This window comes from Mesorhizobium sp. BR1-1-13, from assembly GCF_020165515.1.
In the GTDB taxonomy this organism is placed as follows: domain Bacteria; phylum Pseudomonadota; class Alphaproteobacteria; order Rhizobiales; family Rhizobiaceae; genus Mesorhizobium.
Window position 1 is genome coordinate 1 of sequence record NZ_JAIUIH010000010.1, and the last position, 56,759, is coordinate 56,759.

53 protein-coding genes, 1 tRNA gene and 2 pseudogenes (1 of these 56 running past the window's edge) are annotated in these 56,759 nt (G+C 62.8%); 34 read left to right on the forward strand and 22 right to left on the reverse strand.

Going from position 1 to position 56,759, the window contains the following annotated elements; all coding sequences use genetic code 11:
- The first annotated feature begins 205 nt into the window (after positions 1-205).
- The 5 genes from LB533_RS21465 to LB533_RS21485 all read left to right on the forward strand — a co-directional run bounded on the left by LB533_RS21465 (position 206) and on the right by LB533_RS21485 (position 4,328).
- Positions 206-841, forward strand: a complete 636-nt coding sequence (locus LB533_RS21465) for an SGNH/GDSL hydrolase family protein (RefSeq protein WP_224678199.1) — start codon at positions 206-208, stop codon at positions 839-841.
- A 15-nt stretch (positions 842-856) separates the two neighbouring features.
- Positions 857-2,302: a dihydrolipoyl dehydrogenase gene (lpdA, locus tag LB533_RS21470; RefSeq protein WP_140638079.1), complete on the forward strand. Its 1,446-nt coding sequence runs from the start codon at positions 857-859 to the stop codon at positions 2,300-2,302.
- 99 nt (positions 2,303-2,401) lie between these two features.
- Positions 2,402-2,659: a GlsB/YeaQ/YmgE family stress response membrane protein gene (locus LB533_RS21475; RefSeq protein ID WP_140498561.1), complete on the forward strand. Its 258-nt coding sequence runs from the start codon at positions 2,402-2,404 to the stop codon at positions 2,657-2,659.
- A gap of 133 nt (positions 2,660-2,792) precedes the next feature.
- Positions 2,793-3,758, forward strand: a complete 966-nt coding sequence (gene lipA, locus LB533_RS21480) for a lipoyl synthase (protein ID WP_140638316.1) — start codon at positions 2,793-2,795, stop codon at positions 3,756-3,758.
- 114 nt (positions 3,759-3,872) lie between these two features.
- Positions 3,873-4,328 carry a type II toxin-antitoxin system RatA family toxin gene (locus tag LB533_RS21485; RefSeq protein WP_140638080.1) on the forward strand — a complete coding sequence of 152 codons (456 nt, stop codon included), beginning with the start codon at positions 3,873-3,875 and terminating at the stop codon, positions 4,326-4,328.
- Here LB533_RS21485 and LB533_RS21490 read toward each other — a convergent pair.
- Both LB533_RS21490 and LB533_RS21495 read right to left on the reverse strand, forming a co-directional pair.
- Positions 4,307-4,813, reverse strand: coding sequence for a CinA family protein (locus tag LB533_RS21490; RefSeq protein WP_140638081.1), 507 nt, complete (start codon positions 4,811-4,813; stop codon positions 4,307-4,309). The genes LB533_RS21485 and LB533_RS21490 overlap by 22 nt on opposite strands.
- The gene (locus LB533_RS21495; protein WP_140638082.1) at positions 4,810-6,039 is read right to left on the reverse strand and encodes a bifunctional 2-C-methyl-D-erythritol 4-phosphate cytidylyltransferase/2-C-methyl-D-erythritol 2,4-cyclodiphosphate synthase; all 1,230 of its coding nucleotides are present in this window, start codon (positions 6,037-6,039) and stop codon (positions 4,810-4,812) included. The genes LB533_RS21490 and LB533_RS21495 overlap by 4 nt, the downstream gene beginning before the upstream one ends.
- Before the next feature lie 238 nt (positions 6,040-6,277).
- On the opposite strand from LB533_RS21495, the gene dusB reads away from it, so the two are divergent.
- The 8 genes from dusB to hflX all read left to right on the forward strand — a co-directional run bounded on the left by dusB (position 6,278) and on the right by hflX (position 16,490).
- On the forward strand, positions 6,278-7,300 hold the full coding sequence (dusB, locus tag LB533_RS21500) for a tRNA dihydrouridine synthase DusB (protein ID WP_140638083.1): 1,023 nt from the start codon (positions 6,278-6,280) through the stop codon (positions 7,298-7,300).
- On the forward strand, positions 7,297-8,439 hold the full coding sequence (locus LB533_RS21505; protein WP_140548581.1) for a two-component system sensor histidine kinase NtrB: 1,143 nt from the start codon (positions 7,297-7,299) through the stop codon (positions 8,437-8,439). The genes dusB and LB533_RS21505 overlap by 4 nt, the downstream gene beginning before the upstream one ends.
- On the forward strand, positions 8,436-9,896 hold the full coding sequence (ntrC, locus tag LB533_RS21510) for a nitrogen regulation protein NR(I) (RefSeq protein WP_140515418.1): 1,461 nt from the start codon (positions 8,436-8,438) through the stop codon (positions 9,894-9,896). The genes LB533_RS21505 and ntrC overlap by 4 nt, the downstream gene beginning before the upstream one ends.
- Positions 9,897-10,025: 129 nt before the next feature.
- Positions 10,026-12,311, forward strand: a complete 2,286-nt coding sequence (locus LB533_RS21515) for a sensor histidine kinase NtrY-like (RefSeq protein ID WP_181169254.1) — start codon at positions 10,026-10,028, stop codon at positions 12,309-12,311.
- Positions 12,301-13,662, forward strand: a complete 1,362-nt coding sequence (locus tag LB533_RS21520; RefSeq protein ID WP_140498569.1) for a sigma-54-dependent transcriptional regulator — start codon at positions 12,301-12,303, stop codon at positions 13,660-13,662. The genes LB533_RS21515 and LB533_RS21520 overlap by 11 nt, the downstream gene beginning before the upstream one ends.
- A 184-nt stretch (positions 13,663-13,846) precedes the next feature.
- Positions 13,847-14,710: a D-amino-acid transaminase gene (locus LB533_RS21525; protein ID WP_140638084.1), complete on the forward strand. Its 864-nt coding sequence runs from the start codon at positions 13,847-13,849 to the stop codon at positions 14,708-14,710.
- Positions 14,711-14,855: 145 nt separating this feature from the next.
- On the forward strand, positions 14,856-15,101 hold the full coding sequence (gene hfq, locus LB533_RS21530; RefSeq protein ID WP_006202172.1) for an RNA chaperone Hfq: 246 nt from the start codon (positions 14,856-14,858) through the stop codon (positions 15,099-15,101).
- Positions 15,102-16,490, forward strand: coding sequence for a GTPase HflX (gene hflX / locus LB533_RS21535; protein ID WP_224678200.1), 1,389 nt, complete (start codon positions 15,102-15,104; stop codon positions 16,488-16,490). It abuts the gene before it with no gap.
- Between the two features lie 6 nt (positions 16,491-16,496).
- On the opposite strand, the gene mazG is transcribed toward hflX, so the two are convergent.
- Positions 16,497-17,321 carry a nucleoside triphosphate pyrophosphohydrolase gene (gene mazG / locus LB533_RS21540; protein ID WP_140638087.1) on the reverse strand — a complete coding sequence of 275 codons (825 nt, stop codon included), beginning with the start codon at positions 17,319-17,321 and terminating at the stop codon, positions 16,497-16,499.
- Positions 17,322-17,410: 89 nt separating this feature from the next.
- Entirely contained in the window at positions 17,411-18,595 is a 1,185-nt protein-coding gene (locus LB533_RS21545; RefSeq protein WP_140638088.1) for an aromatic amino acid transaminase, read from the reverse strand.
- Between the two features lie 194 nt (positions 18,596-18,789).
- On the opposite strand from LB533_RS21545, the gene LB533_RS21550 reads away from it, so the two are divergent.
- The 5 genes from LB533_RS21550 to LB533_RS21570 all read left to right on the forward strand — a co-directional run bounded on the left by LB533_RS21550 (position 18,790) and on the right by LB533_RS21570 (position 22,395).
- Positions 18,790-19,323, forward strand: coding sequence for a sigma-70 family RNA polymerase sigma factor (locus tag LB533_RS21550; RefSeq protein ID WP_411908892.1), 534 nt, complete (start codon positions 18,790-18,792; stop codon positions 19,321-19,323).
- Positions 19,320-20,093, forward strand: coding sequence for an anti-sigma factor family protein (locus tag LB533_RS21555; protein ID WP_224678201.1), 774 nt, complete (start codon positions 19,320-19,322; stop codon positions 20,091-20,093). Before LB533_RS21550 ends, LB533_RS21555 begins: the two co-directional genes overlap by 4 nt.
- Before the next feature lie 23 nt (positions 20,094-20,116).
- Positions 20,117-20,833 (forward strand): Bax inhibitor-1/YccA family protein, encoded by a 717-nt coding sequence (locus LB533_RS21560; protein WP_140638091.1) that lies wholly within the window; start codon positions 20,117-20,119, stop codon positions 20,831-20,833.
- Positions 20,834-21,037: 204 nt separating this feature from the next.
- Entirely contained in the window at positions 21,038-21,922 is an 885-nt protein-coding gene (locus tag LB533_RS21565) for an aldose 1-epimerase family protein (protein WP_224678202.1), read from the forward strand.
- Between the two features lie 80 nt (positions 21,923-22,002).
- On the forward strand, positions 22,003-22,395 hold the full coding sequence (locus tag LB533_RS21570; RefSeq protein ID WP_224678203.1) for a GFA family protein: 393 nt from the start codon (positions 22,003-22,005) through the stop codon (positions 22,393-22,395).
- A gap of 48 nt (positions 22,396-22,443) precedes the next feature.
- On the opposite strand, the gene LB533_RS21575 is transcribed toward LB533_RS21570, so the two are convergent.
- On the reverse strand, positions 22,444-23,961 hold the full coding sequence (locus LB533_RS21575; RefSeq protein WP_224678204.1) for a winged helix-turn-helix domain-containing tetratricopeptide repeat protein: 1,518 nt from the start codon (positions 23,959-23,961) through the stop codon (positions 22,444-22,446).
- Between the two features lie 136 nt (positions 23,962-24,097).
- Here LB533_RS21575 and LB533_RS21580 point away from each other — a divergent pair, with 136 nt between their 5' ends.
- Positions 24,098-24,358 carry a DUF1127 domain-containing protein gene (locus LB533_RS21580; RefSeq protein WP_181169256.1) on the forward strand — a complete coding sequence of 87 codons (261 nt, stop codon included), beginning with the start codon at positions 24,098-24,100 and terminating at the stop codon, positions 24,356-24,358.
- Between the two features lie 124 nt (positions 24,359-24,482).
- Here LB533_RS21580 and LB533_RS30210 read toward each other — a convergent pair.
- Positions 24,483-24,587 (reverse strand): annotated as a pseudogene (locus tag LB533_RS30210) (agmatinase); the annotation flags it as partial.
- 33 nt (positions 24,588-24,620) lie between these two features.
- On the opposite strand from LB533_RS30210, the pseudogene LB533_RS21590 reads away from it, so the two are divergent.
- Positions 24,621-24,832: pseudogene (locus LB533_RS21590) on the forward strand (sulfite exporter TauE/SafE family protein); the annotation flags it as partial.
- 159 nt (positions 24,833-24,991) lie between these two features.
- Entirely contained in the window at positions 24,992-25,756 is a 765-nt protein-coding gene (locus tag LB533_RS21595) for a GNAT family N-acetyltransferase (RefSeq protein WP_224678205.1), read from the forward strand.
- A 10-nt stretch (positions 25,757-25,766) separates the two neighbouring features.
- On the opposite strand, the gene LB533_RS21600 is transcribed toward LB533_RS21595, so the two are convergent.
- From LB533_RS21600 to LB533_RS21630, 7 genes are all read right to left on the reverse strand, one after another.
- Complete coding sequence (locus LB533_RS21600; protein WP_224678206.1) at positions 25,767-26,588, reverse strand: MBL fold metallo-hydrolase; 822 nt, start codon at positions 26,586-26,588, stop codon at positions 25,767-25,769.
- A 3-nt stretch (positions 26,589-26,591) separates the two neighbouring features.
- Positions 26,592-27,386: a TatD family hydrolase gene (locus LB533_RS21605; RefSeq protein ID WP_224678207.1), complete on the reverse strand. Its 795-nt coding sequence runs from the start codon at positions 27,384-27,386 to the stop codon at positions 26,592-26,594.
- Positions 27,386-28,939 (reverse strand): methionine--tRNA ligase, encoded by a 1,554-nt coding sequence (metG, locus tag LB533_RS21610; protein ID WP_224678208.1) that lies wholly within the window; start codon positions 28,937-28,939, stop codon positions 27,386-27,388. The genes LB533_RS21605 and metG overlap by 1 nt, the downstream gene beginning before the upstream one ends.
- Positions 28,940-29,021: 82 nt before the next feature.
- Entirely contained in the window at positions 29,022-30,077 is a 1,056-nt protein-coding gene (locus LB533_RS21615; protein WP_140638099.1) for a DNA polymerase III subunit delta', read from the reverse strand.
- Complete coding sequence (gene tmk, locus LB533_RS21620; protein ID WP_224678209.1) at positions 30,074-30,748, reverse strand: dTMP kinase; 675 nt, start codon at positions 30,746-30,748, stop codon at positions 30,074-30,076. Before tmk ends, LB533_RS21615 begins: the two co-directional genes overlap by 4 nt.
- An 82-nt stretch (positions 30,749-30,830) precedes the next feature.
- Positions 30,831-31,997, reverse strand: coding sequence for a D-alanyl-D-alanine carboxypeptidase family protein (locus LB533_RS21625; protein ID WP_224678210.1), 1,167 nt, complete (start codon positions 31,995-31,997; stop codon positions 30,831-30,833).
- An 83-nt stretch (positions 31,998-32,080) separates the two neighbouring features.
- Positions 32,081-33,298, reverse strand: coding sequence for a septal ring lytic transglycosylase RlpA family protein (locus tag LB533_RS21630; protein WP_224678211.1), 1,218 nt, complete (start codon positions 33,296-33,298; stop codon positions 32,081-32,083).
- Positions 33,299-33,625: 327 nt separating this feature from the next.
- On the opposite strand from LB533_RS21630, the gene LB533_RS21635 reads away from it, so the two are divergent.
- The 7 genes from LB533_RS21635 to LB533_RS21665 all read left to right on the forward strand — a co-directional run bounded on the left by LB533_RS21635 (position 33,626) and on the right by LB533_RS21665 (position 39,599).
- A tRNA-Ser gene (locus LB533_RS21635) sits at positions 33,626-33,715 on the forward strand.
- Between the two features lie 197 nt (positions 33,716-33,912).
- Positions 33,913-34,320 (forward strand): hypothetical protein, encoded by a 408-nt coding sequence (locus tag LB533_RS21640; protein WP_224678212.1) that lies wholly within the window; start codon positions 33,913-33,915, stop codon positions 34,318-34,320.
- Positions 34,321-34,887: 567 nt separating this feature from the next.
- Positions 34,888-35,586, forward strand: coding sequence for a DUF2161 domain-containing phosphodiesterase (locus LB533_RS21645; protein ID WP_224678213.1), 699 nt, complete (start codon positions 34,888-34,890; stop codon positions 35,584-35,586).
- A 45-nt stretch (positions 35,587-35,631) separates the two neighbouring features.
- A complete protein-coding gene (locus LB533_RS21650; RefSeq protein ID WP_140498595.1) occupies positions 35,632-36,039 on the forward strand; it encodes a DUF930 domain-containing protein in 408 nt (135 codons plus the stop codon).
- 196 nt (positions 36,040-36,235) lie between these two features.
- Positions 36,236-36,922, forward strand: a complete 687-nt coding sequence (locus LB533_RS21655; RefSeq protein ID WP_224678214.1) for a TerC family protein — start codon at positions 36,236-36,238, stop codon at positions 36,920-36,922.
- Positions 36,923-37,079: 157 nt separating this feature from the next.
- Positions 37,080-38,393 (forward strand): 30S ribosomal protein S12 methylthiotransferase RimO, encoded by a 1,314-nt coding sequence (gene rimO, locus LB533_RS21660; RefSeq protein WP_224678215.1) that lies wholly within the window; start codon positions 37,080-37,082, stop codon positions 38,391-38,393.
- Positions 38,394-38,492: 99 nt separating this feature from the next.
- Complete coding sequence (locus LB533_RS21665) at positions 38,493-39,599, forward strand: acyltransferase family protein (RefSeq protein ID WP_224678216.1); 1,107 nt, start codon at positions 38,493-38,495, stop codon at positions 39,597-39,599.
- Between the two features lie 48 nt (positions 39,600-39,647).
- Here the strand turns inward: LB533_RS21665 and LB533_RS21670 are convergent, their stop codons facing one another.
- The 8 genes from LB533_RS21670 to LB533_RS21705 form a co-directional block, all read right to left on the reverse strand.
- Positions 39,648-40,715, reverse strand: a complete 1,068-nt coding sequence (locus tag LB533_RS21670; protein WP_140638320.1) for a BMP family ABC transporter substrate-binding protein — start codon at positions 40,713-40,715, stop codon at positions 39,648-39,650.
- Positions 40,716-40,766: 51 nt separating this feature from the next.
- Positions 40,767-41,687, reverse strand: a complete 921-nt coding sequence (locus LB533_RS21675) for an ABC transporter permease (RefSeq protein ID WP_140561203.1) — start codon at positions 41,685-41,687, stop codon at positions 40,767-40,769.
- On the reverse strand, positions 41,687-42,817 hold the full coding sequence (locus tag LB533_RS21680) for an ABC transporter permease (protein ID WP_140638125.1): 1,131 nt from the start codon (positions 42,815-42,817) through the stop codon (positions 41,687-41,689). Before LB533_RS21680 ends, LB533_RS21675 begins: the two co-directional genes overlap by 1 nt.
- Positions 42,814-44,391, reverse strand: coding sequence for an ABC transporter ATP-binding protein (locus LB533_RS21685; protein ID WP_181169259.1), 1,578 nt, complete (start codon positions 44,389-44,391; stop codon positions 42,814-42,816). The genes LB533_RS21680 and LB533_RS21685 overlap by 4 nt, the downstream gene beginning before the upstream one ends.
- A gap of 215 nt (positions 44,392-44,606) precedes the next feature.
- Positions 44,607-45,584, reverse strand: coding sequence for a quinone oxidoreductase family protein (locus LB533_RS21690; RefSeq protein WP_140638127.1), 978 nt, complete (start codon positions 45,582-45,584; stop codon positions 44,607-44,609).
- Positions 45,585-45,611: 27 nt separating this feature from the next.
- Positions 45,612-46,430, reverse strand: coding sequence for a phosphatidylcholine synthase (gene pcsA / locus LB533_RS21695; RefSeq protein ID WP_140498605.1), 819 nt, complete (start codon positions 46,428-46,430; stop codon positions 45,612-45,614).
- On the reverse strand, positions 46,427-47,041 hold the full coding sequence (locus LB533_RS21700; protein WP_140638128.1) for a DUF1326 domain-containing protein: 615 nt from the start codon (positions 47,039-47,041) through the stop codon (positions 46,427-46,429). Before LB533_RS21700 ends, pcsA begins: the two co-directional genes overlap by 4 nt.
- Before the next feature lie 14 nt (positions 47,042-47,055).
- A complete protein-coding gene (locus tag LB533_RS21705; protein WP_181169260.1) occupies positions 47,056-47,952 on the reverse strand; it encodes a DUF2182 domain-containing protein in 897 nt (298 codons plus the stop codon).
- A 112-nt stretch (positions 47,953-48,064) separates the two neighbouring features.
- Here LB533_RS21705 and LB533_RS21710 point away from each other — a divergent pair, with 112 nt between their 5' ends.
- Positions 48,065-49,279: a UbiH/UbiF family hydroxylase gene (locus tag LB533_RS21710; RefSeq protein WP_140638129.1), complete on the forward strand. Its 1,215-nt coding sequence runs from the start codon at positions 48,065-48,067 to the stop codon at positions 49,277-49,279.
- A 160-nt stretch (positions 49,280-49,439) separates the two neighbouring features.
- Positions 49,440-49,763, forward strand: coding sequence for a heat shock protein HspQ (gene hspQ / locus LB533_RS21715; protein ID WP_181169261.1), 324 nt, complete (start codon positions 49,440-49,442; stop codon positions 49,761-49,763).
- Positions 49,764-49,841: 78 nt separating this feature from the next.
- Here the strand turns inward: hspQ and LB533_RS21720 are convergent, their stop codons facing one another.
- The gene (locus LB533_RS21720) at positions 49,842-50,471 is read right to left on the reverse strand and encodes an invasion associated locus B family protein (protein ID WP_140638130.1); all 630 of its coding nucleotides are present in this window, start codon (positions 50,469-50,471) and stop codon (positions 49,842-49,844) included.
- Between the two features lie 224 nt (positions 50,472-50,695).
- Here LB533_RS21720 and LB533_RS21725 point away from each other — a divergent pair, with 224 nt between their 5' ends.
- The 4 genes from LB533_RS21725 to mgtE form a co-directional block, all read left to right on the forward strand.
- Positions 50,696-52,516, forward strand: a complete 1,821-nt coding sequence (locus LB533_RS21725; protein WP_224678217.1) for an extracellular solute-binding protein — start codon at positions 50,696-50,698, stop codon at positions 52,514-52,516.
- Positions 52,517-52,586: 70 nt separating this feature from the next.
- Positions 52,587-53,267 carry a DsbA family oxidoreductase gene (locus LB533_RS21730; RefSeq protein ID WP_140638132.1) on the forward strand — a complete coding sequence of 227 codons (681 nt, stop codon included), beginning with the start codon at positions 52,587-52,589 and terminating at the stop codon, positions 53,265-53,267.
- Between the two features lie 617 nt (positions 53,268-53,884).
- A complete protein-coding gene (locus tag LB533_RS21735; RefSeq protein ID WP_181169262.1) occupies positions 53,885-55,789 on the forward strand; it encodes an ABC transporter ATP-binding protein/permease in 1,905 nt (634 codons plus the stop codon).
- A gap of 290 nt (positions 55,790-56,079) precedes the next feature.
- A protein-coding gene (mgtE, locus tag LB533_RS21740) for a magnesium transporter (protein WP_224678218.1) crosses the window boundary here: on the forward strand, positions 56,080-56,759 show its 5' portion. It continues 685 nt past the right edge of the window; 680 of the gene's 1,365 nt are visible here — the first part of the coding sequence; it begins with the start codon at positions 56,080-56,082; its stop codon lies off the right edge, out of view.

Below are 56,759 nucleotides of genomic sequence, written 5' to 3' on the forward strand. Positions count from 1 at the left end.
CGCCGTCGATGGTGCACTCGGCGCCGAACTGCTGGTCGCCTTCAAGAAGCTGATCGAGAACCCGATGGGCATGCTGGTGTAGGAAGAACAAGGCGGTGCGGAAATTCTTCACCGGCTTCTTCGCCGGCGGCTTGGAGGCGCAGGAATTCGCCGTCGTCACCAATGCCGAGGAAGAATACACCCTCGCAGGGGCGGGTTGAGCAGGATGAAGACGGTTCTTTGCTACGGCGACTCGCTGACCTGGGGCTACAATGCCGACGGTGGCCGTCATGCGCTCGAGGATCGCTGGCCAAGCGTGCTGCAGACCGGACTAGGTGACGGCGTGCATGTCATTGCCGAGGGGCTGAATGGCCGCACAACGGCGTTCGACGATCACCTGGCAGGCGCCGACCGCAATGGCGCAAGAACGCTGCCGACGGTGCTGACCACGCATGCGCCGATCGACCTCATCATCATCATGCTCGGCGCCAACGACATGAAGCCCTGGATCCACGGCAATCCCGTTGCGGCCAAACAAGGCATCCAGCGCCTGATCGACATCGTGCGCGGCCACGACTATCCGTTCGACTGGCCGGCGCCGCAGATCCTGATCGTTTCACCGCCTCTCGTCAGTCGCACCGAAGATGCCGAGTTCAAGGCGATGTTTGCCGGCGGCGACGATGCCTCCAAAGAGCTTGCGCCGCAATATTCCGCGCTTGCCGATGAGGCTGGCTGCGGCTTCTTCGATGCCGGCACGGTGGCCCAGACCACGCCGCTCGACGGTGTCCATCTCGATGCCGAAAATACGCGAAACATCGGCGAGGCGTTGACGCCGCTCGTGCGCGTCATGCTGGAATTGTGATTGAAGGAGAAAACCGTGGCTGAGAACTACGACGTCATCATCATCGGCTCCGGTCCCGGCGGCTACGTCACGGCAGTGCGTTCCGCGCAGCTCGGTTTCAAGACGGCGATCGTCGAGCGCGAGCATCTTGGCGGCATCTGCCTGAACTGGGGCTGCATTCCGACCAAGGCGTTGCTGCGTTCGGCCGAGATCATGCATTATTCGGATCATCTGAAGGACTATGGACTGAAGCTCGACGGCAAGGTCAGCGTCGACACGTCGGCCGTCGTCGACCGCTCGCGCAAGGTGTCGCTGCGGCTCAATGGCGGCGTCGCCTTCCTGATGAAGAAGAACAAGGTCGACGTCATCTGGGGCGAGGCCAAGCTGACAAAACCGGGCGAGATCGTCGTCTCCAAGACGGCCAAGAAGCCGATGGAGCCGCAGCCGCCTGTGCCGAAAGGCGTCAAGGGCGAGGGCACCTACACCGCCAAGCACATCATACTGGCGACCGGCGCCCGGCCGCGCACGCTGCCGGGCATCGAGCCGGACGGCAAGCTGATCTGGACCTATTTCGAGGCCATGGTGCCCAAGGAAATGCCGAAGTCGCTGCTGGTGATGGGTTCGGGCGCCATCGGCATCGAATTCGCCTCGTTCTACCGCACCATGGGCGCCGACGTGACCGTCGTCGAACTGCTGCCGGCGGTAATGCCTGTAGAGGACGCCGAGGTGTCGAAATTCGCCCAGAAGCAGTTCGAGAAGCAGGGGATGAAGATCATCCTCGAAGCCAAGGTGACCAAGGTCGAGAAAGGCGCCAACTCGATCACTGCGCATGTCGAGATGAAGGACGGCAAGGTGGAGAAGATCACGGCCGACCGGATGATCTCGGCCGTCGGCGTGCAAGGCAACATCGAGGGCCTCGGCCTGGAGACGCTTGGCGTAAAGACGGAGCGCGGCTGCGTCGTCGTCGACGGCTACGGCAAGACCAATGTGCCCGGCATCTATGCCATCGGCGATGTCGCCGGCCCGCCGATGCTCGCCCACAAGGCCGAGCATGAAGGCGTCATCTGCGTCGAGAAGATCGCCAATTTCCCCGGCGTGCACGCCATCGACAAGCTGAAGATCCCTGGCTGCACCTATTGCAATCCGCAGGTCGCTTCGGTCGGCCTGACGGAAGCGAAAGCCAAGGCCGAGGGCAAGGATGTCAGGGTCGGCCGCTTCCAGTTCGCCGCCAATGGCAAGGCCATCGCGCTCGGCGAGGACCAGGGCTTCATCAAGACCATTTTCGACAAGAAGACCGGCCAGCTGCTTGGCGCCCACATGGTGGGCGCCGAAGTGACCGAACTGATCCAGGGTTTTGTCGTGGCGATGAACCTCGAGACGACCGAGGAAGAACTGATGCACACGATCTTCCCGCACCCGACGCTGTCGGAGATGATGAAGGAAAGCGTGCTCGACGCCTATGGCCGTGTGTTGAACGCATGATAGATTGGCCGCACGAGACTCAGATGCGAAAACCGCTGGAGCTCGACGGCAAGTTAGTTCGTTTCCGGATGCGTTTTTTCTCAAATAAGGAGAGGGCATATGGACGTGAATGGCGTGGGCTGGATCGCAGCCATCATCATCGGCGGCCTGGCGGGCTGGTTTGCCGAAATGGTCATGAAGAGCAATACCGGCGTCTTGATGAACATCATCTTGGGCATTGCCGGCGCAGTGGTGCTGAACGCGATCCTGCGTGCCTTGAACATCGGCGTGTTTGGCGTCGGCTGGACCGCCTACCTGATCACCGGTTTCATCGGCGCTTGCCTGCTGATCTGGGCCGGGCGTCTGGTGCGCCGTTAGCCGGTATCGTTTCCGCCATGCGAAACGGTTGTGGCGGCATGTACCGCCGCAGCCTTTTTCTTTGTGCTGAAAAGTCCTAGATGACGTGTAAGTGACGATCGCCGGAGGCGATCGCAAAAAAACCAGGGTTCCGATGGTCACCGTCCTCGACACGATCGCCAATGCGCCGCGGCTGCGCCATCCCGAGAAGGCGCACAAGCCCGACCAGGACGTGCTGCGCAAGCCTGACTGGATCCGCGTCAAGGCGCCTGTGTCCAAAGGCTATGCCGAAACCCGCGAGATCGTGAAATCGCATAAGTTGGTGACGGTGTGCGAGGAGGCCGGCTGCCCGAACATCGGCGAGTGCTGGGACAAGAAGCACGCCACCTTTATGATCATGGGCGAGATCTGCACACGTGCCTGCGCCTTCTGCAATGTCGCCACCGGCATCCCGACCGCGCTCGACCCGGATGAGCCGGCACGGGTCGCCCACGCTGTCAAGCAGATGGGCCTCAGCCACGTTGTCATCACCTCTGTCGACCGCGATGACCTCGCCGATGGCGGTGCACAGCATTTCGCCGACGTCATCCGTGCGATCCGGGCGGCGACGCCTTCGACCACAATCGAAATACTGACGCCTGATTTCCTGCGCAAGGACGGTGCCCTGGAGATCGTCGTGGCCGCCAAGCCGGACGTGTTCAATCACAATTTGGAAACCGTGCCGTCGAACTACCTGACGGTCCGGCCAGGCGCCCGCTATTTCCATTCGATCAGGCTTTTGCAGCGGGTCAAGGAGCTCGACCCTTCGATCTTTACCAAGTCCGGCATCATGGTTGGACTGGGTGAGGAGCGAAACGAAATCCTGCAGCTGATGGACGATCTGCGTTCAGCCAATGTCGACTTCATGACCATCGGCCAGTATCTGCAGCCATCGAAAAAGCACCACCCGGTGATCCGCTTCGTCACTCCGGAGGAGTTCAAGTCCTTCGAGACGATCGGCCGGACCAAGGGCTTCCTGCTGGTGGCGTCGAGCCCGCTGACCCGCTCCTCGCACCATGCCGGCGATGACTTCGCCAGGCTGCGCGCCGCGCGCGAAGCGCAGCTCCAGAAATCGCTCTGATGCATGTCGCCCAAAGTGACCTCGGGTTTTGGGAGAACGACATGCACGAGAACAAAGACTCCAAAGCGCGTCGCATGAGTCTGTGTCGACGCGACGCGCTTTAGAGTTGGGTTCATGCCGAAATTCGAAGCCACCCGCCGCGTTGCCCACACGCCGGAACAGATGTTTGCCCTGGTCGCCGACATCGAAGCTTATCCGCAATTCCTGCCGCTTTGCGAGGCGCTGACGGTGCGCTCGCGCAAGGAGCGTGATGGGCGCACCATCCTCGTCGCCGATATGAGCATCGGCTACAAGGCGATCCGCGAGACCTTCACGACGCAGGTGCTGCTGAAGCCCGACGAGCGCGCGATCGACGTCAAATACATCGACGGTCCGTTCAAATATCTGACCAATGTCTGGCGATTCGACCCTGCCGACGGCGGCTGCGCCGTCTGCTTCTTCATCGATTACGAGTTCAAGAGCCGCATCCTCGGCGCCCTGATGGGCACGATGTTCGACCGTGCTTTCCGTATGTTTTCCGAGGCATTCGAGAAGCGTGCTGATGTCATCTACGGTGTAAAACCGGCGTGAGCATGCCCAAGCGCGTGCAATCCCAGCTTGAGTGCATGGCTGACGGTCTCCTGGCGAATGAAATCACGGCCTTCATCGGCGAACAGCACCCGCTCGGCCGTCACCGGCCGGCCGCTTAGGCCAATCCCGAACCAGACCAGGCCGACCGGCTTTTCCGGCGAGCCACCGCCCGGTCCGGCAACGCCGGTAACGGCGAGGCTGAGCCCAGCGCGGGAGCGCGCCAGCGCGCCGGTTGCCATTTCGATCGCTGTCTCGCGTGAAACCGCGCCATGAGCCTCCAGCGTGGCGGCGGAAACCCCGAGCATGTCCATCTTGGCTTCATTGGAATAGGTGATGAAGCCGCGATCGACCACGGCGGAAGAGCCGGCGATGTCGGTCAGCGCGGCGATGATCATGCCGCCGGTGCAGCTTTCCGCCGTCGCAAGCATGATGCCGCGCTTCTGGCAGGCTTGCAGCAATGCGTTTGCCAGCTCGCTGTTGCTCATTCCGGCACCTCGCCGGGAAACACCACACTCGCCGTGGCGATCGCTGCAATGCCTTCCTCGCGGCCGACGAAACCGAGTTTCTCGTTGGTTGTCGCCTTGATGGAGATGCGGTCGGCGGAGATGGCCAGCATCTGCGACAGGGCAGCCGTCATCGCCTCGCGATGCGGGCCGACGCGTGGCGCCTCGCAGATCAGCGTGATGTCGGCATTGGCGATGCGGCCGCCGCGCGCACGCACCAGCTTTGCCGCATGTTCCACGAACAGCCGCGAGGCGGCGCCCTTCCATTGCGGGTCGGAGGGTGGGAAATGCGTGCCGATATCGCCGGCGCCGCAGGTCGCCAGCAGCGCATCGGTAAGGGCATGGAGCCCGACATCGGCATCGGAATGGCCGGACAGTTTCTTGTCGTGCGGGATGGCGATGCCGCATAGCGTGACGTGGTCGCCAGGCTCGAACGCGTGGACGTCGTAGCCATTGCCGGTTCTGATATCGGGAAAGCGCATGCGCTCGCTGGAAAGTCGTTGGTCCGCCATGGCGATGTCCCGTGCCCAGGTGAGTTTGACGTTGTCCGGCGAGCCGGGAACAAGTTTGACCGGCATCTGCATCCACTCGGCGATCGCGGCGTCGTCGGTAAAGTCGGTTTTGCCGCTGTTATAGGCTTCCTCATGCATGGCCATGATCGCCAGGAATGGGAAACCCTGCGGCGTTTGCGCCGCGTGAAGCCCGCTCCGGGAAACCGTTTCGGCGACCATCCCGGCGGCGGATTCGCGTTTCAGCGTGTCGGCAACGGGCAGCGCCGGGAGCGCGCCCTCGCGCTCGCCGATGGCCGCGATCGTACGGTCGATCAGATCCGCGTCGACGAAGGGGCGCGCCGCGTCGTGGATGAGAACCTTGTCCGGTGCGTGGCTTCTCAACGCCTGCAGTCCGAGTCGAACCGAGTCTTGCCTGGTGGGGCCACCCGCAATTGCCGTGACGCGATTGGAGTGTGCGCCGACGGCATGTCGAAAAAGTTCGTGATCCTCGGCGTGTATTGCCACGACGAGCGGGCCGATACGCGGATGCGCCAGGAAAATATCGATGACGTGGGCGATGACGGCGCGACCGCCGATCTGCTGATATTGCTTCGGCCCATCGGCCTGTCCGGCACGCGCGCCACGGCCGGCCGCAACAATAACCACCGCGACCTTGCCGTTCGCCTCCAAAGCCTGATTTTCGTTTCCGTCAGTCATGCCGATTGGCTTAGCGCACGATCCCCAAAAGTGTAATCGGTTTTCGGAGAGATCGTAGGCCAACATGAAGCCCTAAAACGTCCATTGCGTGTCCGTGCAAGGCGCGGCGCTTTGCTCGGGACTGCAGCCGAGCTCGGCATTTCCCAATTGCGCCGTAATGTGACGTCATTGCGCGTTGCACATTGCGGCCGATATGGCTAGAGAATGTGCAGCAAATGAACATGCTTGGTTTTTGTGCATGCTTGACCTGACCAAATTGGCCGCACCTCTCGATGTCGGCGGCGTGAGTATCCGCAATCGCGTGTTCCTCGCGCCGATGTCGGGAATTACCGACGAGCCGTTCCGGCGACGCGCCCATGCGCATGGCGCCGGCCTGGTCGTGTCCGAAATGGTGGCAAGCGGCGAGCTCGCCAAAGGCAGGGCCGGCTGCGACCTGCGCATACGTCATTCGGGCCTGCCCGTCCATATGGTGCAGCTTGCCGGCCGCGAGGCGGCACACATGGCCGAAGGCGCGCGCATCGCCGCCGGCGAGGGCGCCGACATCATCGATATCAATATGGGTTGCCCCGCCAAGAAGGTGACCGGCGGCTATGCCGGTTCGGCACTGATGCAGGACCTCGATCATGCACTGTCGCTGGTCGACGCCGTGGTCGGCGCGGTCGGTGTGCCGGTGACGCTGAAGATGCGGCTCGGCTGGGACGAAACGGCGCTCAACGCGCCTGACCTGGCGCGCCGTGCCGAGCAGGCGGGCGTCAAGATGGTAACGGTGCACGGCCGCACGCGCTGCCAGTTCTACCAGGGCAAGGCTGATTGGCGTGCCATAGCTCGCGTAAAGGCTGCCGTGTCGATCCCGGTCGTCGCCAATGGCGATGTGTCTTCGCCTGCGCAAGCCGCCGCTGTTCTGGAGCAGTCCGGCGCCGATGCGGTGATGGTCGGCCGCGCCCACTACGGCGCGCCCTGGACCGCCGGAACCATCGCGGTCGCGGCGGCAGGCGAGCTTGCCCGGCTACCGGAAAGCGCTGCGGAACTGGCCGACTACATCATTGCCCATTACGAGGACATGCTGGCGCTCTACGGCGTCGAGAGCGGCCTGCGCCAAGCGCGCAAGCACCTCGGCTGGTATCTGGACCGCCATGCCGGCGCCGTTGCCGACGAAAAGCGCAAGGCCATTCTAACGTCGTTCAATCCCGCGCGGACGATTACCTTGCTTCGCGAGGTGTTTTCGGCCGCCGAGCAAACACCCTTGCGGAGCGCCGCATGAACGCCTCCGTCGGCCAGAGCCCGGAAATGGCGGATGCCGCCCAGATCGTGCTCAACACCATCCGCCGTCCGGTCATCATGATCAGCCCGGAGGGGTTCATCACCTTCGCCAACGCCGATGCGGAAGACTTCTTCCGCTCGAGCGCGACGATGCTCGCCCGTAACACGCTGTCAAAGCTCATCCCCTTCGGCAGCCCGTTGCTGACGCTGGTCGACCAGGTGCGCGAGCGCCGGGCCCCCGTCAACGAATACCGCGTCGACGTGTCGTCTCCGCGTCTCGGCATCGAGAAGGTGGTCGATCTTTATGTCGCCCCGGTGCCGGAGTTTCCAGGTTCCGTCGTGGTGATGTTCCAGGAACGGTCGATGGCCGACAAGATCGACCGGCAGATGACGCATCGCGGCGCGGCGCGCTCGGTGACCGGTCTGGCTGCGATGCTCGCCCATGAGATCAAGAACCCCCTCTCGGGCATCAGGGGCGCTGCCCAGCTGCTTGAACTGTCCGCTTCCGACGAGGATCGCGCGCTGACGCGGCTGATCACCGACGAGACCGACCGCATCGTGTCGCTGGTCGATCGCATGGAGGTGTTTTCCGACGAGCGGCCGATCGACCGCTACCCCGTTAACATCCATGTCGTACTCGACCATGTGAAGGCGATCGCCAAGAACGGTTTTGCGAAAAAAATCAAGATACTGGAGGATTATGATCCTTCATTGCCTCCGGTTTTCGCCAACCGCGACCAGCTCATCCAGGTGTTCCTCAACCTGGTCAAGAATGCCGCCGAGGCGATCGGCGGCGACCCGCAAGGCGAAATCGTCCTGTCGACTGCTTTCAGGCCCGGCATTCGTGTTTCGGTACCTGGCACCCAGGATCGCGTGTCGCTGCCGCTCGAGTTCTGCGTACGCGACAACGGTTCCGGCGTCTCGGAGGATATCCTGCCGATCCTGTTCGATCCCTTCATCACCACCAAGCCGAACGGCTCGGGACTGGGCCTCGCGCTGGTTGCCAAGATCGTTGGTGAGCATGGCGGCATCATCGAATGCGAATCGACGCCGCGCGCGACGATGTTCCGCATCCTGATGCCGGCCTGGAAGGAAACGGCGCTGGGCGCCGATGAAGACGCTGAAGGAGACCGCAAATGACCGTTCGCGGCAATATTCTCGTCGCCGACGACGATGCAGCGATCCGTACGGTCCTCAACCAGGCCCTTTCGCGTGTCGGCCATGAGGTGCGCGTGACCTCCAACGCCTCGACGCTGTGGCGCTGGGTGGCGGCGGGCGAGGGCGATCTCGTCATCACCGACGTGGTAATGCCGGATGAGAACGCCTTCGACATGCTGCCGCGCATCAAGAAAGCACGGCCGGAGCTGCCCGTCATCGTCATGAGCGCCCAGAATACGTTCATGACGGCGATCCGTGCCTCCGAGACCGGCGCCTACGAATATCTGCCGAAGCCGTTCGACCTCACCGAGCTCCTCAACATCGTCAACCGGGCGCTGTCGGAGCCGCGGCGCCCCAAGATCGACGCGCGGCCGGAAGAGCAGCCCGAGACCATGCCGCTGGTCGGCCGCTCGGCCGCCATGCAGGACATCTATCGCATGCTGGCGCGCATGATGCAGACCGACCTGACGGTGATGATTTCGGGTGAGTCGGGCACCGGCAAGGAGCTGGTGGCGCGTGCGCTGCACGAATATGGCCGCCGCCGTGGCGGCCCTTTCGTCGCCATCAACATGGCGGCCATCCCGCGCGACCTGATCGAATCGGAACTGTTCGGCCATGAGAAGGGCGCCTTCACCGGCGCGCAGAATCGCTCAACCGGCCGTTTCGAACAGGCTGAAGGTGGCACGCTGTTCCTTGACGAGATCGGCGACATGCCGATGGAAGCGCAGACGCGCCTGCTGCGCGTCCTCCAGCAGGGCGAATACACGACGGTCGGCGGCCGCACGCCGATCAAGACCGACGTGCGCATCGTCGCCGCCACCAACAAGGATTTGCGCACGCTGATCAACCAGGGGCTCTTCCGCGAGGATCTTTTCTACCGCCTCAATGTCGTGCCCCTCAGGCTGCCGGCACTGCGCGAGCGCTCCGAGGACGTGCCGGACCTCGTCCGGCACTTCTTCAAGCTCGGCGAGATGGAAGGTCTCCAGACCAAGCGTATCTCGTCGGGCGGCATCGAATTGATGAAGCGCTATCCCTGGCCGGGCAATGTGCGCGAACTGGAAAACCTGGTCCGCAGGCTCGCCGCGCTCTATTCACAGGACGAGATTTCTGCCGAGATCATCGAGGCCGAACTCAAGACCGGCGAGCGTCCCGTGGTGCCGGGCGGCGGCAACCTCATTCCCGACGACCTGTCCATCGGCCAGGCGGTCGAGCATTTCCTGCAGCGCTATTTCACCTCGTTTGCCGGCGAATTGCCGCCTGCCGGCCTCTACCAGCGCATTCTCTCGGAGGTCGAGTATCCGCTGGTGCTGGCCTCGATGACCGCGACGCGCGGCAACCAGATCAAAGCCGCGGAACTGCTGGGGCTCAACCGCAACACGCTGCGCAAGAAGATTCGCGAACTCGGCGTCAACGTCTACAAATCGTCACGCCAGGCCTGAGCTGGGATCGAGCCGAAGCGCTTTTCCGGGGGACTGGCCGCGAAAGATTTCCGTCCAGGCCACACTTGTTGCATAATCGCCACAATGCGTTGCATAGATCCGACGCAATCACTGGCTCTAGACGGCGACATGGCTTCGCAGGCTCCGACACCGAACGAACCGCTTTTCAACGACCCCGGCACGCGTGACGGGCGCCGACTGTTGGCGCTGCCCGGCGTGGTGGCGGTCGTGGGTGCGCTGGTCATGGCGGCCATTTCGTTCGCCATCCTGGTCGGCGCGACGCCGATTGCGCCCGACGCCAGGACAACCTGGGCGCTCATCGCGCTCAACGCCGTCTTCGTCCTGTTGCTGATCGCACTGATCGGCCGGGAGGTGCATCGCATCGTCATGGCGCGCCGGCATGGCAAGGCAGCCTCGCGGCTGCATGTGCGCATCGTGGCCATGTTCGCGCTCGTCGCCGCCATCCCCGCCATCATGGTGGCCATCATCGCATCGATCACGCTCGATATCGGTCTCGACCGCTGGTTCGAGATTCGCACCAAGACGATCGTCAATTCGTCGCTGTCCATCGCCGATGCCTATGTGCAGGAAAACGCGCGCAATCTGCAGGGCACGACGCTGTCGATGGCCTATGACCTCGACGCGTCGCGCACGCTTTACGGCCTCGACCGGACTGGCTTCCTCGATCTGATGAGCAAGGAAGCGGTGGGCCGCTCGCTGGCACATGCCGCGCTGATCAAGCCCGACGGCTCCTTCGTGATGAGCGCCAAGACCGACGCCGACTTCGCCATGCCGGAACCGCCGGAGGGAGCGGTCGCCAGCGCCACCGATGGCAAGCCGGTTCTGATCGAGCCGCGCACGCGCAACATCATGGGCGCTATCGTCAAGCTGCGTGAGATCGAGGGACTCTACCTCTACACGATCCGGCTGGTCGATCCCGAGGTGATTAAGGCGCGCCAGATCGTCAGATCGAATACCGACGAATATCGCAATCTCGAAGACAACAGGCGCACTTCGCAGGTGGCTTTCGCCTTGCCTTATCTGTCGTTGACTTTGATTATCATCTTGTCGGCAATCTGGACCGGCATTGCCGTGGCCGACCGGCTGGTGCGGCCGATTCGTCAGCTCATCGGGGCTGCCGACGAGGTCGCGACCGGCAATCTCGATGTCGCCGTGCCGGTGCGGCCGTCCGACGGCGACGTTGCCTCGCTCGGCAATACTTTCAACAAGATGCTGCAGGAATTGAAATCGCAGCGCAACGAGATCCTGTCCGCCAAGGATCTGATCGACGAACGACGGCGCTTTTCGGAAGCGGTGCTGGCCGGTGTCACCGCGGGCGTCATCGGGGTCGATCCCTATGGCATCGTCACCATCGTGAACCGCTCGGCCGAGTCCATGCTGGCCATTTCGGCCAGTGCGGCACTCGGGCAGAACCTTTCCGCCATTCTCCCGCATGTCGGCCGCGTCTTCGAGATCGGCCGCCAATCGGGCAAGCCCGTCTATCGCGAGCAGGTGACGTTTTTCCGCGCCGGCACGGAGCGGACTTTCAACGTGCAGATCACCATCGAGGCCGGCAATAACGGCACCGAGGAGAAATCCTACGTCGTGACGGTCGACGACATCACCGATCTGGTCCAGGCGCAGCGCTCCTCTGCCTGGGCCGATGTGGCGCGCCGCATCGCCCATGAGATCAAAAACCCCCTGACGCCGATCCAGCTTTCAGCCGAGCGCATCAAGCGCCGCTACGGCAAGGTCATCACCGAGGACCGCGAGGTGTTCGACCAGTGCACCGACACGATCATCCGGCAGGTCGAGGATATTGGTCGCATGGTCGACGAATTCTCCGCTTTCGCTCGCATGCCGAAGCCCGAGATGAAGTCCATAGACCTGCGTGAATCGCTGCGCGAGGCCTCCTTCCTGGTCGAAGTGAGCCGTTCCGACATCACGTTCGAGCGCATATTCGGCAACGAACCGCTCAAGGGTACTTTCGACAGCCGCCTGTTGGCGCAGGCTTTCGGCAACGTGATCAAGAACGCTGCCGAAGCGATCGACGGGCTGGAACAGAAGGACGGTTCGCACGGCATAATCCGGATTCAAGCCGGACGCCAAAATGGCGCGATTCGCATCGACGTCATCGACAATGGCAAGGGCCTGCCGCGGGAGAATCGCCAACGGCTGCTCGAGCCCTACATGACCACGCGTGAGAAGGGCACGGGCCTTGGCCTCGCCATCGTCAAGAAGATCGTGGAGGACCATGGCGGCAGGCTGGAGCTCCACGATGCGCCTGCAGATTTCCACGGCGGGCGCGGCGCGATGATCAGCATCATCCTGCCACCTGCGGCCGTGGCGCCAGCGCGCGGCGAAAGCAGGACGGAACACGAAAGAGAAACTGAAAAGGTCGGTAATGGCGTCTGATATTCTGATCGTCGATGACGAGGAAGACATCCGTGAGCTCGTCGCAGGCATACTGAGCGACGAAGGTCACGAAACCCGCACGGCATCCGATGCCGACACCGCTCTGGCGGCCATCGCTGACCGAGCGCCGCGCCTGATTTTCCTCGACATCTGGTTGCAGGGTTCGCGCCTGGACGGCCTGGCTTTGTTGGACGAGATCAAGACCATGCACCCCAACCTGCCGGTGGTGATGATTTCGGGCCATGGCAACATCGAAACCGCGGTCTCCGCCATCAGACGCGGCGCTTATGATTTCATCGAGAAGCCGTTCAAGGCGGACAGGCTGATTCTGATTGCCGAGCGTGCGCTGGAAACCTCCAAGCTGAGGCGCGAGGTTTCCGATCTCAAGCTGCGCAGCGGGGAGACCTTCGACCTGATCGGCATGTCGTCGGCGATGAGCCAGTTGCGCCAGACCATCGAGCGCGTCGCGCCGACCAACAGCCGCGTCATGATCATTGGCCCCTCCGGATCTGGCAAGGAGCTGGCCGCGCGCGCCATCCACACGCTGTCGGCGCGCAAGAGCGCACCTTTCGTGACCCTGAGCGCCGCCAACATCACGCCCGAACGCATGGAGATCGAACTGTTCGGCACCGAATCGAACGGCGTCGAGCGCAAGGTCGGCGCCCTGGAGGAAGCCCATCGCGGCATCCTCTACATCGATGAGGTGGCCGATATGCCGCGCGAGACGCAGAACAAGATCCTGCGTGTGCTGGTCGAACAGCAGTTTGAGCGCGTCGGCGGCACCAAACGGGTCAAGGTCGATGTCCGCATCATCTCCTCGACATCGCAGAACCTGGAGGCGATGATCGCCGATGGCCGTTTCCGCGAGGATCTTTACCATCGCCTTGCGGTGGTACCGGTGACGGTGCCGGGACTTGCCGAGCGGCGCGAGGACATTCCTTATCTCGTTGACAATTTCATGAAGCAGATCGCCCGTCAGGCCGGCATCAAGCCGCGCCGCATCGGCGATGACGCCATGGCGGTGCTGCAGGCGCACAATTGGCCAGGCAATGTTCGCCAATTGCGCAACAATGTCGAACGGCTGATGATCCTGGCGCGCGGCGACAATGTCGATGCGCCGATCACCGCCGACCTGTTGCCGTCCGAAATCGGCGATGTCATGCCGCGCACGCCAAACCAGTCGGACCAGCACATCATGGCGCTGCCGCTGCGCGAGGCGCGCGAACAATTCGAGAAGGACTATCTGATCGCCCAGATCAACCGGTTCGGCGGCAACATTTCGAAAACGGCCGAGTTCATCGGCATGGAGCGTTCCGCGCTGCACCGCAAGCTGAAGTCGCTCGGTGTCTGACCTGATATCTTGAGCGGTTCGGCGTTTGATGCATTGCCGGCCCGGTTCAATACCTTGCTCAAGCAGTTCCGGCCGGAAAACCGTTACACGCTTTCTGGAATTGCTTCAGTGGCCCACGCGATTATCCATCACTGTTGAGGCGGAATCGCCTAAACAAGCCGAAGCAGATCCCCCGAGGTGACAAATGCCGCGTATTGCCTATGTGAACGGGCGCTACACCGCTCATGCCGATGCCGCTGTGCATATCGAAGACCGTGGCTACCAGTTCGCCGACGGCGTTTACGAGGTCTGCGAAGTGGCGCGCGGCTTCATCGTGGACATGCCGCGTCACCTTGCCCGGCTGAACCGTTCGCTGAGCGAGCTGTCGATCGGCTGGCCCGTCACCCCAGGCGTCCTGCCGCTCATCATGCGTGAAGTGGTCAATCGCAACCATGTCGTCAACGGCCTTGTTTACGTCCAGGTCACACGCGGCGTTGCCAGCCGCGACTTCGCCTTCCCCTCGGCTGATACCAAGCCGTCGCTGGTGATCACCGCCAGGAAGATGGATCCCGCTGCTGGGACCAAGCGGGCCGAGACCGGTATCGCCGTCATCACCGTGCCCGAGAATCGCTGGGATCGCGTCGACATCAAGAGCACCGGCCTGCTGCCCAATGTACTGGCCAAGCAGAAGGCCAAGGAAGCTGGCGCGCAGGAAGCCTGGTTCGTGGATACGGACGGTAACGTCAAGGAAGGCGGGTCGTCGAATGCCTGGATCGTCACCAGGGACGGCGTTCTGGTCACCAGGCCCGCCGAGCACGGTATTCTGCGCGGAATAACCCGCACCACCATGTTTGAAGTGGCGGCCAAGCTCGGACTCAAGATCGAGGAACGCGGCTTTTCCGTCGCCGAGGCCAAGGCGGCGAGGGAGGCTTTCATCAGTTCCGCGACCACGATCGCCATGCCGGTCGTGGCCATAGACGGCGATCCGATCGCCAACGGCCACCCCGGCTCGATAACACTTTCGTTGCGGCAAGCCTTTTTTGACATTGCGGAAAAAAGTCCAGCCTGATAACCGCACAGGTGGAATGAACATCAATATATCTCGTTCTGCTTGTCGTTACTGACGACAAGACGGTGTTTGTGCGCTTGACATGTGCCTGACAATTTGGCGCATTGGCCTGCAAACCGAAGGGGATCGGCGAAAGACAAGAACAATGGCGGAACGATCGCAAAACCTTCAGGACCTGTTCCTGAACTCTGTTCGCAAGAGCAAGAACCCGCTCACCATCTTTCTCATCAACGGCGTGAAGCTGACCGGCGTCGTCACTTCATTCGACAATTTCTGCGTCCTGCTGCGCCGCGACGGCCACTCCCAGCTCGTCTACAAGCACGCCATTTCCACGATCATGCCGAGCCAGCCGGTTCAGATGTTCGATGGCGAGGAAAGCCAGGGCGCCTGATTGGCACGTGAGAAGGACCCGGATCGCAGCGTTCGCGGAAAATCAGCACATCTGCCGGGGACGGAAGCTGAGGGTCCGACCCGGGCAGTTGTCATCGTGCCGGTGCTTACCCGCCAGCCGCGCGGCGAGGACGACACCAACCGTCCGCGGCTGACGCGCTCGGCCGAGGCCCGTCATGATGAAGCGGTCGGCCTTGCCCGCGCCATCGATCTCGATCTGATCCACACGGCCGTGGTTACCGTCAACGATCCACGTCCGGCGACCTTGCTCGGCAGCGGCAAGGTCGAGGAGTTGGCGCAGACCGTCAAGGAGGGGCACGCGGAGGTGGTCATCGTCGATCATCCGCTGACGCCGGTGCAGCAGCGCAACCTCGAGAAGGAATTCAACGCCAAGGTGCTGGACCGCACCGGGCTGATCCTCGAGATCTTCGGCGAGCGCGCCCGCACCAAGGAAGGCACGCTGCAGGTCGAGCTTGCGCATCTCAACTACCAGAAGGGCCGGCTGGTGCGCAGCTGGACCCACCTCGAACGCCAGCGCGGCGGTGCCGGCTTTCTCGGCGGCCCCGGCGAAACCCAGATCGAATCGGACCGGCGCGTCCTGCAGGACAAGATCGTCAAGCTGAAGCACGAGTTGGAGACGGTGCGCCGCACCCGCGACCTGCATCGTGCCAAGCGCAAGAAGGTGCCGTTTCCGGTGGTGGCCATCGTCGGCTACACCAATGCCGGAAAATCGACGCTGTTCAACAAGTTGACCGGGGCAGGGGTGCTGGCGCAGGACATGCTGTTCGCCACGCTCGATCCGACGCTGCGCCGCGTGCGGCTGCCGCACGGCACGCCGATCATCCTCTCGGATACGGTCGGCTTCATCTCGGACCTGCCGACGCATCTCATCGCGGCTTTCCGCGCCACGCTCGAAGAAGTGGTCGAGGCGGATCTCGTCATCCATTTGCGCGACATTTCCGATCCTGACACATCCGCCCAGGCCGAGGACGTCGAGCGCATCCTGGCCGACCTCGGCGTCGACGCCGGCGATACCAAGCGGGTCATCGAGGTCTGGAACAAGGTCGACCTGCTCGATGAAGGCAATCGCGCGCGGCTGCTTGCCGAGAGTACGGATGCCAAGGCGCCTCCCGTCGCCATATCGGCGGTCACGGGCGAAGGCATCGACGCGCTGAACGCGATCATAGAGACACGCATGTCCGGCGAACTCGAAGATCTGACGGTGACGATCGGGCCGGCGCAGTTCGGCCTTGTCGACTGGCTTTACCGCAATGGCGATGTCGTTTCGCGAACCGACAATGACGACGGCAGCGCCACCATCTCCCTCAAGGCCACGCAAAGTGCCCGCGAAGAGATCGAAAGCAGATTGCGTCGCAAGAATAACGGCTAACGCCAGTTATTTCGCGCTCTTCGCTTTCTGCCAGAGCGCTTCCATTTCGTCCAGATCAGCCTTTTCCAGCGAGCTGCCGGATTTCTCCAGGGCCTGCTCGACATAGTGGAAGCGCGAACGGAATTTCTCGTTGGTGCCGCTGAGCGCTGCTTCCGAATCGAGCTTCAGGTGACGGCCGAGATTCACGACGGCAAACAGCATGTCGCCGAATTCATCCTTGATCTCCGCGGTTTGGCCCTTGGCCAGCGCCTCGCGCAATTCGCCGATCTCTTCCTCGATCTTGTCGAGGATGGGCGCTGCCTCGCTCCAGTCGAAACCGACGCGGGCGGCCTTCTCCTGAAGTTTCAATGCCCGCGTCAATGCGGGCAGGGCGATCGGCACGCTGTCCAGAAACCCCTTGCCGTTGTCTTCCGGGTCGAGACCGCGCGCGAGACGGGCGCTACGCTTCTCGGCCTTCTCTTGTGCCTTGATCTTCTCCCACATGCCTTTGGCCATGCCGGCGCTGCGGGCCTGTTCGTCCCCGAAGACGTGTGGATGGCGGCGGATCATCTTCGTGGTGATGGCCTGGACCACGTCTCCGAAAGCGAACTCGCCGGCTTCCTCAGCCATCTGCGCGTGGTACACGACCTGCAAAAGGAGATCGCCGAGTTCGTCGCGCAGATCGTCCAGATCGCCGCGCGCGATGGCGTCGGCCACCTCATAGGCCTCCTCGATCGTGTAAGGCGCGATGGTCGAGAAATCCTGTTCGATATCCCACGGGCAGCCGGTCTTTGGTGCACGCAGCGCCGCCATGATCTCGATCAGGCGCGAAATGTCTTTCGATGGCTTCATGCGGCGGATGCTATCGCGCGGTCCGCGGCGCGGCCAATGCTGTCGGCAGGCGAAGCGGGCTTGTCCACAGTTGCGCCGAACAAGTCCGGTCAGTCGAGCACGGAAACGATCGCCTTGGCGAGCTTGTCCATGCCGTCTTCCGGCAGGCCGGCGACATTGATACGGCTGTCGCCGACCATGTAGACGCCATATTCCGCGCGCAGCCGTTCGACCTGCGCTTCCGTGAGCCCAAGCCGGGAAAACATGCCGCGATGGCTGGCGACGAAATCGAAGCGGTCGGAGTTGGACTGCCGGCGCAGCGCCTCGGCGAATTGCACCCGAAGCCTGAGCATGCGCAGGCGCATCTCCTCGAGCTCGGCTTCCCAGTCCGCGCGCAAGACCGCGTCCTCAAGCACGATGCGCACCGCCGCTGCGCCGTGGTCGGGCGGCATCGAATACATGGCACGAGCCGCCGACAGCATCTGGCCCAGCGCCACGTCGGCCTGCGCGCTGTCCCTGGCCAGGATCATCGCCGCGCCGACACGGTCGCGGTAGACGGCGAAGTTCTTCGAGCAGCTGGACGCGACGACCATTTCCGGAACCTTTTCGGCCAGCAGCCGCAGTCCGGCGGCATCGGCCTCGAGGCCATCGCCAAAGCCCTGATAGGCAATGTCGACAAACGGCAGCAGGCCGCGCTCGACGACGAGATCGGTGACAGTGGCCCACTGCGCGATGTCCAGATTGGCGCCGGTCGGGTTGTGGCAGCAGCCATGCAGCAGCACCACGTCGCCGCTCTTTGCGGTGCGCAGTGCTGCCAGCATGTCGTCGAAGCGAACGGCGCCCGACGTCGCGTCGAAATAGGGGTATTCACGGATTTGCAGCCCGGCGGCGCGCATCACCGGCATGTGGTTCGGCCAGGTGGGATCGGACAACCAGACCGTCGCATCGGCGCGGGTTCGCATCAAAAGCTCGGCCACCAGCCGCAACGCGCCGGAGCCGCCCGGCGCCTGCGCGGCACGGATCCGCGTCATGTCTGCACCCGGACCGAAGGCGAGCCTGGCCATCACGGTATTGAACCCGGTGTCGCCGGCGAGGCCGAGATAAGTCTTGGTGTCCTGACCCTGCAGCAGCCGCTTCTCCGCCTCGCGGACGGCCCGCATGACCGGCGTCTTGCCGTCGCGATCCTTGTAGACGCCGACACCAAGGTCGACCTTGTCGGGTCGAGGATCGGCGCGATAGAGGCCGATCAAGGCAAGGATCTTGTCGGCGGCGGCCGACTGAAGGTTTTCAAACATCTGCATGGTTCCGTTGGCGCGGCGGAGTGATACGCAAATCGAACCCCTTGCACCAGCGGTTTTAACTCGCGCCACCCCGAATCGCATAGCCTTGGCATCGCCGCGAGCTACGTCCGCGGCTGCATATGTGCGGCGTTTCGCGAAAAAATCTGCAGGGCCGGGATTAAAACCCCCACATGTTCCGTAAACAGGGCATGAAACGGTCGATGCCACGCTTCGATATCGTCGGACAACTCGGCTCGCTCAGGCGTTACGCGCGCTCGCTGACGCGCGACGGTGCCGATGCAGAGGATCTCGTGCATGACGCTCTTGTGCGTGCCTATGAGCGGCGCGGCACCTTCCGCTCGGGCGGAAATTTGCGCGCCTGGCTGCTGTCCATCGTTCATAACACGTTCGTAGACCGCATGCGCTCGCGACGTTCGGAAGCAGCGCGCCTCGAACAGGCTGGATACCTTGCGGACGCCAGCGCGCCAGCGCCGCAGGAGCATTCGGTGCGCCTGGGCCAGGTGCGCGATGCTTTTTTCAGCCTGCCCGAAGAACAGCGCTCGGCCCTGCATCTCGTTGCCATAGAGGGCCTTTCCTACAGCCAGGCGGCCGATGCCAGCGGCGTGCCGCTCGGAACGCTGATGTCGCGCATCGGCAGGGCGCGCGCCGCGCTTCGCGAGATGGAGGAGGGGGCTCCCGCGAAGGCGAAAAATCACCTCAGGATTGTCGGAGGCCCGTCATGACAGCAACTATCGACCCCGTGACGGACGCCGATCTCGACGCCTATGTCGACGATCAGCTCGATGTCTCGCGCCGCATCGAAGTCGAGGCCTTCCTCTCCGCCCGGCCGGAAGCGGCCGCGCGTGTAATGTCGGATCTCAGGATGCGGGACGAACTGCGCGTAGCGCTGGCCGGATCAGGGGGGATGGCGAGGCCGGTGACGACCGATGCCGCGCGGCGCCTGGAGAGGGGGCTTGCCCGGGGCCGCATCTTCGGCGTCTTGCAACGTGCCGCGGCGGTGGCCGCTTTCGTCGCCGCCGGCTGGCTGGCCAACGGCATCGTCGGGCCGATGTCGGTGACCAGGGTCGTCGCCTCGCCGCAGCCGCCCGCCTATGTCGACGAGGCGGTGCGCGCACACAGGACGACCCTTGTGCGCGAAAGCATGTCTTCGCAGGCCGAGGCGCCAAACTACAATGCCGGCGAAATCCGCGCGGCGACGGCCATCGTTATGCCATCCTTGCCCAAGGACTGGAAGGTCCGCGACGTGCAGGTCTATCCGTCGCGCTTTGGGCCCAGCGTCGAGATGGCGGTCGAGACCAAGGAGATGGGCCTGGTGTCGCTGTTCGCGATACGGCCGGGAACCTTCGACGTGGTCAAGCCGACGGTCGCGCCCTCGGGCGATATTTCCTCGGCCTATTTCCAGATCGGCGAGGTCGCCTATGCGGTGGTCGCGCAAGGCGAGGTCCATGACCTCGACCGCGCCGCCGAGACGCTTGCCAGAACGCTTTACTGATCCGTTCACAAAGGAGAATGCAAATGAACACGCCCAATCTGGGATACCGCGTCGGCACCGGCGCCCAAAGCGGCGCCCTCTACGACGAGGGCCTGCGCCAGCACATGCTGCGCGTCTACAACTATATGGGCCTCGGGCTCGTGGTGACCGGCCTCGTCGCCTTCATGGTGTCGTCGACGCCCGCGCTCTACGTGCCAATCTTTTCCAGCCCGCTGAAATGGGTGGTGATGCTGGCGCCGCTCGCCTTCGTCCTGCTGTTCTCGTTCAAGATGCAGACGATGTCGGCGGCAAGCGCGCAGGCGATGTTCTGGGCCTTCTGTGCGGTCATGGGTCTGTCGTTGGCTTCCGTCTTCCTGGTTTTCACCGGAACCAGCATCGCGCGCACCTTCTTCATCGCCGCCACCATGTTCGGCGCCACCAGCCTCTACGGCTACACGACCCGGCGTGACCTGACCCAGTTCTCGTCCTTCCTGATCATGGGCCTGATCGGCGTGGTGATTGCCAGCATCGTCAACATCTTCCTCGGCTCGACCGCTTTGCAGTTCGCCATCTCGGTGATCGGCATCGCCGTGTTCATCGGCCTGACTGCCTGGGACACGCAGTCGATCAAGGAACAGTATGCGGAGAACTTCGACGCGGAGTCGCGGCAGAAGCTGGCCGTTTTCGGCGCCTTCTCGCTCTACCTCAACTTCGTCAACATCTTCCAGCTGTTGCTGAACTTCACCGGCGAGCGGGAATAGTCCGAACCGTAGCAGGCAACATCTTGCATCTTGCCGTGGCCGGAGGGAAATCTCCGGCCACTCTTCATTTGAGACGGCGCCTGGCCCGCTTGTGCCATCGCACGTTCATCGTGACTATGTGAAAGCAATGCAAACCGCCGCCTTGAGTTCACGCCTGGCCATTTGCTAGCCTGCCGGCCAAGCAAAGACAAACCGCGAGAACATATGGCACAGGACAGCCAGACACTTCATGGCGACGGCATCTCGGCCGTTATAGTCGGGCAGGGGGCCGAACTGGTCTCGCTGCTGGATGCGAATGGGCTGGAACTTGTGTGGCAGGCCGGACCGGCCTGGCGCCGTCACGCGCCGGTCTTGTTCCCGATCGTCGGCAGATTGAAGGGCGATCAACTGCGCCACGGGGGCCGGACCTATCCGATGACGCAGCACGGCTTCGCCCGCGATAAGTCATTTGCCTGGGCGGAGAGGGGTTCTCGGTCCTGCATGCTGGTGCTCACCGACGACGCGGAGACCCGAACGCACTATCCCTTCGCCTTCCGTCTGGCGGTAACCTACACCCTCGACCGCCGGCGGCTCGATGTGACCTTCGAGATCACCAACACCGGTGATGAGACGCTGCCGGCGTCGATCGGAGCTCACCCGGCGTTCAACTGGCCGCTGCTGCCGGACCTGCCCAAGGAGGCTTACCGCCTGACCTTTGCACAGCCCGAGCCTGCGTCGATCCGCCGTCTCAAGGACGGGCTGCTGCTGACGGCGCGGCAGCCGACGCCCCTTGAGGGCAACGTTCTCGCGTTGGCGGATCGCCTGTTCGACGAGGATGCCGTGATCCTGGACCAGCCTGCCAGCACCGCCGTGCGCTATGGAGCCGATCGCGGTCCGGCGATCGAGATGCATTGGCACGGATTTCGGGAATTGGGCGTCTGGTCCAAGCCCGGCGGCGCGCCGTTCCTCTGCATCGAGCCTTGGTACGGCCTCGCCAGCCCGGTGGATTTCGATGGCGAATTCGTCGACAAGCCGGGAGTGATGCTGATCGAACCGGCCGGAAGGCGCGTGCTCGGCTATCGGATCGAACTTCAACCGCGGACGCATTAGCTGAAGGGCTGGCGCACCACGTTCATGGACGGTGGAGTTGGTCGTAAACATCCAGACCGCTTGTTTTGGAGGAATGCAGCATGGACCGATTCACTGGCGGTTGCCTGTGTGGCAACGTCCGAATTGTGGCGACCGGACGCCCGTACCGGGTTGGCCTTTGTCACTGCCTCGACTGCCGCAAGCATCATGGGGCTCTTTTTCACGCTTCCGCGATTTTCCCTCGGGAGGCGGTCACGATCGATGGCGAAACACGCGACTATGCCGGGCGGTTTTTCTGTCCGCGCTGCGGCTCGACCATTTTCGGCCGCACCGCCGACGAAATCGAAGTGAACCTGGGATCCCTGGATGCTCCTGACCAACTGGCGCCGACCTACGAAAGCTGGATCATCCGTCGCGAATCCTGGCTGCCGCCGTTTCCGCTCACGAGACGATATGAGCGCGATCGTGACGCCACGGGCCGCTTCGAGGAGTAGGCGGCACGAACGGCGGGAAGGCGCCGTGACGAGGGGACCGGCGGCGCCTCACTCCGGAAGACCGGCCTTGCGGAAGCCGTCGACGAAATGATCAAGCATCGCCGCATCGCGGAAGGGCTCCGTCCAGACCCAGTGGCTGGTGGTGAAATGCGGGTTGCCGACGAGGAACAGTTCGACCTCCGTGCGCGCCTCGTCGAGCCGGCCGAGCTGCGCGAGGCTGGCCGCCAGGAAGCGGCGTGAGCTCGTTCGGTAAGTCTCGTCCCGGCGCAACGTTTTGACGGCGGCCTCGTAGTCGCGCGCCGCATATTGCGCCGCGCCGAGCGTCAGATAATACCAGCTTGCCGGAAACGGGTTGAGCCTGAACGCCTTGCGGATCTGCTCGAGCCCCTCCTCGACCCGCCCGGCCAGCACGGAGATGTCGGACAACGTCGCCCAGGCATCGGCCTCGTTGGGGTCGAGCTCGAACGCCTTGGCGAACTCGGCATCCGCTTCGGCGAAGTCGCGCTCATAGGCGAGCAGGTTGCCGAGCACCCAGCGGCAGCCGGCGTCATTGGGATCGATCGCCACCGCTTTGCGCGCCAGATCCAGGGCCAGGCGACGGTTGGGTTCCACCGGCTCGCCCCAATGCACCCATCCCATCCAGTGGTTCATTGCAAGCCAGCGATAGGCCTCGGCGTATTCCGGATCGAGCGCGACCGCGCGCGTCAGCATCAGATGCGCCTCGCGCGCCGTCTGCGGTGAATCGTCTATCAGCTTGCGCGCCCGAACGCAGAGAGCGTAGGCCTCGAGACTCTTGGGCCGATTGCGCGGCGGCGGCGCGCGCAGCCGGCCGAGCAGCGCCTCCACGATCTTGGCCGTCACCTCGTCCTGAACGGCAAAGATATCGTCCAGCCCGCGATCGAAGCGTTCCGCCCACAGGTGATCGCTACTCACGGCGTCGACCAGCTGGGCGTTGATGCGCACGCGTCCCGCGGCACGTCTTGCGCTGCCCTCCAGGAGGTAGCGCACGCCAAGCTCCCGGGCGATCTCGCGCACGTCCATGGCCTTTCCCTTGTAGGCAAAGGTCGAGTTGCGCGCGATGACGAACAAGCCCGAGGCCCTGGACAGGTCGGTGATCAGGTCTTCGGTCAATCCGTCGGCGAAGGGCTCCTGCTCGGGGTCGTTGCTGAGATTGACGAAGGGCAGCACGGCTATCGAGGGCTTGTCGGGCAGCGGCAAAGCTTTACGCTTGGCGCTACCGAGGGATTCCACGATCCCGGCGAAGCGGTAGCCGACGCGCGGAACAGTGGCGATCCATTCCCCGCCGTCGGCGGGCGGACCAAGCAGCTTGCGCAGCTGCGCGATCTGGACGGTGAGATTGCCTTCCTCGACCGCTGTACCCGGCCATGCCGCATCCATCAGATCGGCCTTGTCGAGGACTTCGCCTGGCCGTTCGACGAGCGCCGTCAGCAGCTTGAGCCCACGGTAGCCGACGGCAACGGGCTCATCGTTCCGAAGCAGTGTTCCCGCATCCGGATCAAGCACAAACGGACCAAAGGCAAAGCGCGATCCCTGCATGAAGCGCATCTATAGCCCGTTTGGAACTTTTGAGAACTATTTGGGAGAGCTTAATTACGGCGCTGTTCGCATCCGGCACAATTCAACCTCTTTCAGGTCGAGGTCCCAAGTCTAGGACCCCACCCTCAAACCGTAGGAGGTTGCTATGAACGATACCCTTGCATCGACGCGGTGTCAGACCGCGCGGCCGAGGATGCCTGAGGGGCTGGCGGAAGCGTTGCGTCGGCACCTGACGACCCTGCGAAGCATTGTCGAAAGCTGGCACGATCGGAGCTGGCGCGAGCGGATACGCTTTCGCTGGGAGCTTGAGCGAATGTCGAAGGACAATCCCCATCTGATCGACGACATCGGATTGACGAAACGGCAGGTCGAGGCAGAGCTCGCAAAGCCCTTCTGGCGACGGTAAGCCGAATGCTGAGCAGATATCAGCAGTATAGGGTAGGGCGGATTTCAGACCTGCCGGGCGATGGTACCGATCACATTGATGACGAGCCGTGCGGCGGTCAGGGCCGACAGGCGTCGATATCCGGACGTAGAGCGGCTTCGATGCTATGGGCATGGACCTCGCGGGCGGTCACGAAGTGGCTGCCATAACGCAGGGCCGCTTCGACGTCGGTAAAGCGCGCGCTGCCAAGCGGGTGTTCGGCGAAGCGCTGCCGGCGCAGACCCTGGGAGACGCTGAGTTTCGTCTGCCGCCATTAATTGGCACGTTCAACTTCGCTGGAAGCAGTGATCCTGAACAAGGCGATCAGCCTAGTCGTGATGGCCACAGCGTTGCCGTTCAGGGCGCAGACAGTGCCCTTTGCCGACGTGGCGGCCCATTGGCCGGTCAGCCTCAAGGTGGGCAACACGTCTCAAATCGGAAACTCTCTACAAGATCGCCTCCAGCAGGAGACGGCGACCCGGTGCCCATTCAAGCAGCCGCTCTCCCGCATCAGCCTGCCATCTCCATAAGTCGCATAAGATAGATTATGGAACCGTAGCGTTGAGCTGATGCAGCGTATTGCCTTGATCTGTCCAGCAACGCTAGGCTGCGGCGATGACGGGTTCAAACCGAGCGATTGAGTCTGCCATCGAGGTGTTCGTGCACGGGCACAGCACCGGCAAGAGCCGTACCTTTCCTTACGAGACAAGTCGTGTCGGGTCGTTGTGGTTGATGCGCGATGCTGAGCGCAAGAACGCTCGCGATTACCGCAAGGAAGAATGGATCGCCTATCACGTCGATCCCGAGGACGTCGATGCGACTGCCCGGCAGCATGCGCGAGGAAGATTCAATGTCTGCGTCATGGTTGCGACAGCGGAGCCAGACGAGCCGACGCGAAGCGCATATAAGGCTCTCGGCTATCGGTTGCTCGGGACCGAAGGTTTCTTCATGCGGCGGATAAGCCAGATTCCGAGGCCGCCGCAGGCTGCCGTTTCGATCGAACGTGTGCAAACAGCCGAACTGGCGGTCCAGTTGGGAAAGATCACGCGCACACGGCCGATCCCGGACACTTTGCTTGGCGATGACGCTCCATTCCGCCAGTACGTGGCGATCGATGGAGAAGACATCGTCGGTCGCGTACGCAGCGTGGATGCTGTGGGCGCCACATGGTGCGCGGACATGTATGTCGAACCCTCGCACCGCCGCCGTGGCATCGGCCAGGCGCTTCTCTCAAGGATGTTGTGGGACGATCAGGCCCATGGTTCGAAGTCCTCCGTGCTGACGGCCACTCACACCGGGGCGCATCTGTACCCTCGTGTCGGTTATGAGCGGATTGGAACGCTGTTCATGTTCGCGCCAAAGAGTACGACGCCCCGATGAAGACCTCTTCCTATGATGCTGACTCATAAGGAATTTCAAGCGCCATGCCATCAAATGCGGGCTCGACATTTGCCGGAGTCTCAGCCATCACGGTAGCGTAGTCCAGCGGCCCATGCATATGGGTCAGCACGGCCCGTTTCGGAGCCAGCCGTTCGATCCATTCTAGCGCCTGGCCGAGCGACAGATGGCTCGGGTGTGTCCTGTATTGAAGCGCGTCCACGATCAGGACATCAAGATGACGCAGCCGCTCGGCGGTGGCAGCCGGAAAATCGCTGATGTCGGGGCAATAGGCTAGTCCGCCGATGCGGAAGCCGAGCGATATGATGTCGCCATGAACCTGCGGCAGCGGCTCGAGGGTGAGGGCACCGCCCTCGCCTTCGATCACGACGGGACCGGCGTGATCGATGATGTGGGCGTCGACGATCGGCGGATAGGAACTGCCTGGCGGCGTCTCGAAACAGTAGCCGAAGGCCTGGCGCAGCCGCAGCATCGTTGAATGGTCGGCATGGATATCAATCCGCTGCCGCTGGTCGAGCACGAAGCCGCGCAGGTCGTCGATGCCGTGGATGTGGTCGGCATGGGGATGCGTGTAGACGACGGCATCGATGCGTTTGACCGACGCCATCAGCATCTGCTGGCGGAAATCCGGCCCAGTGTCGATGACGACGGTGGTGCGGGCGCCGCTCGCGGCGATCCGCTCGACAAGGGCAGCCGTGCGCATGCGCTGATTTTTCGGATTTTGCGGATCGCAATTGCCCCAGTCGCCGGTGATGCGCGGCGTGCCGGGTGACGAGCCGCAGCCGAGAATGGTGAGGCGCAGCCGGTCTGTCATCGTTCAGGCGCTTTGCTCGGCGGGTCGCGGCATCTTGCCGAACAGCCGGAAGAAATTGTCGGTCGTCAAAGCCGCGATTTCACCTTCGCTGACGCCGACCGTCTCGGCCAGCACCCTGGCCGTGTGCACGACATAGGCGGGTTCATTGCGCTTGCCGCGAAATGGGATCGGCGCGAGGTATGGCGCATCGGTCTCCACCAGCAGCCGGTCATGCGGCAGGTCGGCGGCTATGGCGCGTATTTCGGCCGAATTCTTGAAGGTCAGGATGCCGGAAAAGGAAACATAGCCGCCCAGCGAGACGCCAACCTCGGCCAGCCTGCGTCCCGACGAAAAACAGTGCAGGACGAACGGGAAGGCGCCCTTCCCCGTTTCCTCCTCCAGAATATGAGCCATGTCGTCGTCGGCATCGCGCGAATGGATGACCAGCGGCAGGCGCGTCTCGCGGGCAGCGGCGATGTGGTTGCGCAAACCCTGCGCCTGCGCATCGCGGGGCGCCTTGTCATAGAAATAGTCGAGCCCGGCCTCGCCGATCGCCACCACTTTGGGATGGGCGGACAGGCGCACGAGATCCGCCGTCGTCACGTCAAGCTCTTCGGCCGCATTGTGCGGGTGGGTTCCGACGGAGCAGTATACTTCGTCGAAAGCGTCTGCGATTTCAAGTATTTGCTGAAATCGCTTCACGCGCGTGGAAATCGTTACCATGCGGCCGATCCCGGCGGCCAGGGCGCGGGCGACGATGGCCGCCCGCTCCTCGGCGAAGTCCGGAAAATCCAGATGGCAGTGGCTGTCGACGAGCATCAGCCGTTCGCTTCCGGCTGATCGACGTAACGCGGAAACACGCCTTCTGGCACAGGCAACGCTCTGCCCGGCACAAGCGCATGGTCGGCGTGGAGATGCACGAAATCGCGCTCGTCTGCCGGCACAGCCAGCAGGTCAAGCAGTTTCGCGGCCGATCCTGGAGTGAAGGGCTGGCACAGAATCGCCACGCGCCGCACCACTTCGGCCGTAGTCCACAATACCGTTTGCATGCGCTCGGGGTTGGTCTTCTTCAGCGCCCAGGGTTCCTGTCCGGCGAAATACCGGTCGGCTTCGGCCACCACGCCGAAGATCGATGCCAGCGCCAGATGGATGCCTTGCTCGGCCATTGCCTTGCGCGCGGCGGCAAGAGCGGCCGCCGCCTGATCGAGGATTGCCTTGTCGACATCGGTCAGCTCGCCGCGCGTCGGCACCACGCCGCCGCAGTTCTTGGCGATCATCGACAGCGAGCGCTGCGCCAGATTGCCGATGCCGTTGGCAAGGTCGGCATTGGTGCGGTTGACGATCGCTTCGTGGCTGTAGCTGCCGTCCTGGCCGAACGGCACCTCGCGCAGGAAGAAATAGCGCACCTGGTCGAGCCCGTAATGCTCTATCATGGTGAAGGGGTCGATGACGTTGCCGACCGATTTCGACATCTTCTCGCCGCGGTTGAACAGGAAGCCGTGGCCAAAGACGCGCTTCGGCAGCGGAATGCCTGCCGACATCAGGAAGGCCGGCCAGTAGACGGCGTGGAAACGCACGATGTCCTTGCCGATGATGTGCGCATCGGCCGGCCAGAATTTCCAATTATCAGCCTTTTCATCGGGATAGCCGACACCGGTAATGTAGTTTGTCAGCGCGTCGACCCAGACATACATCACGTGCTTCTCGTCTCCGGGCACCGGCACGCCCCAGTCGAACGTCGTGCGCGAGATCGACAGGTCCTTCAGTCCCGATCTGACGAAGCTCATCACTTCATTGCGCCGCTCGGCCGGGCCGATGAAATCCGGCTGGCCCTCGTAGAGCGCCAGCAGTTTGTCCTGATAAGCCGAGAGCCGGAAGAAATAGCTTTCCTCCTCGACCCATTCGACCGGCGTTCCTTGCGGGCCATAGCGGACATGGTCGGGACGAACCTCGGTTTCCTCCTCGCCGTAATAGGCTTCGTCGCGCACCGAGTACCAGCCGGCATAGCCGCCCTTGTAGATGTCGCCATTGGCGGCCATCGCCCTCCAGATCGCCTGAGATGCCGCGTAGTGCCGCTCTTCGGTGGTGCGGATGAAATCGTCGTTGGAAGCGTTGAGCGCGGTCGCCATGCGCTTGAACTCGGCCGAATTTCGGTCGGCCAGTTCGCGCGCCGAAATGTCTTCCTTCTTCGCCGTCTGCAGCATTTTGATGCCGTGTTCGTCGGTGCCGGTGAGAAAGAAGACCTGCTTGCCGTCGAGCCTCTGAAAGCGGGCCAGCGCATCGGTGGCGATCAATTCGTAGGCATGGCCGATATGCGGCTTGCCATTGGGGTAAGAGATCGCGGTCGTGACGTAGTATGTATCGCGTGACATGAATGAACCGTCATGAAGTCTGAATGGAAGGCGTGGCGGTGGATATCGCATCGGGGAGGCGATTGCCATCCCGAGGGAACCATCACATTCGCATTGCAGACTTCAGGCGGTCGATCATGGTCAAGGCGTGCTGCTTCTTGTCGAGATTGTAGGTGTCAGTCTCAGATATAGCGTCCAGCGCCTCGTGCCAAGTGTCCGAAAGCGTTTTGGCTCGTGCGAGATCGCCGGCCAGCGCCGCCCGGCTAGCCGCATCGGACAACAGGTCGAGCGCGCGGCGGTTGAAGATATCGAACTGGATCGCCTGGTCGCGTCCGGCCACCACCTCGGCAAGGCGATAGGCGCCGGCGATGTCGCTCTTGCCGGCGCTCACCAGGGCGTCCAGCGTTTCGGCGATCTCCAGCCCGCCATACTGCGTCAGGAGGATCGCATTGCGGGCGCTGCCCCCTGCCCGCTCGGCAAGTGCCGCCCGCGCGGCCGGATCATCCGGCGGAGGCGGCTCGGCGGTTTCCAGCACCGCCATCAGCTCGTCGGCATCAAGCGGCGACAGCCGAACCAATTGGCAGCGCGAGCGAATCGTCGGCAACAGGCTGCCCGGTGCATGGACGATGAGGATGAACAGCGTTCGCGCCGGCGGCTCCTCGAGATTCTTCAGCAAGGCATTGGCCGCGTTGGCATTCATGTCGTCGGCCGGGTCGACGATCACCACCCGGTAGCTGCCGTCATGCGAAGTCAGCGACAGGAAGCGACTGACCTTGCGGATCTCGTCGACGGTGACGACCGTCTTGAAGTTCTTGGTCTTGTCGTTCAACGGACGGGTCAGATGCAACACGCCCGGATGCGCGCCGGTGGCGATCTGACGAAACAGCGAGGACGCCGGATCGGGAACGGCGAGCGTCTCCGGCGCTTGCTCGAAGGCGGGATGCTTCAGGAGGTGATGCGCCAGATGGAAGGCGAGCGTCGCCTTGCCGATGCCGACCGGTCCGGCGAAGATCAGCGCGTGCGGCAGCTTTCCAGCGCGATAGGCGGCCGCGAGCATGGCGGCGGCCTGCCCGTGCCCCACCAGGCGTGGCGTTTCGGACGGTTCGGGGACGCCGTCCAGCGTGTCATGCTGTTCCGGCGCGATGCGTTCGAAGATCATGCGGGTGCGGTCTGTCTGTTGCGCATGGGCGCCCTCGCCTCCAGTGCCGCGAACACGGTGGCGGTGACGGCATTCTCTACCGCATCGGGAGCGGCGGATGCGTCGATCACGACGCAGCGCTCCGGCTCGGCCGCCGTGATCGCCAGGAATGCCTCGCGGCGCGCCTGGTGAATGGCAAGCGTTTCCTTTTCGAAGCGGTCGGGGCCGGCGCCGGCGCCGCGACGTACTGTTGCGCGTCTCAGGCCTTCGGTGGGATCGATGTCGAAGATCAGCGTCATGTCGGGCATCATGCCATTGATGGCCACTTGCTCCAGCGTCTCCATGAACACCGGGTCGAGGCCGCCGGTGATGCCCTGGTAGACGCGCGAGGAATCCAGGAAGCGGTCGCATAGAACAATGGAGCCGCGCTCGACCGCCGGGCGGATGACCTGCTCGACATGGTCGGAGCGCGCCGCGGCGAAAAGCAGTGCCTCCATCTTCGGCCCGAACGGCTCGGCGGCGCCCGAGAGCAGCACATGCCGGACCGCTTCCGCGCCCGGCGAGCCGCCCGGCTCGCGGGTGACGAGGACGTCGTATTTCTTGGCGCGCATCTTTCCCGCCAGCCGCTCGATCTGCGTCGACTTGCCTGCTCCTTCGCCGCCTTCGAAGGTGATGAAAAATCCGCGCGCCAATAGAAAGGCCTTTATCCCATATTTGAATGGATTCTAGCGCTCTAGATAGTCCGCGTTCGGGAAAACGTCCATGCCGCCGACGCTATCGCAGCCAGCCGACCGCCAGTTCCTTGACGGCGTCGAGAGCACGTTGCGGCAGCGCGCCGATGCCGATCGATTCGGCGGCGAACAGCGGCGTTTCCTGGCTCAGCGTGTCGCCGATCCAGACCCGCAGCACGCCTACCGGCTGCCCCTCCTCCACGGGTGCGGCAACCGGGCCGTCATAGACGATGCTCGCTGTCAGTTTGTCGCGGTTGGCCACCGGCAGGAAGATGGCGATCGGCCCCTTCGCCTTCAGCGTCACGCCGGCTTTGACGCCGCCGAAAACCTCCGCCTGGCCCACCACCTCGTCCTTGGCGAAGATTTGCGTCTTCTCGAAGGAACGCGAACCCCAGTCGAGGAGCTTGCGTGCCTCCTCAGCGCGTTCCTTGTCGCTTGCGAGCCCGCTCATCGCCGCGATCACCCGCGCGCCATTGTGGCTGACCGAGCCGACTATGCCGAAGCCGGACACCTCACTGCTGCCGACTGCCAGGCCGTCGGCGCCGATGTCCATCGCCAGCAGCGGGTTGCGGTTCCTCTGCGAAATCTTGTTCCAGGTAAAGTCCTTCAGGCCGTAGTAGCGATAAAGGTCCGGATAGTCGCGCCACAGATGCAAGGCCAGCATTGCCAGCTCGCGCACGCTCGTCTGCTGGCCCTCCGCCGGCAGCCCGGTCGAATTGACGAAGGTCGATTTGGCCAGGCCGATCTGGCGGGCGCGTTCGGTCATCTGCGCGGCAAAATTGTCCTCGGACCCGGCGATGCCTTCGGCCAGCACGATACAGCCGTCATTGGCCGCCTGCACCGTCACGCCCTGGATCAGGTCCTCGATCCGGACCGCCGATTTGAGTTTGGCGAACATCGTCGACGTTCCCGAAGGGGCGCCGCCCTTGCGCCAGGCGTTTTCACTCACCACGAACGTGTCGTCGAGGGTCAGGCGCCCGGACCTGATGGCGTTGAACACCACTTCCATCGTCATCAGCTTGGCCATCGAGGCCGGTTGTATCGGCTTGTCGGCGTCCTTGGAAAACAACACCGTTCCGGTTTCGGCATCGATCATGAAGGCCTGGGCTGCCTTGGTCTCGAAAAGCTGCGCGTTGGCGGGCGCGATGCAAAACAGCAGCAGGGCCAATCCCAGAAATCCGGCCAAAGGCGGAAAGACGCGCAACTGCATGAAATCTCGACCCGTTTGCCGGTTCTGGCGCGGCCAGGCTATCAAGGTTTTTTCCGCAGGATCAACCGTGCGGGAAAAATAGATCAGTTGCGCACGGCCAGGGCGTCCGGCGCACCATGCGACCAGGCCGCCTGCAGCAGATCGTCGACGCCGCCATGGCCGTCCGGATAGAGGTTCACCGCATACCAGTCCTTGCCGTCGAATTCGGAACGTTGGATTTCGATCCTGCCGAAGGGCTCGAGCGCGGCGGCCACGCGTTTTGCCTCGGTGGCGTCATCGAAAGTGCCGGCCGCGACATAGGCGGGCGACGGCGCTTGCGGGTTGGCGTTCTTCCATGAGCGCAGGATGTCGGCGGGCGACATGCCGTCGTCGTCAAGTGCGGCAAAGACATCGGCGTGCCGCACGCGCTCGTCGGCATAGGAGAGCGAGGCCACCGAAAACGGCGATTGCGGCGGCAAGCCGATATCCGGACGCTCCGGCACGATCGGACCGAAGTCGGGCAGCGCCAGGTCACCCAAGGCCGGCGATTGTGCCGGCACCTGCGCTTGCGGAGCTGCATCGGAATTCGTCAGCTGGCCTGGGAACGGCACGGCGGCGGCACTCACCGGCAGGCTCGGCGATGGTCCGTTCATGGCCACCATGACGCCGGTCGGCAAGCCATCCGACGGGTCCGGTATCCTGTTGCCTGGATGGTAGGAGGCCATCAGATACTGGTCGTCATTGCCGTCGAGCGGCGCGCGGCCAACATATTCCACTTTCACCTCGGCCGTGCCGACATTGGCATAGTCGAGCATCTGGGCGGCGCGTTCCGAGACGTCGATGATGCGGCCCTGGTGGTAGGGACCGCGGTCATTGACGCGCACGATGACCGAACTGCCGGTCTTGAGATTGGTGACGCGGGCGTAGCTCGGCAGCGGCATGGTAGGGTGCGCCGCCGTCAGATGCCTCATGTCGTAGACTTCGCCGTTGGCGGTCAGCCGTCCATGAAAGGCATCGCCGTACCAGGACGCCAGGCCAACCTTGGCATAGTGCTTGTCTTCCTTCGGATAGTACCACTTGCCGCGAACCTGGTAGGGCTTGCCAAGTTGGTCGCGGCCGCCGCCACGCCGCATGAAGGCGACGCGAGGGCTGGCCTTCACGCCATATTCGGTTTCGGCGAAATATTCCTTGGAACGGGTCTTCTTGTGGACCATCCCTTTTGGTTCAGGCTGCGACGCGCAGGCGGCAAGCAACACTGCCGACATGGTGAATAGCGCGAAAGCGCAAGCACGGCGTAGACGCGGGCGCGCCGTAGTCTGCATTTCCTGATGTCCCCTACAGTCTCGACCAAAGACGCCGCGGCTTGAACGTCCCAGGAGCCAAAGCTTACCTGACCAAGACCAACGGCGCCTCGAACCCCTGTCCTTTGTGCGCAGGAATTGTTTATCACGCTATTAATCGATTGTGGCCGGAACCAGGCAAGATTGTGACGCCACCCTGCCCGGCGTAGGCTGCCGGGAACGTGCTGTCCGCGCATGCCGGTTGACAGGTCTTTGCCGGGCACACTAGAGCATCAGCGAGATGGCTCTCTTCATTCGCCGCCGGGCTCGAATATCTGATCGAGTGACGTTGGGCGAAGAGATGTCGCTGGAGGGATGGCCGAGCGGTTTAAGGCACCGGTCTTGAAAACCGGCGTGGGCGCAAGTTCACCGTGGGTTCGAATCCCACTCCCTCCGCCAGGTTCCTAGCGCGTTGAAAGGCATCGCTTTTCGGATTTTTCTTATTCGGTTGCTAACTCCGTTCCTAACCTCAACAAACGATGAAGCCCGCCACCGTGAGGCAGCGCCTCCGTAAATGGCTTTGATCTTGATTGCATCGAATATTAGGAAGCCCTAATCTCGTCACGTCGGCTTCGGCATTCTGGGGAGGAAGTGACATGCCTAAGGTTTCGGATCTTTTCTTTAAGACCGCCGTCGTTTGGCTCATTTTGGGGATCGGCGCTGGCTTGCAAATGGCGATTTCGGGAGATCACGGTGCGTTCCCGGCGCATGCGCACATCAATCTGCTCGGATGGGTCACAAGTGCAATCTTTGGCGGCTACTACGCCCTGAACCCGGCAAAGGCAGAGCGGAAAGTGGCAATTGCCCACTTCGGCCTGTACAACGTCGGCTTGGTGGTGATGTTGCCGGCGCTGTATTTGATGCTGCTAGGGAATACAGCGCTTGAGCCGGTCGTCGCTGCGGGTTCGCTCATCGTCGCCGCCGCGGTGCTGCTTTTCGCCTTTGTGGTTTTCTCAAGCGCAAACGTGCGCTCGGCGTCTGGGTTGTCACCAGCCAGAAGCTGATTTGGCGGAATTCCGCTCAGTGAAGAATGGCCCGCCACCATGAGGCGGCGGGCTCGGTCGGCCAGTCGTTCAGCAATTCACGCCGAACCGATATGGAAGCCGTTTGCCAGGTCGACGCCTGCCGCCGTCATTACCGCCAGTGCGCGGGTTGCTGGCGACGGCATGGTCGGCCATGTGCCCCGAGAGTCTCCGTGCAACGGAAAATGGAACAGCCCCGCCTCAGGGTCCCACCCGTCGCTTGTGTTGAAATACAGGATGTGTGTGCCGACCTTGTTAGTCGCGTCTACGTGCGGCGAGACCTCGGAGCCCTGCGAGCCCGAGGAAGCCGCTCAAGCCGCATCACGATGGTTCGGCGAACCCAGAAAGGCATGTAGGCCTGCCTGATGAGCCAAACGATCGGAGCGCGACATTGACCGCTGATGAAGTGACCGAAAGCGTCGCAATCGTCGATCAGGCGAACGCGGACGTCGGCGTCGGCAAGGTGTGGCACGCCGATGTCGCTTCCTTCATGATATGGTGAGGGTCACTCCCGAGGCTTTTCGTGCCGAATCGGCTAAGCCTTGAAGCATGAACGAAACCTCACTCTACGCACCGGTGAAACGGTTTCTCGAAAGCCTGGACTTTGCCGTGAAGGGCGAGATCGGCGGCTGCGATATCGTCGCGCTGCGTGAGGGGGAGCCGCCCGTCGTCGTCGTTTGCGAGTTGAAGCTGGCGTTCAATCTCGAACTGGTGCTGCAAGGCGTCGACCGCGCAACCGCCTGCGACGAGGTGTGGCTGGCCGCGCGCATGTCGGCCCGGGGCAAGGGACGCGAGAGCGACGCCCGGTTCCGCAATCTTTGCCGCCGGCTTGGCTTCGGCCTGCTCGGCGTGACGGCGAGCGACCGGGTCGAGGTGCTTCTGAGCCCCGTCCCCGTCACGCCGCGCAAGAATCCAAAGCGCCGCTCGCGTCTTGTCGACGAACACCGGCGGCGCCGCGGCGATCCTGTCGCGGGCGGCGGATCGCGCAATCCCATCATGACAGCGTACCGCCAAAGCGCCCTCGTCTGCGCCGCGGCATTGGCCGACGGGCCCAAGCGCCCGCGCGATCTCAAGGCGCTGACGCCGCTTGCGCCGAAAATCCTGCTGCACAATGTCTATGGCTGGTTCGCGCGCGTCGACCGCGGCGTCTACGATCTGACCGACGCCGGCCGTGCCTCGCTGATACGTTGGCCGCAGCCATCGCACGATGAATCCCGACACGGGATTTTGAACGCGCCGAGTGCCTGAGCGCGGGACAACGCCCGGCCCTTTGGTTGATTTTTCAGACAAAATATGCTGCTTGTCCCGCCCATGAAGACACTCTGCACGACGGTCATGGCGTTCTTGACCCTGGCTTTTCCGGCCAACGCCATGGATAGCGCCTTGCGCGCAGGCCTCCTGAAACTCGACCCGCAAACCCGCCTCGAACAGCGCTGTGATGCTGAAGTCCTCGACCGCATCACCCACGACGACCGCAAGTACAAGGCGGATCGGGTGGTCGCTTACGCCTTTGCCACGCCGGTCATGAGCGACGACGCCATCAAGAGCCCGGGAGCCGCCTTCCGCAGCAAGGGGCAATGGTACCGGCTGAAATTCAAGTGCGAGACGGCGCCGGACCATATGGAGGTCTTACAGCTCCGCTACCGCATCGGCGACGAGATCCCGGAGACCGATTGGGCAAAATACAATCTCTACGATTAGGCGCTACGACTAGGTTTTCATTGCCGTTTCGGCTCTTCTGCCCGTGATTGTCGAATCCCCTCTGCAGCGCCGCTGCAACAAAGCGGTTTTGCGGCGTTGCCCGAAGCGATGTCTTGACGGCAAGGAACCATGCCTTTAGGGCGGGCTGGGCGATCGATAACGAACACTCGGCGAACAGGCAAGGGCTTCCAGGTCGATGGAAATATTTACTGCCGCAGGCTTATCGGCCCTTTTTCAGGTAATCGCGATCGATCTTGCGCTGGCCGGGGACAACGCCATCGTCATCGGCCTTGCGGCGGCCGGCCTGCCGGCCAGTCAGCGCAAACGGGCCATTCTGGTCGGCATCATCGCGGCCACCGTCCTTCGCATTTTCTTCGCCCTGATCACGCAATGGTTGCTGACAATTGGCCCCATGCTCCTCATCGCCGGCGGCCTGCTGCTGCTGTGGGTGTGCTGGAAGATGTGGCGGGAGCTGGGCGTCAGCCACGAGCAGGAGCGCGACGCGACCGAAGCGCTGTCGAATGGCGATTTCGACAAGGACGGCACCATCGCCGGCAAGTCGCCGCGCAAGACCTTCTCGCAGGCCGCCTGGCAGATCGTCATTGCCGACGTGTCGATGTCGCTCGACAATGTCCTGGCCGTGGCGGGAGCGGCCATGAACCATCCGACTGTCCTCATCATCGGCCTTGCTTTGTCGATTGCGCTGATGGGCTTCGCCGCGTCCTTTGTCGCGCGCCTGCTGCACAAATACCGCTGGATCGCCTATATTGGCCTGCTGATCATCCTTTACGTCGCCGTGAAGATGCTTCTCGACGGCGCTGTGCAGCAATTTCCCGAGCATTTCGCTTTCCTGGCACCATGGTTCGGCTCAAGCGGGCACTGAGCCGTTACCGTCGCTTGCCAAGCCTGTTTGCCTGATCAGGGAAGCCGTGCTATTGCGCCGCCCGAATTGAGCTCCTGCCAGAGCCGTGCAAACCGCAATATGTCGCGACTTCGAGCCGGATCAGCGTTTCCGGTTCAGGTCCATTGGAAACCTGCCCATGTCCGCCCCGCGCGTCAGCTTCGTCAGTCTCGGATGCCCCAAAGCCCTGGTGGATTCCGAACGCATCATCACGCGCCTGCGCGCCGAGGGCTACGAGATCGCGCGCAAACATGACGGCGCCGATCTCGTCGTCGTCAACACCTGCGGCTTCCTCGATTCCGCCCGCGATGAATCGCTCAACGCCATCGGTTCGGCGCTTTCGGAGAACGGCAGGGTCATCGTCACCGGCTGCCTGGGCGCCGAGCCTGACGTCATCCGCGAGAAGCATCCCAACGTTCTCGCCATCACCGGTCCGCAGGCCTATGAGAGCGTCATGGCGGCCGTGCACGAGGCGGCGCCGCCGCGCCATGATCCCTATATCGATCTGCTGCCGCCTCAAGGCGTCAAGCTCACGCCGCGCCACTACGCCTATCTCAAGATTTCGGAAGGCTGCAACAACCGCTGCACCTTCTGCATCATCCCGGCGCTGCGCGGCGATCTTGTCTCGCGGCCGGCGGCCGATGTGCTGCGCGAGGCCGAGAAACTGGCCAAGGCCGGCGTCAAGGAACTCCTCGTCATCTCGCAGGACACCAGCGCCTACGGCATCGACATCAAATATCAGACCAGCATGTTCGGCGACCGTGAAGTACGGGCGAAATTCCTCGATCTGTCCGAGGAACTGGGCAAGCTGGGCATCTGGGTGCGCATGCACTATGTCTACCCCTACCCGCACGTCGCCGACGTCATCCCGCTGATGGCCGAGGGAAAGATCCTTCCCTATCTCGACATTCCCTTCCAGCATGCTTCGCCGCAGGTATTGAAGAACATGCGCCGGCCGGCACATGGCGAAAAGACGCTGGAGCGCATTCGCGGCTGGCGCGATGTGTGTCCCGACCTCGCCATCCGCTCGACCTTCATCGTCGGATTTCCCGGCGAGACCGACGAGGACTTCGAGATGCTGCTCGACTGGCTGGATGAAGCGAAGATCGATCGCGCCGGCTGCTTCAAATACGAACCTGTACGGGGCGCGCGCTCCAACGAACTCGGCCTTGAGCAGGTGCCGCAGGAAATCAAGGAGGCGCGCTGGCATCGCTTCATGCAGCGCCAGCAGAAGATCTCGGCGACGCAATTGGCCAAGAAGGTCGGCAAGCGCCTGCCGGTGCTGATCGACGAAGCACATGGCACATCGGCCAAGGGCCGCACCAAATACGATGCGCCGGAGATCGATGGCTCTGTCCATATCCAGTCGCGCCGCCCGCTGCGCGCCGGCGACATCGTCACCGTCAAGGTCGATCGCGCCGACCCCTATGATCTCTACGGTTCGGCCGTCTGAGGACTGCGATTTACCACATTTCGCGATAGTTCCGGCCATTTACCCTGTTTGGTCGCCGCCTGCTTTATGGTTTCCGGGCCGTAAACGCAGGGACTAAGGATGGATCCCAAACCTGTCCGCCAGGATTATATCGCGACGCTGGACCTGTTGAGGCTGGCGGCGGCGCTGGCCGTCGTGTTGTTTCACTATTTCTTCCGCGGCGCGGCCGCCGACGGCTTTCTCACGGCGGGCTATCCTCATGCCGCGCCGCTCGCTCTGTACGGCTATCTCGGCGTCAATCTTTTCTTTCTGATCAGCGGTTTCGTCATCGCATGGTCGGCGGAAGGCCGCGGCTGGGAAAGATTCGCCGTCGCGCGTTTCGCGCGTCTATATCCGGGCTTTCTGCTCTGCATGACGATAAGCTTCGCGGTTATCACCTTTTCCGGCACGCCACTGCTCCCAGCCTCCTTCAGCCAGTATCTCGCCAATCTCATAATGTTCGCGCCGGCCTTCGGCCAGCCTTTCATGGACGGCGTCTACTGGTCGGTCGTGCTCGAAGTGGTTTTCTACGGATGGGTGACGCTGGCCCTTATTGCCGGCGTTTTCCAGAGATGCAAATTGGCGCTGATCCTCGGCTGGCTGGCGATCTCGGCCGTCAACGAACTCTTCCTCGGCAGCGGCGCGGCGCGGCTTCTGTTTCTCACCGAGTTCGGCCCATTCTTCGCCGCCGGCATGCTGGTCCATCATCTCCACGCGCATGGTCGCTCAGTGCCGGCCTTGCTGCTGCTGGCGGCCGCCTTCGTGCTCTCCAGCTATACGCTGTCTGTGACGCAACAGTGGATGATCGGGCACTACGGCATTGCGGTCTCGTCCGCCCATCTCGTGGCCGCCAACGTGGTGATGCACGCGGCGCTGATCGGCGCTGTCCTGCTGCGCGACCGGATCAGACCGTCGGCGTTCACGCTGGCTCTCGGCGGGCTGACTTACCCGCTTTATCTCCTTCACCAGAATGCCGGCTATCTCCTCATCAACGCCTTGACGCCGCTGGCCGGAAAATGGATTGCAGCGTGGACCTGCGTGGCGCTCATGGTTTTGGTGTCGTGGGCGATCTGGCGCTATTTCGAGCGGCCGGTGCAGCGTTGGCTCAGGATCCGGCTCAGCCTCGCGGTGGACGCCGGTCTGGCGCGGTTTCGCCATGTCCCGGCGGCCGCGCAAGCCGCCGAATGAGAAAGGGCGCCTCGCGGCGCCCTTTCCCTGTCGGACCTAACGTGAAACCTATTGCGGCAACTTGTCGTCGACGCCCTTGACGTAGAAATTCATGCCGAGCAGCGTGCCGTCATCGGCGACCTCGCCGTCCTTCAGCCACGGCGTGCCATCCTGCTTGGCGATCGGTCCGGTGAAGGGGTTCCAGCCGTCGGCGATCTTCTTCTCGGTCGCCTCGGCCATCGCCTTCACGTCGTCGGGCATATTGGTGTAGGGCGCGAGCTTCACCGCGCCGTCCTTGATGCCCAGCCAGACATTGTCGGGCTTCCAGGTGCCGTCGATGGCGGCCTGGACCCGGCTGATATAGTAGGGACCCCATTCGTCGGTCAGCGAGGTCAGCTGCGCGTTCGGCGCGAACTTGATCATGTCGGACGACTGGCCGAAGCCGTGCAGCTTGCGCTCCTCGGCCACTTGCAGTGCCGCGGTCGAATCCGTGTGCTGGACGATGATGTCGGCTCCCTGGTCGAACAGGGCCTTGGCCGCATCGGCTTCCTTGCCCGGATCGAACCAGGAATTCACCCAGACGATCTTGGCCTTGAAATTCGGATTGATCGACTGCGCGCCGAGCATGAAGGAGTTGATGCCCATCACCACTTCCGGGATCGGGAAGGAGACGATGTAGCCGGCGACGCCGGACTTCGATTCCTTGGCCGCGATCTGACCGAGCACATAGCGGCCTTCATAGAAGCGCGCGTTGTAGATGCCGAGATTGTCCGCCGTCTTGTAGCCGGTGGCGTGCTCGAACATCACCTTGGGGAACTTCTTGGCGACCTTCACTTCGGCGTCCATGAAGCCGAAGGACGTGCCGAAGATGATCTTGCAGCCCTCGCGCGCCAGACGCTCGAAAGCGCGGTCGGCATCGGGCCCTTCGGAGACGTTCTCCAGATAAGCGGTCTCGACCTTGTCGCCGAGCGCCTTTTCGACTTCGAGACGGCCCTGGTCGTGCTGGTAGGAATAGCCGAAGTCGCCGATCGGGCCTGTATAGACCCAGCATGCCTTCAGCTTGTCGGCGGCCTCCGCGGACGCGGCCAGCGAAAATGCCGCTGTCGTCGTCATCAGGGCAATAAGCAGTTTTTTCATCATGTTACCTCTCTGAGTTAAGCCTTGGAGCTTCCCGTCTTGTTATTGTTGTCAACGATCCGGAACGAATGGCTGCCCCAAGGAAGCCGGTGTGTTCATCATCGTCAGACGCTTGTTGCGCGAGATTAGAACGAGAACCACGACGGTCGCCAGATAGGGCAACGAAGAAAGCAGTTGCGAAGGCACTGGAATGCCAAAAGCCTGTGCATGAAGCTGGCCGATCCACACCGCGCCGAAGATATAGGCGCCCGCCAGCACCCGCCACGGCCGCCAGGACGCGAACACCACCAGCGCAAGCGCGATCCAGCCGCGGCCCGCGCTCATGTTCTCGACCCACTGTGGCGTGTAGACCAGCGAGAGATGGCCGCCGGCAAGACCGGCGCAGGCGCCGCCGAAGATCACCGAGAGATAACGGTAGCGGATGACCTTGATGCCGAGCGCATGCGCCGAGGCGTGACTGTCGCCGATCGAGCGCAGTGTCAGCCCGGTGCGCGTCCTGAACAGGAACCACATCACGGCGGCCGTCAGTGCGATCGAGATGTAGAACAACGGGTCCTGGCCGAACAGCAGTCTGCCCACCACCGGGATGGAGCTGAGCCCGGGAATATCGAGATTGGGCAACCTGACGCCGGGCTGGCCGACGAAACTGGTTCCCATCATGCCGGAGAGGCCGAGGCCGAGCAGCGTCAGCGACAGGCCGGTCGCCACCTGGTTGGTGGCCAGCGACAGCGTCATGACGGCAAACAGCAGCGAGAACAGCGCGCCCATGGCGATGGCCGCCAAGAGCCCGATCCAGGGCGAGCCGGTCAGATAGCCTGCGCCGAAACCGCCGACCGCGCCCATGATCATCATGCCTTCGACGCCAAGGTTGAGCACCCCGGAGCGCTCGACCACCAGTTCCCCGATCGCCGCAATAAGCAGCGGCGTCGCCGCCGTGGCGATGGTCAGGAGGATGTTGACGGTGATGTCCATCAGCGGGCTTCCTTCAACTTTGGCGCGGCCTCGAGCTTCGCAGCACTCTCCGATTTGGTCAGCGCCAGACCGATCAGCCGGATGCGGTAATGGATGAGCGTGTCGCATCCGAGCACGAAGAACAGCAGCATGCCCTGGAATACGCGCGCCACCTTGTCGGAGATGCCGAGCGCGCTTTGCACCGCCTCGCCGCCGAGATAGGTCAAGGCCAGCACCAGGCCCGCCGCAACGATGCCGAGCGGATTGAGGCGGCCAAGGAACGCCACGATGATGGCGGTGAAGCCGTAGCCGGGCGAAATGACGGGCTGAAGTTGCCCGATGGCGCCGGAAACTTCCGATATGCCGGCAAGCCCGGCCAGCGCGCCCGACAGCAGGAAGGCGAAGAAGACCATGCGGTTGAGGCCGAAGCCGGCGAAGCGCCCTGCCCTTGGGCTGGAGCCGAGCACGCGAACCTCGAAACCCTTGAGCATGCGGCTCATCATCAGCCACACCAGCACCGCCGCGACCAGCGCGAACACAAAGCCCCAATTGGCGCGGCCGGCATCCGGCATCAGCTCCGGCAGGATGGCCGAGTCGCCGAACTGGATGGTCTGCGGGAAGCCATGGCCCTGCGGGTCGCGCCACGGTCCGCGCACCAGCCAGTCGAGGAAGAGTTGTGCCACATAGACCAGCATCAGGCTGGTCAGGATCTCGTTGGTGCTGGAGCGGGTTTTCAGAAATGCGGGGATGGCCGCGTAGGCGGCACCGCCGACCATGCCCAGCAGAAGCATCAGCGGCAGCACCAGCGGGCCCTCGAACCCAGGAAACAGCACCGGAACGGCCGAGCCGAAGATGGCGCCGAAGATGAACTGGCCCTCGGCGCCGATGTTCCATATGTTGGCCTTGTAGCAGACCGACAGGCCGACCGCGATCAGGATCAGCGGCGCCGCCTTGATCGCCAGCTCATGCAGTTGCCAGACCTGACTGATCGGCTCGATGAAATAGATGTTGAACGCGCTGAACGGATTGACCCCGAGCAGCGCGAACATGATGCCGCCCGCGATGATCGTCAGCGCGAAGGCGATGAATGGCGACAGCATGGAAAACAGCGCCGAACGCTGCGGCCGTTTGACGAGTTCGAGGCGCATCATGCCGTCTCCAGCGTGTGTTCGGCGTGGCCTGGTTCGGCGCCGCCCATCAGCAGGCCGATCTTTTCGAAGGTCGCTTCGGCGATCGGCAGCGGCCTGGACAGCTCGCCATTGTGCATCACCGCGATCGCATCCGATATCTCGAACAGTTCGTCGAGGTCCTGGCTGATGACCAGCACCGCTGATCCGCTGCGGGAAAGTTCGATCAGTGCCTGGCGGATATGGGCGGCGGCACCCGCGTCGACACCCCATGTCGGCTGGTTGACCACCATGACGTCAGGCCTGCGGTCGAGTTCGCGGCCGACGATGAATTTCTGGAGATTGCCGCCCGAGAGCGCTGCTGCCTCCGGATCTGGCGCGCTCTTGCGCACGTCCATCGCCTCGATGATGCGCTGGGCGGCGGCGTAGACGGTGCCGCTCTTGACCATTCCGCCCGTGCCCACAAAGGTCCTGCCGTCGGTGGCATGGCGCGACAGAAGCAGGTTTTCCGAGAGCCGCATGCGCGGCGCGGCACCATGGCCGAGGCGCTCTTCCGGCACGAAGGCGGCACCCAGCAGCCGGCGCCCGGTGATGCTGAGGCTGCCTGCATCCTTGCCGCGAATACGCACCGAAGCGGCATCCGGCTGCAGGACTTCGCCGGAAACGGATTCGAAGAACTCGCCCTGGCCATTGCCCGCGACGCCGGCGATGCCGATCACCTCGCCGGCGCGGACGGTGAGGTTTATGTTCTTGAGCGGGATCGAAAACGGCGTCGCCGGCTTGCGGCTGAGGCCGCGGATTTCGAGCAGGGACTGCGCTGTTTCGATGCCCGCGACCGGCGCCCGCACCACGGCCTGCACTTCGTTGCCGACCATCATGCGGGCTAAGGACGCGGCAGTCTCCTCGCGCGGATTGCAGTGGCCGACCACCTTGCCGTGCCGCAGCACGGTGGCGCGGTCGCAGATGCGTTTGACCTCCTCCAGCCGGTGCGAGATGTACAGGATCGATTTGCCTTCCGAGCGCAGACGTTCGAGCGTCTCGAACAGCTTGTCAGCCTCCTGCGGCGTCAGCACCGAGGTCGGCTCGTCGAGGATGATGAGCTGCGGCGTCTGCAGCAGGCAGCGGATGATCTCGATGCGCTGGCGCTCGCCCACCGACAGGTCGCCGACCAGCGATTCCGGATCGAGCGGCAGACCATAGCTGTAGGAAAGCGCCCTCGCCTTGGCGGCGATGCTGCTGATCGGCGAACCGTCATCCAGGGAAAGCGCGATGTTCTCGGCCGCCGTCAATGCCTCGAACAGCGAGAAATGCTGGAACACCATGCCGATGCCGAGCTTTTTCGCGACGCCCGGGCTGGTAATTCTGACGGCTTGGCCGTTCCAGAAGATCTCGCCGGAATTGGGTTCCAGCGAGCCGAACAGCATCTTGACCAGCGTCGATTTGCCGGCGCCGTTCTCGCCGAGCAGCGCGTGGATCTCACCTTTGGCTATGTCGAGGTCGACATGATCGCACGCCGTCAGCGTGCCGAAAATCTTGGTAAGGCCGCGAACCTCAAGCAGATTCGCTCCGTTATGATTTGCACTCACAGTGCCTCCCATCCGGGTTCCCGGATATGTTCTGTGTTCCCGCAAGCATCGTATGCGCGGCCAGCTCTCATGCGAAAGCAGCACTCGACTTGAAAGAGCTTCAAGAATTTCAGCGGAAACTCAAGGGCAAAGATCAGTCTTCTTCGCGCAACCACGCGGCGGGCCGGCTTTTCGCGCAAACCGTGCCCAGACCTGCGGCAGAGAGATGAAAACCAGGGCAGTTCCCGTCAGGGAACCAGTATGGTCGTACCCGTGGTCCGGCGGCCTTCGAGATCCGCATGGGCCTTGCCCGCATCCTTCAGTGCATAGCGCTGGTTGATCTTGATCTCGACGGCGCCGCTGAGCACGACCTCGAACAAAGCCGCGGCCGAGGCGTCCAGATCCTCGCGTTTTGCATTGTAGACGAACAACGTCGGCCTCGTGGCGAACAAGGAGCCTTTCTGCGCCAGCAGCGACATCGAGAATGGCGGGATCGGTCCCGACGACTGGCCGAAGCTGACGAACATGCCGAGCGGCTTCAGGCAGTCGAGCGAGGCCGGGAATGTGTCGTTGCCGACGGAGTCATAGACGACATCGCATTTCCTGCCGCCGGTGATGGCCGCAACGCCGGCGACGAAATCCTGCTCCTTGTAATTGATGACATGGTCGAAGCCGTGTGCCTTGGCGAGCTCGATCTTGTCGGTCGAGCTTGCCGTGCCGATAACGGTCGCGCCCAGATGCTTCGCCCATTGGCCGAGAATGAGCCCGACGCCGCCGGCTGCCGCATGGAACAGGATGGTGTCGCCTGCCTTGACTTTGAAGGTCCTGCGCAAGAGATATTCGGCGGTCATGCCTTTCAGCATCATCGCTGCCGCCTGCTCGTCGCTGATGCCGTCCGGCACCTTGACGACCTTGCTGGCATCGATGACGCGCTCCTGCGCATAAGCGCCTGTGGCGACGGCATAGGCGATCCGGTCGCCAGGCTTCAGCCAGTCGACGCCCTCGCCCACTGCCAGCACTGAACCGGCGGCTTCGCTGCCGGGAATGAGCGGAAACCCGCCGGGCGGCGGATAAAGACCGGAGCGATAATAGACGTCGATGAAATTGAGGCCGATTGCCGTGTGCCTGACCAGGATCTGCCCCGATCCCGGTTGCCCGGGATCGGTGTCCTCATAGGCCAGGACTTCCGGACCGCCATGGGCGTGGATGCGGACTGCTTTAGGCATGGTGGGCTTCCTTGAGAAATTTGCCGATCAGGCTTTTTTGGCACCGAGATTTGGAAAGAACTGCATGATGCCACCGATACAGGCGAGATAGAGCCCGGTAACGGTAATGCCAATCTTTATGAAGGTGCTGACCTGCGCGCCCAGCACACCGATCTGGTCATAGAAGGCCGCGAGTGCCGCTTGCGCAAGCGCAAGCGCGCCGAAAGCGCACCACAAAAGGGTCATCGCGAGATTGATGCGCCGCAGCCGCACCACCCGAACCGGATGGATGAAGTTGATCGGAACGAATGTCAGGATGCCCGCCACCACCACCACCGCGAACGAGACCCATTGTCCCGGCTCGATGACGAACAGCGTGAACACCACCATGTTCCAGACAACGGGAAATCCCTTGAAGAAATTCTCCTTCGTCTTCATGCCGGTGTCTGCATAGTAGATCGCGCTGGACACTACGATGATGGCCGCCGACAGGAACGACAGGCCCTCGCCCATGAAGCCGCGCTGATAGAGCGCGAAGGCCGGGATCAGCACATAGGTGACATAGTCGATGATGTTGTCGAGGAGCTCGCCCGACCATGTCGGCAGGATTTCCTTGACCTCGAGCTTGCGCGCGATCGGCCCGTCTATGCCGTCGACGAACAGCGCCAGCCCCAGCCACCAGAACATGGCCGTCCAGCGCTCCTCGCTCGCCGCCACCAGCGACAGGAAGGCCAGGAACGAGCCGGAGGCAGTCAGGAGATGCACCGAAAAGGCGCGCGCCTGCGGCCAGGTGACTTTCTTCTTCGGCCGCGGAATCCGGTCGGCGATTTTCTTGGCGGCTTTCCTGGCCGTTGTGTTCTTGCTCACGGGCCCTGCCAGTCCAGCTTGCAGATTTCGGCTGAACGGCCGCCGAAATTCCAGTTGCGACCAAAGGCTCGCATCTTGCTCCTGTCGGACTTGGCCACGATGATCTCCGGCGCGATCCAATATTCCGAATTGCTGATCACGGTGTCCTTGTCGCGGTCCTTGCCGACAATTGGCGTGACCGCCCCATCGATGATCTTCGGTATCTGGAAGATACGCGTCTTGTCGCGTGTCTCATAGGTAATCGGCACTTGTTCGACACCGAGGAATTTGCCGACGAGGATCGAAAGCAGCGACGTCGTCCCGCCCGCCTTGCCGGTGAAGATCTTCGTCAACGCCTTGACGGCGTAGATCGAGGCTCTGGCGTCGATGAACAGGCCAGCGGTCCAGTTGCCGCGACTCATATAGCCGGGGATTTCCATGATCAGCCCGAGATTAAGGCCTGACAGGTCGACCTCTCCGAAATGACCGGCATCGATACGGAAACCCGCCCAGGTCTGGCAATAGCCTTCGGTCGGAGGATGGCTGCCCAGCGACAGCACGCAAGGGCAAAAAACCGTGCAATTGCAGGAGAGTACGAGCTCCCCTTTCATTGCCCAGCTCGGATCCGTCATCGAGTTTCCCCCACTCATAGCGAGACTACTAGCAGCGCGGCTGCCCAGACAAGCAGTATCGCACCGGCCAGCCGGGTAGGAAGCCTGCTTGCGGTTTGTTTTTCGATCAGGGTGAACAGGCCGATCAGCGCCATCCAGAAGACGTTCATCACGCCCACGGCGAACATCACCAGCATCAGTGCCCAGCAACAGCCAAGGCACCAGATGCCTTGCGCGACGCCGAGCCTGAAAATGGCTGTAGGCCGCGCGCTCCAGTTGGAAAACAGGATCGCGAACGGGTTCCTGCATTTCTTCAGGCAGGCCTCCTTCAAGCCGCTGAACTGGTAGAAGCCGGCAACCAGCAGGGCGACGGCACCGGCAATGCCCAGGACTGGATCGAGCATCTGGCCTGACGAGGCGAACGCATCGAGGGCGAGCGTCAGCGCCGCAAACCCAGCCGACGCGGCCAGCCATATCGAGAGATAGCCTGATACCAGCACCAGCGGATGGACGACCGGCTCATGCCTGATCCTGGCCGTATCGGCGATCTCGCAATAGGTTCGGATCATCGGCGCCGCCGAGGGCAGCATCGTCGCGGTCGCCATCAGGAACCACATTGCCGTCAGCGCAGCGGCGCGCGGGCCGATATCTCCGTCCAGGGGCGCGGCCGAGAGGCACAGCGCGAAGAACCGGGCCAGGGAATCGGGCAACGGCAGCTGCGGCAGGGTTTTCAACAAGGCGTCGCCGGGCGCGCCGATACCCGCGGCGCGTCCCTCCGCGGCGCGGATCGCCATTGCGGCCAGGGACAGCCAGGCAAGCAGGATGCCGGCGCCGACAACGAGGTTCACCGTCAAACGCGGGTTGCGCGCGATATCGGCCGTCGCACGGCCTGCGCTGTCGAGATGGCTGAAGTCGTCCTGGCGGCCGGTCATGACCTTCGAATGGGCCGAATCGCCCCGTTGATCAAGCTGTATGACCTGACCTATATGCTCATCGAGTGGCGGGTCGCGTGGGCTGCCTAGCATTGCAAGCCGGAAGCCGATCTTGGAGCATCAGAAAACAGCACGGATACTCATCGCAGGCACGGGGCCGGCAGGGCTGATCGCCGCGCTCGGTTTCGCTGATGCCGGCTTCCCGGTGACGCTCGTCGGGCCGGAGGCAGCCGCCCCCGATGGCCGCACGACGGCTCTGATGAACCCTGCCTTGAAGGTGCTTGAGCGGCTGGGCGTCCTCGCCGACATCAAGCCACAGGCCGCCCCTCTCAAGGTAATGCGCATCGTCGACGCGACCAGCCGGTTGATCCGCAGTCCGGTCGTCACTTTCCGCGCCAGCGAGATCGACGAGGATCAGTTCGGGCTCAACCTGCCCAACAGCGTCCTCATTCCCGCGCTCGCCGGCAGGGTTGGCGCGCATTCCGGGATCGCATGGCTGACATCCATGGTCGACGCCTGGCATCTCGGCGCGGACAAGGCGCGCGCGGCCCTTGCCGACGGCAGCGTGATCGAGGCGTCCCTGGCGGTTGCCGCCGACGGGCGCCTGTCGCCGGCGCGCCAGGCGGCGGGAATCTCGACTGCCGCGCGGACTTATCCCCAGGCAGCGCTGGTGCTCAATTTCGCTCACGGCCGCGATCATGCCTTCACCTCGACCGAGCTCCATACCGAAACCGGTCCGTTCACGCAGGTTCCGCTGCCCGGCAACCGCTCGAGCCTGGTCTGGGTGGTAAAGCCCGAGACCGCCAAGGAACTCGCCGCGCTGGATGATGCGACGTTGTCGCTGCGGGTCGAACAGCGGATGCAGTCGATGCTGGGCCGGGTGACGGTCGAGCCGGGCCGGCAGGTCTATCCGCTCGCAACCGCGACGCCGCTGCGCTTTGCGCGCGACCGGGTGGCGCTTGTCGGCGAAGCCGCCCACGTATTTCCGCCGATCGGCGCACAAGGGCTCAACCTCGGCATTAGGGATATCGACGATCTTATTGGAATCGCGAATGAAAATTATGAAGACCCAGGGACCGCGAAAGCCCTCGCCGTCTATGACTTCAAGCGCCGGCCCGATATTCTGGCGCGCAGCAGCGCGGTCAATCTGCTGAACATGTCGCTGCTTTCCGACATGTTGCCGGCGCAGATGGCGCGCGGCGCCGGGCTCGGCGTGCTTGGCGGTTTTGCACCGCTTCGCGCTTTCTTCATGCGCGAAGGGCTCCGTCCCGGCAGCGGGTTTGCGGCGCTTGGCGGAGGCCTGGGGAAGCAAGCGCGCCAGCGGTGAGCTTACGAACACATTTGCTGCCGGCAGGCATCGATGGCCGGCCGCCCGCCCAAAATCTTTGCTCCGCATCATAGGCAGCTTGAGGACGCACAAACGCTTCGGGATTGAATTGACTCGGAGTCTGCGCCAAATAAAGCCAAGGAATTCAGTGGTGAGTACGATGAAAACAGCCAAATTCGCGATCGGACAGGTGGTTCGCCATCGGCTGTTTCCGTTCCGGGGAATCATTTTCGACGTCGATCCGCAATTCGCCAATACGGACGAATGGTACGAGGCCATCCCCGTCGACGTGCGCCCGCGCAAGGACCAGCCGTTCTACCATCTGCTCGCCGAGAATTCGGAAACCGAATACATCGCCTATGTGTCCGAGCAGAATTTGCTTGAGGACCAGTCGGGAGAACCGGTCCGCCATCCACAGATCAACGAGATGTTCGACAAAAAGCCGGACGGGCGCTACGAGCCGAAACGGCAGTCCAGGCACTGATCAGCCAGGTCAGGTGCAGAAGCAAAAAAGCGGGGCATGACCCCGCTTTTTGTGTGACTTTGAGAATGCCCGAACCGATCAGTTCGCGGTCTTCGCCTTGTCCTGCTCTTCCTTGAGCTTCTTGGCGAAGTCCTGGTTGTTCTTGGCGACGAAATCCTGGAGCTTCTTCTGCCGGTCCTCGATGTCCGACTGCTGCAGCGGCGGGCCGTCATAGGCGCCGCTGAAACCCTGCAGCGCGACCTTGATCGGATTGGGCTGGTTCTGGAAATTGATCGAGGTCAAGGTGATCGCCTGGCCCTTCTTGAAGGAGGCGACGAGCTGATCGGTCAGCGGTACTTCCGCAACGCAGCGGTCGGGGAAGCAGACCACATATTCAAGCTTCTGCGTTTTGCCGGTATCGATCTGGAGGCCAATGCCGGCACCAACCAGACGACCGGTCGGAACCGTCACCTGGAACACCTTGCGGTTCACCTTGCCTTTCAGCTCGATCAGGCTCACGCCGGTGACCAACTGGCCGTTGCCGGCGGTGGTGATGTTCTGCACGTTGCAGATGTCGACGTCTTCCTGCTTTGTGCAAGCCTTGAACCAGCCCTGCGGGATCTGTTGTTGCTGCTGTGCGGAAGCAACGGGAATTGCCGCGCCCAGAAAGCCGATCACGCCAGCGGCCATGACCGACAGGCGGTACGCATTGCTGTTCAGGCTCGTCATGTCGTGCACTTCCTCTCAAATGATCCCGGGACCGGCTTCTTCGCGCCGTGTGGTCCAGCTACCTGTTGCCGAAATGAGGCAACAGAATGACTTCGGACGGCGTGTTACACTGCAAGCGGTGCCGAATCCAGCCTGCAATCTGCGATTCTTGGCAACGAACATTGGCGGTGCCTCATGCTAGGGTGCGCACCGAATCATCAAGCCGACCCGGTAAGGAGACGGTCATGGGCCGCGTTCTCGTTTGGCTGATCACCGCGACATCATTTTTCGTCCTTTCGTCCCAGCCAGCGGCGTCGGAACCCAGATATGCAATTGCCATGCAGGGTGAGCCGGCCCTACCGCCCAACTATGCGCATTTCGACTACGTCAATCCCGACGCGCCGAAGGGCGGCAGCATCACCTATTGCGTCGTCGGCAGTTTCGACAATCTCAACCCCTTCATCCTGAAGAGCCTGCGCACCACGGCGCGCGGCATGATGGACACGATCTTCGGCAATCTGGTCTTCGAGCCGCTGATGCAGCGCAATGCCGACGAGGCCTTCACGCTCTATGGCTTGCTTGCCGAGTCGGCCGACATGGATCCCGAGCGCAAGAGCATCGAATTCCATCTCAACCCGAATGCAAAATGGTCGGACGGCCAGCCGGTGACGCCGGAGGACGTGCTGTTCACCTATGATGCCTATACGCAGAAAGGCCGTCCGCCCTACAGCGACCGCATGGCCAGGATTGCCAAGCTTGAGAAGACCGGCGATCACAGCGTGCGGTTCACCTTCAACGACAAGGCCGATCGCGAGTTTCCGCTGATCATCGCGCTGACGCCGATCATTCCCAAGCACGCCTTCGACATCGAGACTTTCGACAGGACGACGCTGAAGCCGTTGATCGGCAGCGGCCCCTACAGGATCGCACAGGTGACGCCCGGCCAGCGCATCGTCTTCAAGCGCAACCCGGACTATTGGGGCAAGGATGTTCCGGCCAAGCGCGGCTTCGACAATTACGACCAGATCACCATCGAATATTTCCTCAACGCCAATGCCAAGCTCGAGGCGTTCAAGAAAGGCCTTTGCGCCATCGACGACGATAGCGATCCGGTGAAGCGCGAACGCGATCTGGATTTTCCCGCCTTCCATAGGGGTGAGGTGGTTGCCGAAAACTTCGATACCGGCATTCCGCCCGTCGTGACCGGTTTCCTGTTCAACACGAGGCTGCCGAAATTCTCGAATCCCATGGTGCGTCGGGCGCTCGGCATGCTCTACGACTTCGAATGGGCCAACAAGAACCTGTTTGGCGGCAAATACGCGCGCACGATGAGCTATTGGCAGAATTCCGAGCTTTCCGCGCTCGGCCATCCGGCCGACGACAGGGAAAAGGCGTTGCTGGCGCCCTACCCCGGCCGCGTGCCGGCCGACGTCATGGACGGAACCTGGCGGCCGCCGGTGACTGATGGCTCGGGCCAGGACCGCAAGGTGCTGAAGGCTGCCTTCGATCTCCTGAAAAGCGTCGGCTACCACCTGCAGGGCGGCACGATGCTCGACCCCGAAGGCAAGCCCTTCGGCTTCGAGATCCTGACGGCCTCGCAGGACGAGGAGCGTCTCGCCGGCATTTATCAGCGCACGCTGAAAAAGATCGGCATCGATGTCTCCATCCGCAGCCTCGACGGCGATCAGATCCAATCGCGCAAGCAGCGTTTCGATTTCGAGGTGCTGATCGGGTCGAGCGGCTTCAACAATTCGCTCTCGCCCGGCATCGAGCAGATCGGGCGTTGGTCATCCTCCGCCGCCAAGGCTGAAGGTTCGTTCAACCTCGCCGGCGTCGCCGATCCCGCGGTGGACGCTGCGATCGAGGCCATGTTGCGCGCCCGTACCAAGGAGGACTACGTCGCCGCCGTGCGCGTACTCGACCGGCTGCTGATCTCCGGCAATTACATGGTGCCGATGCAGTACAACACGCAGCAATGGATCGCTTACTGGAATTATCTGGACCATCCGCAAAAGACGCCCATATTCGGTTACCAGTTGCCGACCTGGTGGCGCAAGCCGAACTGAGCATGGGCCCGAGGAGTGGAAGCCCGGTTCTCGGGGAAGTGCACGGCACCCAAACGTTCAGGAGATCGAGATGAGCCAAGCGAATGCGATCACCGTCGACGTGGTATCCGACGTCGTCTGCCCATGGTGCTTCATCGGCCAGAAGCGGCTGGACAAGGCGGTCGCCGCCGCCGGCGAGGTGGATGTGCATATACGCTGGCGGCCGTTCCAGCTCGACCCGACCATTCCGCCGGAAGGCAAGGATCGCCGCGAGTACATGCTGGCCAAGTTCGGTAGCGACGAACACATTCGCCAGATTCACGCCCGGATCGAGCCGCTCGGTGAAGCCGAAGGCATTTCCTTCGCTTTCGGCGCCATCAAGGTCGCGCCCAACACGCTTGATGCCCATCGCGTCATTCGCTGGGCCGGTGCGGCCGGCGAGGACGTGCAGAACCGGCTGGTGCGCCGCCTGTTCCAACTGAACTTCGAAGAAGGCGCCAACATCGGCGATCACGCCGTGCTGGTCGAGGCGGCGCGCGAGACCGGAATGGATGCATCCGTTGTCGAGACGCTCTTGCCGACCGATGCCGATGTCGAGGCGGTTCGCACCGAGATCGCCACCGCGTCGCGCATGGGCATATCAGGCGTGCCATGCTTCCTGCTGGAGGGAAAATATGCGGTGATGGGCGCGCAGGACGTCGACACGCTCGCCGACGCCATCCGCCAGGTAGCCGCCGCCAAGGCGCGTGGCGAACTGGAAAAAGTCGATTGAGCCCGACCTTCAACGCAGGATTTTCAAACAGCCCTGCCCGGGCGTGAGGCAACGCCTGGCCGGTGGGTTCCGCGATCACGTTGGCTTTCCCGGCCTCGCGGTCTGCGCTGATGCCGCCGGTCCGGTCGATCGACGGCTTGCCCAGCGTGTCAGGTCATTTCCGGACCTCCGGCGTGGACATGCCGGCGAAGAATCAGCCGTCCAGGGGCGACGTGTTTTCCGGAATTTTGATTAGCCTGGGATGAAAAGCCGGCTTGCCGGGCAGGCCAAGCGGGTCACAAATTCGTGCGACTGCTTTCCCTAAGGGAAGGTAGAAACGCCGCGCTCTGATGCCGCGTAATTACCTGACATCACTAGCTTAAATCCCCTTTTCGTCGGCTTTGGCGCGACGCTCGGGAAGCCGAACCTGTTGCCCTGCAGCCACGGCCTCCACTTCAATCCCGCTGCATCCCTATAAAAATTAATGGAAAATGATCAATTGGTGTTACCATCCGTAACAAAACAAAAAAGGTTTGGGCGGGATTGTGATTCGGGTCGGCAGACCACCGCAACTGTCAGGAACGGATGGACTACACAGCGATGCCGCAAGGCGATCGCTTCTGACCCCGGTTTCCTCGATGCGCAGCTTCTGGGGCCTGATGCGGGCCTACTGGGTCTCGGACCGGTGGAAGGAGGCCTGGACGCTGACGCTGGTGATCGCGCTGCTCACCGCTCTGTCCAGCAAGGCCGGCGTCTGGTTCGCAGAAGCATCCGGGGAACTGGTCAACTCGATCGCCTTCTTCCACGACGCCGCCAACACCACCCCGCTCCAGACGCTTTTGGCCAATGCCGGTATCCTGGTGCTGCTGGTGGTGCTCAAGGACGCGGGCTTCACCGGCATCCGCAATCTCGTATCGGCAACCTTGCACCGCAAATGGCGCGGTTGGCTCGACAGCCGTTTCAACGAGGCGCTGCTGGACGGCAACCACACCCATTTCCACGCCCAGCATGCGTCGACCGGCAATGGCGCGCCGGCCCCCGACAACATCGATCAGCGCGTCCAGGAATCGATCAAGGACATGACCGGTGGCGCGATCGGCCTGGCCATGGGCGTGCTGGGTGTCGCCACCTCGCTCTATTTCGTCGGCCAGAAGCTGCTCGAAACCTCGGTCGAGGTGAAGGGGCTTGAATTCCTCGGCAGTTATGGCAGCGCCATCCTCGCCCTCCTTGCCGTCGCCATCTACGTGCCGCTCAACACCTGGATCGCGGTGAAGCTCGGTGGCATGCTCGAGCGTCTCAATGTCAGGATGCAGCAGGCCGAAGGCAGTTACCGTGGCGAGCTGACGACATTCCTGCGCCGCAGCTTCCATGTCGCGGCCTCGGGCGGCGAAGGCGTGCAGAGGACCATGCATGGCCGCCTCTATGGCGATATTGACGGGACGTGGACGCGGCTCAACATCGTCAACACCGTCTACATGTCGTTCGAGCTGATCTACAATTTCATCGGCGCCCGTATTGTTGCCTACGGGCCGGGCCTTGTGCCGTTCATCCACAACGGCTTCGACCTGAAGGGTTACATAACTGGCTCCGAACTGGTCAATTCGCTGATAGGCCAATGTTCGTGGTTCATCCATGTCATGCCCGCCATCGCCACCCTGCGCGCCAACAGCCAGCGTGTCACCGAGTTGGCCAATGCGATCGAGAACGTTCAGCACCCCCAGGAATTCTACAGCCAGAGCGGCCGTTCCGACTTCCGCTACGCCAGCCAGAACCCGGTTTTCGGCTTGACTATCCAGAAGCTCGAACTGGCGCATCAGGGTGAGGACGCAACGCCTTTCCTCGTAGCGGCGAACCTGCGCTTCCGGCGCGGCGAATGGACCTTCCTGAAAGGCGAATCCGGCTGCGGCAAGACCTCGCTGATCAAGGCCATTAACGGCCTGTGGCCCTACGGCCGCGGCACCATCGTCTTCCCCGAAGGGGTGAAGAGTTTCTATGCCGCCCAAGAGGTCAAGCTGCAGCAGGTGTCGCTGAAGCAGCTGGTCTGCCTGCCGGGCTCCGAGCACGACCATGGCGACGCGCAAGTCGCGTCCGCGCTGCACAAGGCGGGCCTGGGCGACTTCATCGAGAATATGGGCGACGAAAGCCGCGAAGGCAAAAGCTGGGACCAGGTCCTGTCCGGCGGCCAGAAACAGAAGCTGGTGGTGGCCCGCATCGTGCTCCAGCAACCCGGGCTGCTGTTCCTCGACGAGGCGACCGGCGCACTCGATCCGGAAGGCAAGGTTGCCTTCCACCAGGCGATCAAGGACAACTGCCCCGATGTAACGGTGATCAGCGTCATGCATGAAGCGGTGGCACCGCGATCGGTCACTGGCGCCGAGTTCTACCACTCGATCGTCGCGATCGCCGACGGCGTCGCCACCAAGAAGCCGCTGGTTCCGAGCCTGCCTCCAGAGCTCACCACCATTCTCGCACAGCCAGGGCCGGTGCCAAGGCCGGTCGACGATAAATGGCTGCGTTTCCCGCGCCGGCTGAAGCAGAAGTAGCCGGACTCGCCGCGGCATAGGCCGGCCAGTCATTTTACCGTTTCGGCGCGACACGCTTCAGCGATCACAGTCTCGCGACTGGGGCATGTTGCCCGCATTTTCCTCGATCACCTCGATTGACAGGGCAAGGCGAGCTCCTATGTTGCGCCCGCTCGCAGACATCAAACTCGAACCCGCGAGCGGAAAGGTCACCGCGCCATGCCTGGCGACAGTCACAGTCGAACGCAACCGCCGTCCGCCCTGACGTGACCTCGACGGTTCACGTCTTGCCGGACGGCAAGGAGTGAACCATGAACGATTTTTCCCCCGTAGCGGACGACGAGGCCGTGGCCATCGCCCGCATCCTTGCAAACGACCATGTCGCAGACGTGGTCGAAGCGCTCAACCGCGAGTCGCGCGAAACGGCGACCGAGCTGCTTTGCGAAGTGCCGTTCGAACGGCTGGTCGAGATCTTCGACCAGCCGGAGCTCAAGGGCGCGCCCGAGCTGGCGGAGGCCTTGCCTCGCGCCAAGGCGGGCAAGCTGCTCACCGCCATGTCGGTCGATCGCGCGGCCGACATCCTGCGCGATCTCGACGAACCCGCCCGCTCCGAGCTGCTCGGCGTGCTGGCGCCGCCGCTGCGCGCAACCCTGCTCTCGATCCTCGGTTACCCCGAAGGCAGTGCCGCTTCGATCATGACGACGGAGTTCGTCAGCGTGCCCTCGGACTGGACCGTCGGCCGCACGCTCGACTACATCCGAAGGGTCGAGCGGACGCGCGAAACGGTCTACGCCATCTACATCGTCGATCCCGAGACGCATCTGCTCATGCGCTCGACCGGCCTGCGCCGGCTCATCACCGGCGAGCCTGACGATTCGATCCTGTTGGTGGCGCCGGACCGCGTGCCGGTGACCGTCACGCCTTTGACCGATCGCGAAACCCTGGCGCAGACGATTTCCAAATACGATCTGCTCGCCGTTCCGGTCGTCGA

Coding starts and splice junctions, on each gene's coding strand:
- LB533_RS21520 (WP_140498569.1), top strand. CDS start 12,301: ATGGCGTCTGATATTCTGATCGTCGATGACGAGGAAGACATCCGTGAG.
- LB533_RS21690 (WP_140638127.1), bottom strand. CDS start 45,584: ATGCCTAAAGCAGTCCGCATCCACGCCCATGGCGGTCCGGAAGTCCTG.
- LB533_RS21665 (WP_224678216.1), top strand. CDS start 38,493: ATGGATCCCAAACCTGTCCGCCAGGATTATATCGCGACGCTGGACCTG.
- hspQ (WP_181169261.1), top strand. CDS start 49,440: ATGAAAACAGCCAAATTCGCGATCGGACAGGTGGTTCGCCATCGGCTG.
- LB533_RS21645 (WP_224678213.1), top strand. CDS start 34,888: ATGAACGAAACCTCACTCTACGCACCGGTGAAACGGTTTCTCGAAAGC.
- LB533_RS21605 (WP_224678207.1), bottom strand. CDS start 27,386: ATGCTCGTCGACAGCCACTGCCATCTGGATTTTCCGGACTTCGCCGAG.
- LB533_RS21655 (WP_224678214.1), top strand. CDS start 36,236: ATGGAAATATTTACTGCCGCAGGCTTATCGGCCCTTTTTCAGGTAATC.
- LB533_RS21730 (WP_140638132.1), top strand. CDS start 52,587: ATGAGCCAAGCGAATGCGATCACCGTCGACGTGGTATCCGACGTCGTC.
- LB533_RS21555 (WP_224678201.1), top strand. CDS start 19,320: ATGACAGCAACTATCGACCCCGTGACGGACGCCGATCTCGACGCCTAT.
- LB533_RS21490 (WP_140638081.1), bottom strand. CDS start 4,813: ATGAGCAACAGCGAGCTGGCAAACGCATTGCTGCAAGCCTGCCAGAAG.
- LB533_RS21650 (WP_140498595.1), top strand. CDS start 35,632: ATGCTGCTTGTCCCGCCCATGAAGACACTCTGCACGACGGTCATGGCG.
- LB533_RS21630 (WP_224678211.1), bottom strand. CDS start 33,298: ATGCAGACTACGGCGCGCCCGCGTCTACGCCGTGCTTGCGCTTTCGCG.
- dusB (WP_140638083.1), top strand. CDS start 6,278: ATGCTTGACCTGACCAAATTGGCCGCACCTCTCGATGTCGGCGGCGTG.
- LB533_RS21565 (WP_224678202.1), top strand. CDS start 21,038: ATGGCACAGGACAGCCAGACACTTCATGGCGACGGCATCTCGGCCGTT.
- LB533_RS21615 (WP_140638099.1), bottom strand. CDS start 30,077: ATGATCTTCGAACGCATCGCGCCGGAACAGCATGACACGCTGGACGGC.
- rimO (WP_224678215.1), top strand. CDS start 37,080: ATGTCCGCCCCGCGCGTCAGCTTCGTCAGTCTCGGATGCCCCAAAGCC.
- LB533_RS21580 (WP_181169256.1), top strand. CDS start 24,098: ATGAACGATACCCTTGCATCGACGCGGTGTCAGACCGCGCGGCCGAGG.
- LB533_RS21595 (WP_224678205.1), top strand. CDS start 24,992: ATGACGGGTTCAAACCGAGCGATTGAGTCTGCCATCGAGGTGTTCGTG.
- LB533_RS21485 (WP_140638080.1), top strand. CDS start 3,873: ATGCCGAAATTCGAAGCCACCCGCCGCGTTGCCCACACGCCGGAACAG.
- LB533_RS21505 (WP_140548581.1), top strand. CDS start 7,297: ATGAACGCCTCCGTCGGCCAGAGCCCGGAAATGGCGGATGCCGCCCAG.
- LB533_RS21700 (WP_140638128.1), bottom strand. CDS start 47,041: ATGACGGATCCGAGCTGGGCAATGAAAGGGGAGCTCGTACTCTCCTGC.
- LB533_RS21720 (WP_140638130.1), bottom strand. CDS start 50,471: ATGACGAGCCTGAACAGCAATGCGTACCGCCTGTCGGTCATGGCCGCT.
- LB533_RS21680 (WP_140638125.1), bottom strand. CDS start 42,817: ATGATGCGCCTCGAACTCGTCAAACGGCCGCAGCGTTCGGCGCTGTTT.
- LB533_RS21525 (WP_140638084.1), top strand. CDS start 13,847: ATGCCGCGTATTGCCTATGTGAACGGGCGCTACACCGCTCATGCCGAT.
- LB533_RS21475 (WP_140498561.1), top strand. CDS start 2,402: ATGGACGTGAATGGCGTGGGCTGGATCGCAGCCATCATCATCGGCGGC.
- hfq (WP_006202172.1), top strand. CDS start 14,856: ATGGCGGAACGATCGCAAAACCTTCAGGACCTGTTCCTGAACTCTGTT.
- LB533_RS21465 (WP_224678199.1), top strand. CDS start 206: ATGAAGACGGTTCTTTGCTACGGCGACTCGCTGACCTGGGGCTACAAT.
- LB533_RS21545 (WP_140638088.1), bottom strand. CDS start 18,595: ATGTTTGAAAACCTTCAGTCGGCCGCCGCCGACAAGATCCTTGCCTTG.
- LB533_RS21600 (WP_224678206.1), bottom strand. CDS start 26,588: ATGACAGACCGGCTGCGCCTCACCATTCTCGGCTGCGGCTCGTCACCC.
- LB533_RS21735 (WP_181169262.1), top strand. CDS start 53,885: ATGCGCAGCTTCTGGGGCCTGATGCGGGCCTACTGGGTCTCGGACCGG.
- LB533_RS21575 (WP_224678204.1), bottom strand. CDS start 23,961: ATGCGCTTCATGCAGGGATCGCGCTTTGCCTTTGGTCCGTTTGTGCTT.
- LB533_RS21495 (WP_140638082.1), bottom strand. CDS start 6,039: ATGACTGACGGAAACGAAAATCAGGCTTTGGAGGCGAACGGCAAGGTC.
- LB533_RS21550 (WP_411908892.1), top strand. CDS start 18,790: ATGAAACGGTCGATGCCACGCTTCGATATCGTCGGACAACTCGGCTCG.
- mazG (WP_140638087.1), bottom strand. CDS start 17,321: ATGAAGCCATCGAAAGACATTTCGCGCCTGATCGAGATCATGGCGGCG.
- metG (WP_224678208.1), bottom strand. CDS start 28,939: ATGTCACGCGATACATACTACGTCACGACCGCGATCTCTTACCCCAAT.
- LB533_RS21560 (WP_140638091.1), top strand. CDS start 20,117: ATGAACACGCCCAATCTGGGATACCGCGTCGGCACCGGCGCCCAAAGC.
- LB533_RS21515 (WP_181169254.1), top strand. CDS start 10,026: ATGGCTTCGCAGGCTCCGACACCGAACGAACCGCTTTTCAACGACCCC.
- LB533_RS21625 (WP_224678210.1), bottom strand. CDS start 31,997: ATGCAGTTGCGCGTCTTTCCGCCTTTGGCCGGATTTCTGGGATTGGCC.
- LB533_RS21705 (WP_181169260.1), bottom strand. CDS start 47,952: ATGACCGGCCGCCAGGACGACTTCAGCCATCTCGACAGCGCAGGCCGT.
- ntrC (WP_140515418.1), top strand. CDS start 8,436: ATGACCGTTCGCGGCAATATTCTCGTCGCCGACGACGATGCAGCGATC.
- lipA (WP_140638316.1), top strand. CDS start 2,793: ATGGTCACCGTCCTCGACACGATCGCCAATGCGCCGCGGCTGCGCCAT.
- LB533_RS21685 (WP_181169259.1), bottom strand. CDS start 44,391: ATGGGAGGCACTGTGAGTGCAAATCATAACGGAGCGAATCTGCTTGAG.
- LB533_RS21725 (WP_224678217.1), top strand. CDS start 50,696: ATGGGCCGCGTTCTCGTTTGGCTGATCACCGCGACATCATTTTTCGTC.
- LB533_RS21675 (WP_140561203.1), bottom strand. CDS start 41,687: ATGGACATCACCGTCAACATCCTCCTGACCATCGCCACGGCGGCGACG.
- LB533_RS21670 (WP_140638320.1), bottom strand. CDS start 40,715: ATGAAAAAACTGCTTATTGCCCTGATGACGACGACAGCGGCATTTTCG.
- LB533_RS21570 (WP_224678203.1), top strand. CDS start 22,003: ATGGACCGATTCACTGGCGGTTGCCTGTGTGGCAACGTCCGAATTGTG.
- LB533_RS21640 (WP_224678212.1), top strand. CDS start 33,913: ATGCCTAAGGTTTCGGATCTTTTCTTTAAGACCGCCGTCGTTTGGCTC.